Annotated in this window: 57 protein-coding genes, 1 tRNA gene and 1 riboswitch (1 of these 59 running past the window's edge); of the genes, 32 read left to right on the forward strand and 26 right to left on the reverse strand. The window is 46.3% G+C overall.

Going from position 1 to position 57074, the window contains the following annotated elements; translation table 11 throughout:
• Positions 1-80 precede the first annotated feature (80 nt).
• Positions 81-152, forward strand: a tRNA-Glu gene (locus tag RBB45_RS22995).
• A gap of 74 nt (positions 153-226) precedes the next feature.
• Here the strand turns inward: RBB45_RS22995 and RBB45_RS23000 are convergent.
• The gene (locus RBB45_RS23000) at positions 227-424 is read right to left on the reverse strand and encodes a hypothetical protein (RefSeq protein ID WP_022544318.1); all 198 of its coding nucleotides are present in this window, start codon (positions 422-424) and stop codon (positions 227-229) included.
• A gap of 191 nt (positions 425-615) precedes the next feature.
• On the opposite strand from RBB45_RS23000, the gene glgB reads away from it, so the two are divergent.
• Genes glgB through RBB45_RS23025 form a run of 5 tightly spaced genes read left to right on the forward strand, consistent with a single transcriptional unit; the run spans position 616 to position 8546 of the window.
• Positions 616-2562, forward strand: coding sequence for a 1,4-alpha-glucan branching protein GlgB (gene glgB / locus RBB45_RS23005; protein ID WP_101552943.1), 1947 nt, complete (start codon positions 616-618; stop codon positions 2560-2562).
• Positions 2504-3649, forward strand: a complete 1146-nt coding sequence (locus RBB45_RS23010) for a glucose-1-phosphate adenylyltransferase (protein ID WP_022544316.1) — start codon at positions 2504-2506, stop codon at positions 3647-3649. Before glgB ends, RBB45_RS23010 begins: the two co-directional genes overlap by 59 nt.
• A 25-nt stretch (positions 3650-3674) precedes the next feature.
• Positions 3675-4703 carry a GlgC family sugar phosphate nucleotidyltransferase gene (locus RBB45_RS23015; RefSeq protein WP_022544315.1) on the forward strand — a complete coding sequence of 343 codons (1029 nt, stop codon included), beginning with the start codon at positions 3675-3677 and terminating at the stop codon, positions 4701-4703.
• On the forward strand, positions 4700-6136 hold the full coding sequence (gene glgA / locus RBB45_RS23020) for a glycogen synthase GlgA (protein WP_101552945.1): 1437 nt from the start codon (positions 4700-4702) through the stop codon (positions 6134-6136). Before RBB45_RS23015 ends, glgA begins: the two co-directional genes overlap by 4 nt.
• 4 nt (positions 6137-6140) lie before the next feature.
• Entirely contained in the window at positions 6141-8546 is a 2406-nt protein-coding gene (locus RBB45_RS23025; protein ID WP_009795320.1) for a glycogen/starch/alpha-glucan phosphorylase, read from the forward strand.
• 63 nt (positions 8547-8609) lie between these two features.
• Here the strand turns inward: RBB45_RS23025 and RBB45_RS23030 are convergent, their stop codons facing one another.
• Positions 8610-9368, reverse strand: coding sequence for a TraR/DksA C4-type zinc finger protein (locus tag RBB45_RS23030; protein ID WP_009795318.1), 759 nt, complete (start codon positions 9366-9368; stop codon positions 8610-8612).
• Between the two features lie 185 nt (positions 9369-9553).
• Entirely contained in the window at positions 9554-10486 is a 933-nt protein-coding gene (locus tag RBB45_RS23035) for a 1,4-dihydroxy-2-naphthoate polyprenyltransferase (RefSeq protein WP_148951178.1), read from the reverse strand.
• 355 nt (positions 10487-10841) lie between these two features.
• Between RBB45_RS23035 and RBB45_RS23040 the strand changes: the two genes are divergently transcribed.
• The 7 genes from RBB45_RS23040 to RBB45_RS23070 all read left to right on the forward strand — a co-directional run bounded on the left by RBB45_RS23040 (position 10842) and on the right by RBB45_RS23070 (position 19650).
• Entirely contained in the window at positions 10842-12248 is a 1407-nt protein-coding gene (locus RBB45_RS23040; protein ID WP_009795315.1) for an isochorismate synthase, read from the forward strand.
• Complete coding sequence (gene menD, locus RBB45_RS23045) at positions 12245-13993, forward strand: 2-succinyl-5-enolpyruvyl-6-hydroxy-3-cyclohexene-1-carboxylic-acid synthase (RefSeq protein WP_101552952.1); 1749 nt, start codon at positions 12245-12247, stop codon at positions 13991-13993. The genes RBB45_RS23040 and menD overlap by 4 nt, the downstream gene beginning before the upstream one ends.
• Positions 13994-13995: 2 nt before the next feature.
• Positions 13996-14805, forward strand: coding sequence for a 2-succinyl-6-hydroxy-2,4-cyclohexadiene-1-carboxylate synthase (menH, locus tag RBB45_RS23050; protein WP_253618244.1), 810 nt, complete (start codon positions 13996-13998; stop codon positions 14803-14805).
• 16 nt (positions 14806-14821) lie between these two features.
• Positions 14822-15640, forward strand: coding sequence for a 1,4-dihydroxy-2-naphthoyl-CoA synthase (menB, locus tag RBB45_RS23055; RefSeq protein ID WP_009795312.1), 819 nt, complete (start codon positions 14822-14824; stop codon positions 15638-15640).
• Between the two features lie 93 nt (positions 15641-15733).
• Positions 15734-17221 carry an o-succinylbenzoate--CoA ligase gene (locus RBB45_RS23060; protein WP_306010399.1) on the forward strand — a complete coding sequence of 496 codons (1488 nt, stop codon included), beginning with the start codon at positions 15734-15736 and terminating at the stop codon, positions 17219-17221.
• Complete coding sequence (gene menC, locus RBB45_RS23065) at positions 17218-18327, forward strand: o-succinylbenzoate synthase (RefSeq protein ID WP_306010400.1); 1110 nt, start codon at positions 17218-17220, stop codon at positions 18325-18327. The genes RBB45_RS23060 and menC overlap by 4 nt, the downstream gene beginning before the upstream one ends.
• Before the next feature lie 636 nt (positions 18328-18963).
• Positions 18964-19650: a hypothetical protein gene (locus RBB45_RS23070; RefSeq protein ID WP_306010401.1), complete on the forward strand. Its 687-nt coding sequence runs from the start codon at positions 18964-18966 to the stop codon at positions 19648-19650.
• Between the two features lie 44 nt (positions 19651-19694).
• Here the strand turns inward: RBB45_RS23070 and RBB45_RS23075 are convergent, their stop codons facing one another.
• The 4 genes from RBB45_RS23075 to RBB45_RS23090 form a co-directional block, all read right to left on the reverse strand.
• The gene (locus RBB45_RS23075; RefSeq protein WP_009795307.1) at positions 19695-19850 is read right to left on the reverse strand and encodes a DUF1540 domain-containing protein; all 156 of its coding nucleotides are present in this window, start codon (positions 19848-19850) and stop codon (positions 19695-19697) included.
• 84 nt (positions 19851-19934) lie between these two features.
• The gene (locus tag RBB45_RS23080) at positions 19935-20984 is read right to left on the reverse strand and encodes a cytochrome d ubiquinol oxidase subunit II (protein WP_148951181.1); all 1050 of its coding nucleotides are present in this window, start codon (positions 20982-20984) and stop codon (positions 19935-19937) included.
• A 13-nt stretch (positions 20985-20997) separates the two neighbouring features.
• On the reverse strand, positions 20998-22359 hold the full coding sequence (locus RBB45_RS23085; protein ID WP_022544313.1) for a cytochrome ubiquinol oxidase subunit I: 1362 nt from the start codon (positions 22357-22359) through the stop codon (positions 20998-21000).
• A 150-nt stretch (positions 22360-22509) separates the two neighbouring features.
• Positions 22510-23502: a metal ABC transporter solute-binding protein, Zn/Mn family gene (locus tag RBB45_RS23090; RefSeq protein WP_306010402.1), complete on the reverse strand. Its 993-nt coding sequence runs from the start codon at positions 23500-23502 to the stop codon at positions 22510-22512.
• 220 nt (positions 23503-23722) lie between these two features.
• On the opposite strand from RBB45_RS23090, the gene RBB45_RS23095 reads away from it, so the two are divergent.
• A complete protein-coding gene (locus RBB45_RS23095) occupies positions 23723-24286 on the forward strand; it encodes a beta-class carbonic anhydrase (protein ID WP_009795303.1) in 564 nt (187 codons plus the stop codon).
• On the opposite strand, the gene yidD is transcribed toward RBB45_RS23095, so the two are convergent.
• Positions 24287-24514 (reverse strand): membrane protein insertion efficiency factor YidD, encoded by a 228-nt coding sequence (gene yidD / locus RBB45_RS23100; protein WP_022544312.1) that lies wholly within the window; start codon positions 24512-24514, stop codon positions 24287-24289.
• A gap of 178 nt (positions 24515-24692) precedes the next feature.
• Between yidD and RBB45_RS23105 the strand changes: the two genes are divergently transcribed.
• The gene (locus tag RBB45_RS23105; RefSeq protein ID WP_009795301.1) at positions 24693-25166 is read left to right on the forward strand and encodes an S-ribosylhomocysteine lyase; all 474 of its coding nucleotides are present in this window, start codon (positions 24693-24695) and stop codon (positions 25164-25166) included.
• Between the two features lie 53 nt (positions 25167-25219).
• Here RBB45_RS23105 and cls read toward each other — a convergent pair whose 3' ends face one another.
• Together cls and ytzI are read right to left on the reverse strand one after the other, a co-directional pair.
• On the reverse strand, positions 25220-26668 hold the full coding sequence (gene cls, locus RBB45_RS23110; protein ID WP_224952354.1) for a cardiolipin synthase: 1449 nt from the start codon (positions 26666-26668) through the stop codon (positions 25220-25222).
• A gap of 121 nt (positions 26669-26789) precedes the next feature.
• Entirely contained in the window at positions 26790-26975 is a 186-nt protein-coding gene (gene ytzI, locus RBB45_RS23115; RefSeq protein WP_022544311.1) for a YtzI protein, read from the reverse strand.
• Between the two features lie 202 nt (positions 26976-27177).
• Here ytzI and RBB45_RS23120 point away from each other — a divergent pair, with 202 nt between their 5' ends.
• Positions 27178-27615, forward strand: a complete 438-nt coding sequence (locus tag RBB45_RS23120; RefSeq protein ID WP_009795298.1) for a Dps family protein — start codon at positions 27178-27180, stop codon at positions 27613-27615.
• Between the two features lie 113 nt (positions 27616-27728).
• Here the strand turns inward: RBB45_RS23120 and RBB45_RS23125 are convergent, their stop codons facing one another.
• Positions 27729-27986 (reverse strand): DUF6154 family protein, encoded by a 258-nt coding sequence (locus RBB45_RS23125; protein ID WP_009795296.1) that lies wholly within the window; start codon positions 27984-27986, stop codon positions 27729-27731.
• Between the two features lie 176 nt (positions 27987-28162).
• On the opposite strand from RBB45_RS23125, the gene RBB45_RS23130 reads away from it, so the two are divergent.
• Positions 28163-28492, forward strand: coding sequence for a hypothetical protein (locus RBB45_RS23130; protein ID WP_009795295.1), 330 nt, complete (start codon positions 28163-28165; stop codon positions 28490-28492).
• 424 nt (positions 28493-28916) lie between these two features.
• Here the strand turns inward: RBB45_RS23130 and RBB45_RS23135 are convergent, their stop codons facing one another.
• On the reverse strand, positions 28917-29801 hold the full coding sequence (locus tag RBB45_RS23135; protein WP_353762478.1) for a DUF6612 family protein: 885 nt from the start codon (positions 29799-29801) through the stop codon (positions 28917-28919).
• 326 nt (positions 29802-30127) lie between these two features.
• Here RBB45_RS23135 and ytkD point away from each other — a divergent pair, with 326 nt between their 5' ends.
• Complete coding sequence (ytkD, locus tag RBB45_RS23140) at positions 30128-30595, forward strand: RNA deprotection pyrophosphohydrolase (RefSeq protein ID WP_224952352.1); 468 nt, start codon at positions 30128-30130, stop codon at positions 30593-30595.
• Positions 30596-30956: 361 nt separating this feature from the next.
• Here ytkD and RBB45_RS23145 read toward each other — a convergent pair whose 3' ends face one another.
• The 3 genes from RBB45_RS23145 to RBB45_RS23155 are packed head-to-tail and all read right to left on the reverse strand — an operon-like array spanning position 30957 to position 33553.
• Positions 30957-31742: an ABC transporter permease gene (locus tag RBB45_RS23145; RefSeq protein WP_371931659.1), complete on the reverse strand. Its 786-nt coding sequence runs from the start codon at positions 31740-31742 to the stop codon at positions 30957-30959.
• Positions 31743-31749: 7 nt separating this feature from the next.
• Complete coding sequence (locus tag RBB45_RS23150) at positions 31750-32520, reverse strand: ABC transporter ATP-binding protein (RefSeq protein ID WP_009795290.1); 771 nt, start codon at positions 32518-32520, stop codon at positions 31750-31752.
• A 37-nt stretch (positions 32521-32557) separates the two neighbouring features.
• Entirely contained in the window at positions 32558-33553 is a 996-nt protein-coding gene (locus tag RBB45_RS23155; protein WP_009795289.1) for an ABC transporter substrate-binding protein, read from the reverse strand.
• 144 nt (positions 33554-33697) lie between these two features.
• On the opposite strand from RBB45_RS23155, the gene RBB45_RS23160 reads away from it, so the two are divergent.
• Both RBB45_RS23160 and RBB45_RS23165 read left to right on the forward strand, forming a co-directional pair.
• A complete protein-coding gene (locus RBB45_RS23160; protein WP_148951187.1) occupies positions 33698-34498 on the forward strand; it encodes an alpha/beta hydrolase family protein in 801 nt (266 codons plus the stop codon).
• Positions 34499-34519: 21 nt separating this feature from the next.
• Positions 34520-34762, forward strand: a complete 243-nt coding sequence (locus RBB45_RS23165) for a DUF2584 domain-containing protein (RefSeq protein WP_094769585.1) — start codon at positions 34520-34522, stop codon at positions 34760-34762.
• Between the two features lie 60 nt (positions 34763-34822).
• Here the strand turns inward: RBB45_RS23165 and RBB45_RS23170 are convergent, their stop codons facing one another.
• Entirely contained in the window at positions 34823-35902 is a 1080-nt protein-coding gene (locus RBB45_RS23170; RefSeq protein ID WP_094769584.1) for a citrate synthase/methylcitrate synthase, read from the reverse strand.
• Positions 35903-36012: 110 nt separating this feature from the next.
• Between RBB45_RS23170 and RBB45_RS23175 the strand changes: the two genes are divergently transcribed.
• Entirely contained in the window at positions 36013-36891 is an 879-nt protein-coding gene (locus RBB45_RS23175; RefSeq protein ID WP_094769583.1) for a LysR family transcriptional regulator, read from the forward strand.
• 72 nt (positions 36892-36963) lie between these two features.
• Positions 36964-37410 carry a DUF4385 domain-containing protein gene (locus tag RBB45_RS23180; protein ID WP_094769582.1) on the forward strand — a complete coding sequence of 149 codons (447 nt, stop codon included), beginning with the start codon at positions 36964-36966 and terminating at the stop codon, positions 37408-37410.
• 84 nt (positions 37411-37494) lie between these two features.
• Here the strand turns inward: RBB45_RS23180 and pckA are convergent, their stop codons facing one another.
• The gene (gene pckA / locus RBB45_RS23185) at positions 37495-39084 is read right to left on the reverse strand and encodes a phosphoenolpyruvate carboxykinase (ATP) (protein ID WP_009795283.1); all 1590 of its coding nucleotides are present in this window, start codon (positions 39082-39084) and stop codon (positions 37495-37497) included.
• Positions 39085-39354: 270 nt separating this feature from the next.
• Here pckA and RBB45_RS23190 point away from each other — a divergent pair, with 270 nt between their 5' ends.
• Positions 39355-39597, forward strand: coding sequence for a hypothetical protein (locus RBB45_RS23190; RefSeq protein ID WP_009795282.1), 243 nt, complete (start codon positions 39355-39357; stop codon positions 39595-39597).
• Between the two features lie 1096 nt (positions 39598-40693).
• On the opposite strand, the gene qoxD is transcribed toward RBB45_RS23190, so the two are convergent.
• Genes qoxD through qoxA form a run of 4 tightly spaced genes read right to left on the reverse strand, consistent with a single transcriptional unit; the run spans position 40694 to position 44519 of the window.
• Entirely contained in the window at positions 40694-40978 is a 285-nt protein-coding gene (gene qoxD, locus RBB45_RS23195) for a cytochrome aa3 quinol oxidase subunit IV (protein ID WP_035403236.1), read from the reverse strand.
• 3 nt (positions 40979-40981) lie between these two features.
• On the reverse strand, positions 40982-41578 hold the full coding sequence (qoxC, locus tag RBB45_RS23200) for a cytochrome aa3 quinol oxidase subunit III (RefSeq protein WP_009795279.1): 597 nt from the start codon (positions 41576-41578) through the stop codon (positions 40982-40984).
• On the reverse strand, positions 41578-43530 hold the full coding sequence (qoxB, locus tag RBB45_RS23205) for a cytochrome aa3 quinol oxidase subunit I (RefSeq protein WP_009795278.1): 1953 nt from the start codon (positions 43528-43530) through the stop codon (positions 41578-41580). Before qoxB ends, qoxC begins: the two co-directional genes overlap by 1 nt.
• Before the next feature lie 41 nt (positions 43531-43571).
• On the reverse strand, positions 43572-44519 hold the full coding sequence (gene qoxA, locus RBB45_RS23210) for a cytochrome aa3 quinol oxidase subunit II (RefSeq protein ID WP_009795277.1): 948 nt from the start codon (positions 44517-44519) through the stop codon (positions 43572-43574).
• Between the two features lie 132 nt (positions 44520-44651).
• Here qoxA and RBB45_RS23215 point away from each other — a divergent pair, with 132 nt between their 5' ends.
• The 4 genes from RBB45_RS23215 (at position 44652) to asnB (ending at position 49405) form a co-directional block, all read left to right on the forward strand.
• A complete protein-coding gene (locus RBB45_RS23215) occupies positions 44652-44774 on the forward strand; it encodes a hypothetical protein (RefSeq protein WP_263625860.1) in 123 nt (40 codons plus the stop codon).
• A 114-nt stretch (positions 44775-44888) separates the two neighbouring features.
• Complete coding sequence (locus tag RBB45_RS23220) at positions 44889-45254, forward strand: thiol-disulfide oxidoreductase DCC family protein (RefSeq protein ID WP_170939591.1); 366 nt, start codon at positions 44889-44891, stop codon at positions 45252-45254.
• 114 nt (positions 45255-45368) lie between these two features.
• A riboswitch (SAM riboswitch) is annotated at positions 45369-45546 on the forward strand.
• Between the two features lie 431 nt (positions 45547-45977).
• Complete coding sequence (metK, locus tag RBB45_RS23225) at positions 45978-47177, forward strand: methionine adenosyltransferase (protein ID WP_094769578.1); 1200 nt, start codon at positions 45978-45980, stop codon at positions 47175-47177.
• Between the two features lie 323 nt (positions 47178-47500).
• The gene (gene asnB / locus RBB45_RS23230) at positions 47501-49405 is read left to right on the forward strand and encodes an asparagine synthase (glutamine-hydrolyzing) (RefSeq protein ID WP_224952348.1); all 1905 of its coding nucleotides are present in this window, start codon (positions 47501-47503) and stop codon (positions 49403-49405) included.
• On the opposite strand, the gene RBB45_RS23235 is transcribed toward asnB, so the two are convergent.
• Both RBB45_RS23235 and RBB45_RS23240 read right to left on the reverse strand, forming a co-directional pair.
• Positions 49402-50277, reverse strand: coding sequence for a C39 family peptidase (locus RBB45_RS23235; protein ID WP_009795270.1), 876 nt, complete (start codon positions 50275-50277; stop codon positions 49402-49404). The two genes, asnB and RBB45_RS23235, sit on opposite strands and share 4 nt — an antisense overlap.
• Before the next feature lie 118 nt (positions 50278-50395).
• The gene (locus RBB45_RS23240; RefSeq protein WP_009795269.1) at positions 50396-50908 is read right to left on the reverse strand and encodes a gamma carbonic anhydrase; all 513 of its coding nucleotides are present in this window, start codon (positions 50906-50908) and stop codon (positions 50396-50398) included.
• A 167-nt stretch (positions 50909-51075) separates the two neighbouring features.
• Between RBB45_RS23240 and RBB45_RS23245 the strand changes: the two genes are divergently transcribed.
• Both RBB45_RS23245 and RBB45_RS23250 read left to right on the forward strand, forming a co-directional pair.
• Positions 51076-51879 carry an alpha/beta hydrolase gene (locus RBB45_RS23245; RefSeq protein ID WP_009795268.1) on the forward strand — a complete coding sequence of 268 codons (804 nt, stop codon included), beginning with the start codon at positions 51076-51078 and terminating at the stop codon, positions 51877-51879.
• Positions 51880-51890: 11 nt separating this feature from the next.
• Positions 51891-52982 carry a tetraprenyl-beta-curcumene synthase family protein gene (locus RBB45_RS23250; RefSeq protein ID WP_022544304.1) on the forward strand — a complete coding sequence of 364 codons (1092 nt, stop codon included), beginning with the start codon at positions 51891-51893 and terminating at the stop codon, positions 52980-52982.
• A 144-nt stretch (positions 52983-53126) separates the two neighbouring features.
• On the opposite strand, the gene mnmM is transcribed toward RBB45_RS23250, so the two are convergent.
• Both mnmM and mnmL read right to left on the reverse strand, forming a co-directional pair.
• The gene (gene mnmM / locus RBB45_RS23255; protein WP_009795266.1) at positions 53127-53699 is read right to left on the reverse strand and encodes a tRNA 5-(aminomethyl)-2-thiouridylate-methyltransferase MnmM; all 573 of its coding nucleotides are present in this window, start codon (positions 53697-53699) and stop codon (positions 53127-53129) included.
• A 101-nt stretch (positions 53700-53800) separates the two neighbouring features.
• Positions 53801-54772, reverse strand: coding sequence for a tRNA modification radical SAM protein MnmL/YtqA (gene mnmL, locus RBB45_RS23260; protein WP_009795265.1), 972 nt, complete (start codon positions 54770-54772; stop codon positions 53801-53803).
• 347 nt (positions 54773-55119) lie between these two features.
• Here mnmL and RBB45_RS23265 point away from each other — a divergent pair, with 347 nt between their 5' ends.
• Positions 55120-55383, forward strand: coding sequence for a YtzC family protein (locus RBB45_RS23265; protein ID WP_009795263.1), 264 nt, complete (start codon positions 55120-55122; stop codon positions 55381-55383).
• A gap of 12 nt (positions 55384-55395) precedes the next feature.
• Positions 55396-55578 (forward strand): hypothetical protein, encoded by a 183-nt coding sequence (locus RBB45_RS23270; RefSeq protein ID WP_022544302.1) that lies wholly within the window; start codon positions 55396-55398, stop codon positions 55576-55578.
• 39 nt (positions 55579-55617) lie between these two features.
• Here the strand turns inward: RBB45_RS23270 and RBB45_RS23275 are convergent, their stop codons facing one another.
• Positions 55618-56421 carry an alpha/beta fold hydrolase gene (locus tag RBB45_RS23275; RefSeq protein ID WP_306010405.1) on the reverse strand — a complete coding sequence of 268 codons (804 nt, stop codon included), beginning with the start codon at positions 56419-56421 and terminating at the stop codon, positions 55618-55620.
• Between the two features lie 245 nt (positions 56422-56666).
• On the opposite strand from RBB45_RS23275, the gene RBB45_RS23280 reads away from it, so the two are divergent.
• Positions 56667-57074: the 5' end (the start) of an MDR family MFS transporter gene (locus RBB45_RS23280; protein WP_022544300.1), read on the forward strand. 780 nt of this gene lie beyond the right edge of the window; the window shows 408 of its 1188 coding nt (coding positions 1-408); it begins with the start codon at positions 56667-56669; its stop codon lies beyond the right edge, outside the window.

The raw sequence follows: 57074 nt of genomic DNA on the forward strand, positions 1-57074 counted from the left end.
GTGGCTGAAGAGGCGCCCCTGCTAAGGGTGTAGGTCGGGCAACCGGCGCGAGGGTTCAAATCCCTCCTTCTCCGCCATAAGGCCCCTTGGTCAAGCGGTTAAGACACCGCCCTTTCACGGCGGTAACACGGGTTCGAATCCCGTAGGGGTCATACAAAAAAGCTGTCAGCATCATGCTGGCAGCTTTTTTGTATGCATTATTTTCTTTTAAGCATTTGCTTGATGCTTAATCTGGAAGCTCTTCATTGTTTTGCAGCCGGTTTCCCGGATTATTTAGATCTATATCCGAAACAACTCCTGTATAAGGCCCCCGGAACATATCTCCTGTCGCCAGGATTTTTCCATCTGCAGGACCGAACAGCGGCAGTTTTTCTTCAGCAGCCTCTCTCTCCCGCAGGAGAAATTCTTCTTCCTGATTTGCCATCTTCATTCCACCCTTCATAAAAACATATGCTTATTATAGGCAATTCCCGCTAGAACCATTTCTATTTTACAAAAATAATCGAATTATAAGAGAAAATATCGAAAAATTTAATTTATTTTTACAAGGTATTTTTACATTGAACACGAATATAAAAAAGAATGTCAATGAACTAAAATCTGTTGGAAAGAAGGATGGCTGTGAAAACGATGTTACCCACCGACTATCAGATGCATTTATTTCATGAAGGCACCCTTTTTGACAGCCACCGTCTTTTTGGTGCCCACGTAATATTTGAAGATGGCAAGACCCTAACCAGGTTCGCTGTATGGGCTCCTAACGCCAAGGAAGTCAGGGTTGTAGGGGACTTTAACAGCTGGAATGGGGATGATTTCAAATTACATAGAATGAATAATGAAGGGGTATGGCACATAGTAATTGAGAAGGATTTGGCAGGCTGCCTCTATAAGTATGAAATATTGACACAAGAAGGCACCAGGCTGCACAAAGCTGATCCATATGCCTTCTATTCAGAGAAAAGGCCAGGCACAGCTTCAGTTGTATGGCCGCTTGAAGGCTATAAATGGAATGACCAGTCATGGCTGAAAGGAAGGATGAAGAAAAATACCTTTGCAGAACCGGCAGTCATCTATGAAATGCATGCCGGAACGTGGAAACGGAATAATGGCAACAGTCTGCTGAATTACAGGGAGCTGGCGGATGAAATTGTGCCTTATGTCCTTGAACATGGTTTCACACATGTAGAATTGCTCCCTCTTGTCGAGCATCCGCTCGATGCCTCCTGGGGCTATCAGGGGACAGGGTATTTTTCTCCGACCAGCCGGTATGGGAAGCCGCAGGATTTCATGTATTTTGTCGATCAATGCCACCAGCATAACATCGGTGTCATCCTGGACTGGGTTCCCGGCCACTTTTGCAAAGATGCCCATGGACTCTATAAATTCGACGGAACCCATCTCTTTGAATATAAGAACGAGAAGGATAGGGAGAATTATGTATGGGGCACTTCAAACTTTGACCTGGGCCGAAATGAAGTGCAGAGCTTTTTAATCTCCAATGCATTATTCTGGCTGGAAACCTATCATATAGACGGGTTCAGAATGGATGCAGTTTCTAATATTATTTATTGGCCCAATTCCCATGAACAGCATCAGAATCCGTATGGAATTGAATTCCTCCGCAAGCTCAACAGCACTATCAGGCAATATGATCCCTCCATTTTTTTAGCAGCTGAAGATTCATCCAATCTCCCTCAGGTGACCTCTCCTGCCCATTATGGCGGCCTGGGCTTTCATTACAAATGGAATATGGGCTGGATGAATGACGTACTGGCATATATGGAAACCAGTCCAGAGGCGAGGTCTGGAAAGCATGGCAATATTACATTTTCACTCTTATACGCTTTCAAGGAAAACTTTATATTGCCTCTCTCCCATGATGAAGTTGTACATGGAAAGAAGTCTCTCCTCAATAAAATGCCTGGAGATTATTGGAGAAAGTTTGCCCAGTTCCGGCTGCTCCTGGGCTATATGATGGCACATCCAGGTAAGAAACTGCTGTTTATGGGCTTTGAAATCGCCCAATTTTCAGAATGGAAAGATTCAGAAGAGCTTGACTGGAATCTGATGGATTATGAAATGCACCAGAAAGCAAACAGGTATACAAAGGATTTGATACGGCTTTACAGGAGGTCCAGGCCCCTATTTGAACTGGACCATGTCCAGGAAGGCTTTGAGTGGATTGATGCAGATAACCGGGAACAATCGATTTTCTCTTTCGTCCGCTTCAGTGCTGCCGAGGGTGAACACCTCATTGCAGTATGCAACTTTACAGCCGACCCGTATCGGAATTTCAGGATCGGAGTCCCGCATGCCGGAAGCTACAGGGAAATATTCAACAGCGATAAGGAAGAATATGGGGGATCCGGCTGGATCAACAAAAAAGTAGTCAAAACAGAAGAACTGGAATACCACGGCCGGCCTTATTCAATTCAAATGGCTATCCCGCCGTTTGGTATTACTATTCTGCGTCCTGTTAAACATAGAAAGGAGAGGAAAGGGAATGGCAAAGACAAAATGTGTGGCCATGCTGCTGGCAGGGGGAAAAGGATCAAGGCTTAACTCTCTGACTGAGAATCTTGCAAAGCCAGCTGTACCATTTGGAGGCAAATACAGGATCATTGATTTCACCTTGAGCAATTGCACAAATTCAGGGATTGATACAGTCGGGGTCCTGACCCAATATCAGCCTCTTGTACTTAATTCTTATATCGGCATAGGAAGCGCCTGGGATTTGGACAGAATGAACGGAGGGGTAACCGTTTTGCCGCCATATGCCGAATCTTCAGAGGTCAAGTGGTATACAGGCACGGCGAGCGCAATATTCCAAAATATAAACTATCTTAAACAGCATGAACCTGAGTATGTGCTCATCCTGTCAGGTGATCATATCTACAAAATGAATTATGACCTGATGCTTGATTATCACATTGAAAAGAACGCTGATGCTACCATTTCCGTCAAAGAAGTTCCCTGGGAGGAAGCCAGCCGCTTCGGAATCATGAATACGAACGATGATCTGAGCATTGCAGAGTTTGATGAGAAGCCGGAGAATCCGAGAAATAATATGGCTTCGATGGGAATTTATATATTTAAATGGGACGTACTTAAGGAGTATCTGGAACTGGACGATCTGGATAAGGACTCTTCACATGACTTCGGAAAGGATATTATTCCAAGGCTTCTGAATGACCGCAAAAGTCTCTATGCCTATCCTTTCAGCGGTTACTGGAAGGATGTGGGGACTGTGCAAAGTCTTTGGGAAGCCAATATGGACTTGCTGGATGACGATTGCCAGCTGGATCTGAATGACTATTCCTGGAGGATCTATTCTGTTAACCCCAACCATCCGCCGCAATATATCGCACCGATGGCGGAAGTGGATGAATCCATGATCAATGAAGGCTGTGTTATTGAGGGGGAAATTTATAAAACGGTCCTCTTTCAGGGAGTAGAGGTCAAAGCGGGTTCAATTATAAAAGAGTCGGTCATTATGCCGAATGCTGTCATCGGAAAAAATGTCTTTATTGAAAGAGCAATTGTTCCTTCTGATATGCACATACCGGACGGAACGGTTATCAGAGATGATGAAAATGAGGGTGAAATAATCCTTGTGACAGAGGAAATGATTAAGGAAATCCATTCATAGGAATATAAATCAGGAGGGGATATAGTTGAATAAGAGATTGCTGGGCGTTATAGATGCAACAACCTACCATGAAGGATTGGAAGAACTGATAGTCCACCGCTCTCTTGCGGCAGTGCCCTTTGCAGGCCGCTACCGGTTGATAGATTTTGTTCTCTCCAGCATGGTGAATTCAGGGATTGCCAGTGTGGCCATTTTCCCGAAATTTCAATACAGGTCACTGATGGACCATCTTGGATCAGGAAAGAACTGGGATTTGAACAGAAAGAGAGACGGCCTCTTTTTCTTTCCATCTCCGCTCCTTGATGGGCCTAGGCAGGGGGTAGGTTCCTTCAATCATTTTGCAGCCAACCTTGATTATTTCTACCGCAGCAATCAGGAATATTCTTTAATAGCAAATTGCTACACTGTTCTTAATATGGACTTTCGGCCGGCCCTTGAGAGGCATATCCAATCCGGATGTGACATTACGGAACTCAGGCATAACGGAAAATCCCTTGAAATGTATCTTGTGAAAACTTCCCAGCTGATCGAATTCATCGAAAACAGAAATGAAACAGGCTATTCCTGTATGAGCGATATAGCAGCCGACCTGAACCATGTTTATAAGGTCTGTGCGTACGAATATACAGGGCATGTTGCGAGGATCGACTCGATTGAAAGCTACTATCTGGCAAGCATGAGCATGCTTGAGCCCGAAACCTTCAACAAGCTGTTCCGTAAAGATCAGCCAGTTTATACAAAGGTAAAGGATGAGCCGCCTGCGAGGTACCTGAAAGGCGCAGGGGTGAAGAACAGCATGGTGGCAAACGGATGCCTTATAGAGGGAACGGTTGAAAACAGCATCATCTCCAGGGCTGTCAGGATTGGAAAAGGATCAGTTGTGAAAAATTGCATCATTATGCAAAAATGCCAGATCGGAGAAAACTGTATATTGGATTCAGTCATCATCGACAAAGATGTCAGAATTGAATCAGGGACTGTCATGGAAGGTTCTCCTGTGCAGCCAATCGTAATCCGGAAAGGAACTATACAAGGGGCGCTGATGAATTCATGAAAGTCTTATTCGCTGTATCTGAATGTGTGCCATTCGTTAAATCAGGGGGGCTTGCCGATGTGGCAGGCTCCTTGCCGAAAGAATTGAAAAAGCTGGGAACGGACGTAAGAATCATTCTGCCAAAGTATGGGAGCATACCGGAAACTTATAAGAAGAAAATGAAAAAGGTCAGGGAGTTCAGCGTTTCCGTGGGCTGGCGAAACCAGTACTGCGGAATCGAAGAGCTTGTCCATGACGGTGTCATTTTTTATTTTGTCGATAACGAGTATTATTTTTTACGTGACCAGCTTTACGGATATTTTGATGATGGAGAAAGATTTGCTTACTTCAGCAGGGCTGTCCTGGAAAGCATGAGAGAGCTTGATTTCTATCCTGATATTATTCATTGCCATGACTGGCATACAGGCATGGTCCCCTTCTTGCTGAGTGTCCAATACAGACACATAAAGGAATATGCTTCTATAAAAAGCGTATTTACCATTCATAATCTTCAGTTCCAGGGCATCATGCCAAAAGAGGCGCTAGGTGACTTATTTGGCCTTGAAGAGTTTTGTTTTAATGCAGAGCAGCTCGAATTTTATGGCTGCATCAATTTTATGAAGGCGGCCCTTACATCTGCCGATAAAATAACAACCGTCAGTCCTACCTATAAAGCTGAAATTCAGAATGAATATTATGGAGAGAAGCTTGATGGGCTGCTTAGGATGCGGGACGGTGACCTGGCCGGCATACTTAATGGGATTGATGCTGATTTTTATGATCCGGAAAATGATCCGATGATTGCTGCGCCGTATAATGTGAATCTATTAACAAATAAAGGCAAAAATAAACGCAGCCTTCAAAAGATGGCCGGCCTCCCGGAACACCCGGAAGTACCCATTATTGCAATGATTACAAGACTGACAAGCCAAAAAGGCCTTGATCTTGTAAAGTGTGTCTTTCAAGAGCTGATGTCAGCGGAGGTACAATTCATTGTCCTTGGCACCGGAGAAGAGGAATTTGAACAATTCTTCGCCGGAATGGAGCAGGAATATCCGGAAAAGGTGAGAGCGTATCTACGCTTTAATGAGGATTTGGCCCATAAAATATACGCAGGCGCAGATTTATTCCTGATGCCTTCAAAGTTTGAACCATGCGGCCTCGGACAGCTGATCGCCATGAGGTACGGGACGTTACCGATTGTCAGGGAGACGGGGGGATTAAACGATACAGTCCATTCATATAATGGGGAGGCAGGAGAAGGAAACGGCTTCTCCTTTACTAATTTTAATGCCCACGATATGCTCTATACCATTAACCGGGCCATTTACTATTATAGCCGGAAAGAAGAGTGGAAAGAGCTGGTCAAGAGGACGATGAGCCTGGATTACAGCTGGGCCCAGTCTGCGTTCAAGTACAGCAAGCTTTACGAAGGGCTTGTTTCAGGGGAGTGAGAGGATGTTTTCGGATAAGGAAGAGTTCAAGGAGGTCTTTTTGACAAGGCTTGAAATGACCAGCGGGAAAAGCTTTCCTGACAGCACGAAGCGCGATCAGTACCAGACCCTCGGACATATGGTGAGGGAATATGTCAGTATGAACTGGATCAACACAAATGAGCGCAGCAGGATGATCAAGCAAAAACAGGTCTATTATTTATCCATTGAATTCCTTCTTGGACGGCTGCTGCGCAATAATCTGCTTAATCTCGGCATTCATAAAGTCGTTGAGGAGGGGCTGCAGGACCTTGGCATTGAACTGGGCGATCTTGAAGAGTCAGAGCCCGATGCGGGCCTGGGGAACGGGGGGCTTGGCAGGCTTGCGGCCTGTTTCCTTGATTCCCTTGCATCGCTCGATCTGCCAGGGCATGGGTGCGGTATACGCTATAAGCATGGGCTTTTTGAGCAGAAGATTGTCGACGGATATCAGGTCGAGCTGCCGGAACAGTGGCTGAGGCACGGAAACGTCTGGGAAATAAGAAAGGCTGATTCTGCAGTGGAAATCCCTTTTTGGGGAAGAGTGGAATGCAGCGAGGAGGAAGGCAGGCTGGTTTTCAGGCATCTGCCTGGTGAAACGGTTACTGCAGTTCCGTATGATATGCCGGTTGCAGGGTACCAAACTGAGACAGTCAATACATTGAGGCTCTGGAGTGCAGAGCCTTCTCCTTTTCCTCAGCATAAAAATATTATGCAATACAAAAGGGAAACTGAGCTGATTTCGGAATTCCTGTATCCGGATGACACACATGATGAAGGGAAAATCCTCCGTCTTAAGCAGCAGTATTTTCTTGTATCAGCGAGTATCCGGTCGATTATAGAGTCCTTTAAAAAGCAGCATGGAAATATGAAGGATTTTAATCAGTTTATCAGCATCCATATAAATGATACCCATCCGGTGCTTGCGATTCCGGAATTGATGAGAATTCTTGTAGATGAAGAAAAGATGGCCTGGGAGGAAGCGTGGGATATTACGGTTTCAACCATTTCCTATACAAATCATACGACGCTTTCCGAAGCATTGGAAAAATGGCCGATCCGTCTATTTCAGCCTCTTCTTCCGAGAATCTTTATGATTGCGGAAGAAATCAACAAGCGGTTCTGCCTGAAGCTGGAGGAAAAGTACCCCGGTGATTGGGAGCGGATCCGGTCAATGGCCATCATCTCCGATGGAGAAGTGAAAATGGCGCATCTGGCCCTTGCCGGAAGCCACAGTGTCAATGGAGTGGCGGCTCTTCATACAGAAATTCTTAAACACAGAGAAATGAAACAGTTTTACGAATTGTATCCCGAAAAATTCAACAATAAAACCAATGGCATTACACACAGACGGTGGCTGCTGAATTCCAACCCCCGCCTTGCGGGCCTGATCTCAGAAGCCATCGGTCCCGGCTGGATAAAGGAGCCCCAGCGCTTGGGAGAGATGGCCAAATTTGCTGAAGACAGCAGTATGCTCCTGGAGCTTGAGCTGATCAAAGAGGAAAACAAACAAAGGCTTGCCCGCCGGGTCAAGCAGCAGACAGGCCTTTCCATTGATACGTCATCTATTTTTGATATCCAGGTAAAGAGGCTTCATGCCTATAAAAGGCAGCTGTTGAATGTGCTTCATATTATGCATATGTATAATAGGATAAAAGAGGGGGATTCCCACATTCAGCCCCGGACTTTCATATTCGGTGCTAAGGCGTCTCCAGGCTATTATTATGCGAAAAAGATCATCAAACTCATCAATACAGTTGCTGAAAAAGTGAATAATGACCCGGCAGCGAATAAGCTGATTAAAGTCGTATTTCTTGAAAATTACCGGGTATCCCTTGCCGAAGAAATTTTCCCTGCTGCAGATATCAGTGAACAGATTTCCACCGCCAGCAAGGAGGCATCAGGAACGGGCAATATGAAATTTATGATGAATGGGGCACTGACCGTCGGTACTTTGGACGGCGCCAATGTAGAGATACTGGAGAGGGTTGGGGAAGAGAATATTTTCATTTTCGGGCTGGCTGCCGAAGAAGTTCTCCGTTATCAGCAGAATGGTGAATACCGGTCAATGGACTATTATCATCTTGATAAAAGGATCAGCACCATCATCAATCAGCTGACCAATGGATTTTTCCCTTATGCCGGAGATGAATTTGAAAGCATCGCGGATTCGCTGCTGATGCATAACGATCAATATTTTGTCCTCCGCGACTTCGATTCCTATGCAGCCATACAGAAACAGGCAGCTAATGCGTATGGAGACAGGCTTGGCTGGCAGCGGAAAAGCCTGATGAATATAGCCGCATCAGGTCATTTCTCCAGCGACCGGACCATTCGTGAATATGCCGAAGAAATTTGGCATATCCAGCCTGCAGCAAGCCATTCTAAATAAATTTTGCAGACGAAGCAAAAGGCCTGGTTACCCCCAGGCCTTTTGTTTGCCGTTTTTCAGCTGTCATTTGTTTTCCTTATCCTCCAGATAGCTGTCCCCTTTTTTATAAGGGACCTTGCCGAACGGCGCATCCAGATTTTCATCTTCCAATTCCTGCTGGTATTGCTCTTCAGTATCCGAGCGGACAACCCTTCGATTTTTCCCTTCTATATCAGTCGCACTGAAGGTTTCATATTCTTCTGTGAATCCTTCATCATTATGATCCGTATCATACAGACTGTTATAATCCTTATGCTGACCGTTGAAATCGGACGGTGTTTCGGAGGTGCCATAGCTGGCAGCCTGTTCAAAGCTGTCCTGTTCATCATTAATGTCTTTGTAATCATCAAAATTAAAATGGTTGTCATGATTGGGACTCAGCACGTCTTCCTCTGCAGGCCGGTCTGATGCAGGATGCTGAGAAGGAGCATGGTCAACACAATATAAAGCCGTTGGGACTGCCTCAAGTCTTTCAAATGGAAGGTCCTTTCCACACTCCCTGCACTTTCCGTAAGTCCCATCCTCAATTGCCTGGAGGGCTTTGTTCACTTTATCCAATTCCTCGTTCTGATGCTCTTCGATTGCCTGATCTTTCTCTCTTTCAAAAAGCTCAGTGCCCGCATCACCGGGGTGGTTATCGTACATCGAAAGTTCACCGACTGTATCCCTTGCGCTTTCATTGTCAAAGCGGCTGTTCGTATCACTGTCCAGCTGTTCTTCAATGGTCTTCTTATCTTCTTCCAGCATAGACTTCAAATCGTTGATCTGATCCTTTGTAATCATTGTTCCACATCCTGTTCCATTAGTAGTATTTATTAGAATAAAAGGCCGTTTCCGGCTAAAGAGACAGTTGCATGCAGGCCTATTTGCCTTGCTTAGAAATTACCCTTTATTCAGCCAATGAAACATGGCGGGAAGACCTCAAAAAAAGCCCTCTGCACAGTGCAGAAGGCTATAATATCAATTTTTTACAGCAGATATCCCAGAAACAGGCCGACAGACAGCAGAAAACCGAAAATGGTGTTCGTCTGAGCGGTAGCCACCATGGCAGGCATCATTTGGGCCGGCTTTGTTTTGCCGATGAAGCCCTTTGTTGCCTTCACAGCCTTTGGGATACTGAGAGCGACAATGGCCAGCCACGGAGAGATATAGCCTGCAGCTATCATTACGAATATCCATATATAAGAAATGGTGAACATGATCCCAAGGAAGTATATTGCCTTGTCCCTGCCGAGCAGAATTGCCAGGGTCTTCCTGCCAAATTCCTTGTCTCCATCCAGATCCCTGATATTGTTGGCCATCAGGATCAGTCCGACGAGGATGAAAATAGGAACTGAAATCATCACACTAAGCGTGGTAACTGTGCCGGTCTGGATAAAGAAGGATATGAGGATGATCATCATACCCATGAAGAAGCCTGCTACAATTTCCCCAAATGGCGTATAGGCAATCGGGAAAGGGCCTCCAGTATACAAATAGCCGGCTGCCATACAGACAAGTCCTACCGCGGCAAGCCACCAGCTGCTGTTCATGCAGATATAAACGCCAAGGAGCAGCGCGATGAAGTAAAGGGCAAAGGCAAGCTGAATCACTGTCTTAGGTTTAATCCCTTCACGCACGATGGCGCCGCCAATCCCAATGGATTCAGCTGTATCAAGGCCGCGCTTAAAGTCAAAATATTCATTGAACATATTCGTAGCCGCCTGGATCAGAAGGCTGGCCACGAGCATGGCCAAGAAAAGGCTGAAGCTGATATCTGTTGTATCTATTGCCAAAGCAGTGCCCAGCAGGACGGGCACAAAAGCTGCCGTCAAGGTGTGCGGCCTGGTTAATTGCCACCAGACTCTCCATCCGCCCGATTTCATGGCAGGCGAAGGATCGGGATGCGTTTGTGGTTGCATTTTTGACTCTCCCCTTAATATATTCTTTGTATAACAAACCTTTATATTTTAGCTTAAAATCAGCTGCAGGTCAAAAATGTCCTGACATACTCAAGTTTAGCAAAGATCAATGGGGTGTCAATGGATTTTTGCATACTGCCGAGGCGGGAATTACCTGATTTTCCGCCTTTTTTCAGGCATCGTGCTGCCAAACATAAGATATGGAAGGAAAACGTGAAGAGCGGCTTTTATAATATTGATGATACATGCATCCTCAGGCCGATGTTGTTGACATCATATAATCATGAGGTGTATCTTAAAATAAGCTGAAAAACGAAAGAATAACAGCGGTTAAGCTGTTATTGGAGGGATTTTCTTGGTTACGATACAGGATACGGAACTTAAGGAAGGAATCCTGGAAGCAATTAAAAGGGCCGGGGCTTTTTCGGAGCCTATCCTTGTCAGTGAAGTCCATAAACTGGACCATATTGACCCATTATCATTTTTTGCTTCAGGAAGACAGGCGTTTTTTGGTGAACGCTTTTACTGGAAAGATCCTTCGAATGAAACCATCCTAGCCGGTTTGGGAATATGCAAACTTATTCAGTCGGATATGGCTTCCGGCCGTTTTTCTCATGTAGAAAAAGAGTGGAAGCGCTTTATCCGCAATGCAGTCATATATAATGAATACTCTGCCGCCGCTGCAGGCCCTGCCCTGTTCGGGGGATTCTCTTTTGATCCGGAAAAGGAAAAGACCGCATTATGGTCCAAATATCCGGATTCTCTTTTTCATGTTCCGAGGTATTTGCTGACGCAGACTGGAGGACAAACATTCCTGACGACAAATGTTGTCTGCACGAAACATGATGATGTGTCGCTTGCTGAGAAAATCAGGGAAGAAAGGCGCCTCCTGCTCGAAGGGATTGGGGCATCTGTTCAGGAGGAGGAAAGCAGGCTTATCTCTGAAGAGGAAATTCACCCGCAGGAGTGGATGGATTCAGTCACTTCAGCGGTCGAAAATCTAAAGGCTGGAAAGCTTAAGAAAGTGGTGCTTGCAAGGGAACTCCGGCTTTCTTTTTCCGGGAAAATAAAAGCGGAGCAGGTACTGGGCAAGCTTCACAATGAACAGAATGAAAGCTTTATCTTTGCTTTTGAATCCCAAGGGGACTGTTTTATCGGGGCTTCCCCTGAACGGCTTGTTAAAAAGAAAGGAAAAAGCCTTTATTCGACCTGCCTTGCCGGGAGCATTCCGAGAGGAAAGACTCCTGCGGATGACCAGGCACTTGGGGAGGCATTATTATCGGATGAAAAAAATCTCATAGAACATCAGTATGTGGTTGAAATGATAAAAACGGCCATGGATGAAGCCTGCGAGGAGATTATAATTCCTTCAAAGCCCCGGCTAATGAAAATGAAGCATATCCAGCATTTGTACACACCAGTGGAGGGGATGACGAAAGAGGAAGCTTCATTGCTCCTGCTGGTTGACAAACTTCATCCGACCCCTGCACTCGGCGGACTGCCCAAGCAGGAAGCTGTGGATATGATCAGAGAGATTGAGGAACTTGACCGGGGCTATTATGCGGGGCCGCTGGGCTGGCTTGATTACAGCGGCAATGGAGAATTTGCTGTATCGATTCGTTCCGGCCTTCTTCAGGGAAATGAGGCTTCTTTATTTGCCGGATGCGGAATCGTGGAGAGTTCAAACGCTGAGAGCGAATTCATGGAAACCAAGATCAAATTCCGTCCTATGCGGTCAGCTCTGGGAGGACTAACAGAATGAATCATCAAGAAGCATTAACAACTTATATTGCTGCATTTGTCTCGGAGCTGGCCAAAACCGGTGTCCGGGACGTTGTTGTCAGCCCGGGATCCCGTTCTACGCCGATGGCCATGATTATGGCGGAACATCCGGAACTCAATGTGCATATTCACGTCGATGAGCGTTCGGCCGGCTTCTTTGCCCTCGGAATCGCCAAAGCATCAGGCAGACCGGCTGCACTGCTTTGTACTTCAGGGACAGCCGCGGCGAATTACTTTCCGGCTGTTGTTGAGGCAAAGATCTCGAGAGTCCCGCTCGTCGTCCTGACGGCAGACCGTCCTCATGAATTGAGGGATGTAGGAGCACCTCAGGCAATCGATCAGATCCACCTTTACGGCGGGCATGTTAAATGGTTTGCAGAAATGGCTCCGCCCGAGAGCTCAGATGAAATGATCAGATATGCCAGGACAGTATGTGCCAGGGCATATGCAGAGTCAGTGAAGGCCCCTGCCGGTCCTGTCCACCTCAACTTTCCTTTTCGCGAGCCCCTTATACCTAAGCTCGATGAAAATCTGTTCGAAAGCCGGGAAAGACCTGAGGGTTTTGTTTCCATCCAGCAGGGGGAGCTTGCTCTTCCGGATTCTGTTTTCAGAGAGATGGCAGACGACCTCTCATCCTTCCAAAAAGGCATCATCATTTGCGGACCCCATGAAGACAGCCGCTTTGCAGCTGAAGTGGTCAAGCTGGCAGAGACGCTGGATTTTCCGATTTTAGCGGATCCGCTCTCACAGCTGAGAAGCGGCAAGCATGATAAAGCGCTTGTTATTGACGGATATGACAGCTTCCTGAGGACAGATGCAGCGAAAGAAGCCCTGAATCCGGATGTGGTAATCCGCTTCGGATCGATGCCTGTCTCAAAGGCACTCACCATATTCTTAAAGGAAAACAAAGATAGCAGGCAAATTGTTGTCGATGGCGGTGCAGGCTGGCGTGACCCGTCCCTGCTTTCTTCAGAGATGGTCTATTGCAGTGAGGCCCTCTTTTGTGAGAAGGTACAAAGCTTTGCTGGTCGCAGGGAGCCTGGGGGCGAATATAGTGCGCTATGGAAAGAGGTTAATGAAAAAACGAAGCTGGTGCTTGCAGAGGCCGGCTCGGCCATAGAGATGAGCGAGGGGAAGCTGTTCCTCCAGCTTGCAGAACTACTGCCTGATGAGAGTACACTGTTTGTCGGAAACAGCATGCCGATCCGTGATCTCGACACCTTCTTCCATAATAATGACAAAAGCATTCGCGCGATGGGCAACAGGGGTGCTAACGGAATCGATGGAATCATTTCCACTGCACTGGGTGCCGGCTTATATTCTCAGCCGCTTTATCTGGTGCTGGGAGATTTGACATTTTTCCATGACCTTAATGGCCTGATTGCTTCAAAGCTCCACAATATCAATGTCCATATCCTGCTCATCAATAACAATGGCGGCGGTATATTCTCATTCCTGCCCCAGGCAGGCGAGAAAAAGAATTTTGAGCTCCTTTTTGGCACGCCTTTGGATTTAGATTTTGAGCATGCGGCAAAGCTTTACGGCGCGAAATACGACCGCGCTGAAACTTGGGAAGAATTTGAGCGTGCCATTAAAGAGGGCTATGGTGATCACAGCCTAAAGGTAACCGAAATAATGACAAACCGGGACAAAAACCTTGCTGAGCATCGAGAATTGTGGAATCGTGTTTCCCGGGAAATAAACCTGTTCCTAAAAGGAGAATAAGAATGAAATTTGTAAGCGGCGGAGGCTCCTACCATGTCGAAATAGAAGGCAGCGGTTTTCCTCTAATCCTGCTTCACGGGTTCACAGGCGACCGTTCCACCTGGGATCCATTTATTCCCTGCTGGAAATCAGAATACATGGTCATATCCATAGATATCGCCGGACACGGAGACACTGTTATGCCTGCTTCGGAAGAAAGCTATACTGTCACTGCAGCTGCCCGGATGATCCATGAGCTGATGGAATCGCTGCAGATACCAAAGGCCGATCTATTGGGCTACTCAATGGGCGGGCGTCTGGCTTTGTCATTTGCCGCCCTATATCCCGGCAAAGTCAGAAAGCTGATCCTTGAGAGTGCTTCGCCTGGATTAGAGACTGCTGAAGAAAGAAAGAATAGGCGTAATCAGGATGAGCGGCTTGGGGAATACATAAAAGAGAACGGAATTGAAGCATTCGTTGACTACTGGGAAAACATCCCTTTGTTCAAAACGCAGAAAATGCTGCCGGCTGATGTCCAAATGCAGATCAGGGTGCAGCGGCTTCAGAACAGCCCCGAAGGACTTGAATTCAGCCTGAGGGGGATGGGGACAGGGGCCCAGCCATCCTGGTGGGGCAAGCTCCCGCATATAAAGGCAGACACCCTTCTGGTCACAGGCTCTGAGGATATAAAATTCTGCACCCTGGCTGAAAGGATGTCCAAGCTGATTCCAGTATGCCAATGGGAGACTGTATTTGGAGCCGGACATGCAATACATGTGGAAGAACCAGAAAAGTTTGGTACAATAGTAAGTGAGTTTTTGCAGAAATTATAAAAAGGAGGATTCCGTTATGACTGTAGAATGGATTGCTGGACGCAATTATGAAGATATTTTATACGAAACTTACAACGGAATTGCTAAAATCACAATTAACAGGCCAGAAGTACATAATGCCTTCCGTCCGAAAACCGTAATGGAGCTGATTGATGCTTTTGCTTATGCGCGCGATGATGCAAGCGTAGGTGTTATCATCCTGACTGGTGCAGGGGAGAAAGCATTCTGTTCCGGCGGCGACCAAAAGGTCCGCGGGCACGGCGGATATGTGGGCGAAGATGAAATCCCGCGCTTGAATGTCCTGGATCTGCAGCGACTTATCCGTGTCATTCCAAAGCCTGTCATTGCGATGGTAAAAGGCTATGCAATCGGTGGAGGCCATGTCCTTCATATCGTATGTGACCTGACTATTGCTGCTGATAATGCGGTCTTCGGACAGACAGGCCCTAAAGTCGGAAGCTTTGATGCAGGGTACGGATCAGGCTATCTGGCAAGAATCGTCGGCCATAAGAAAGCACGCGAAATCTGGTTCTTATGCCGTCAATACGGCGCACAGGAAGCTCTTGATATGGGGCTTGTCAATACAGTTGTGCCGCTTGAAAAAGTGGAAGAAGAAACAATTCAGTGGTGCGAGGAAATCCTTGAGAAGAGCCCGACAGCCATCCGCTTCCTGAAAGCAGCGTTCAATGCAGACACAGACGGACTGGCTGGAATTCAGCAGTTCGCCGGGGATGCTACGCTTCTTTACTATACAACAGATGAAGCGAAGGAAGGCCGCGATGCGTTCAAAGAAAAGCGCAAGCCGGACTTTGGGCAATTCCCGCGTTTCCCTTGATTAATAGGATAATAAAAACAGCTTGATGGCAAACCATCAGGCTGTTTTTCTATGGCATTTTAAAACGCTGGATATGCAAGGAAGGTGAAGCCAATGGGTGAATTTCTCCCGCAATTTTTAAAGAAAAGAGCCGATTTAACACCGGACAGGCACGCCCTCTATTTTGAAGGAAATGCCTATACTTTCAAACAATTATACGATGCAGCCTCCCAGGTGGCCGGAAAGCTGGCTGGTGCAGGGGCAGTCAGGGGCTCATATACCGGGGTGCTCCTGAAAAATCATTCTGATTCTGTCTTCATCCTGCTTGCCCTTCAGCTATTGGGAGCCACAGCGGTTATCCTGAATAACCGGCTGACTGCTGAGGAGATCGGCTGGCAGCTGGCAGATTCCAATGCTACGCTTCTGATTACAGAGGCAGCATTTACAGATAAAGCCCGGGAGCTGTCACTGGATGGCTGCAGCTTGGTGATGAAGGAGGTGCTCGCTGAACAGCCTTCAGCTGCCATTATGGCGGTGGAGGAAGTTTCGCTGGATCAGGTGTGCACCATCATGTACACCTCCGGGACGACCGGACATCCGAAAGGAGTTCTTCAGACATATGGAAACCACTGGTGGAGTGCCTCGGGATCAGCCTTCAATCTTGGCGTCAGGGAAGATGACTGCTGGCTGTGCGCCGTCCCTTTATTCCATATCAGCGGCTACTCCATCCTGATGAGAAGCCTGATCTACGGAATCCCCGTCGTTCTGCACGGATCTTTCAGCGAGGAGCAGATCATCACGGACATTCGGGAGAAAAAGGTGACGATCATGTCTGTCGTCAGCACAATGCTTTCAAGGTTTGCTGCTTCAATTGGAGATAACGGGCTGCCATCTCATTTTCGCTGCATGCTTCTTGGCGGCGGACCCGCTGCGCGCGATCTGCTCGAAAAATGCACGGCAAAGGGTCTGCCAGTCTATCAAAGCTATGGCATGACTGAAACTTCATCCCAAATCGTGACACTTGCTCCTGAATACAGCTTCTCAAAGCTCGGTTCGGCCGGGAAGCCGTTATTTCCTTCCCAACTGAGAATCATGGAGGGAGACAGGGAAGCAGAAAGAGGCCAGGCTGGTGAAATTGCCGTTAAAGGACCTAATGTCACACCTGGATATTTGAACAGGGAAGCGGAGACGGCCAAGGCGATGAAGGACGGCTGGTTTTACACAGGAGATATCGGCATGCTTGATGAGGAAGGTTTTCTTTATGTACTTGACAGGAGATCCGACTTGATCATTTCCGGCGGGGAAAATATATACCCGGCAGAAATCGAGGGAGTGCTCACTTCACATCCTGCAGTTGCTGATGCAGGTGTCATCGGTGTGAAGGACCCGGATTGGGGAGAAGTGCCGGCTGCTTTCATCCAGACCATGAATGGTGCAGAACTGTCATCTCAAGAAATCGAGGAATTCTGCCTCGGAAGGCTGGCAAAGTATAAAGTACCGAAAGCCTGCTATTTCGTTGAAGAAATTCCGAGGAATGCATCGCGAAAAATTTTGCGAAGAGAGCTGCGCACCATGCTGGGGAAGGGCGGAGAAGAATCATGAATATAAAAAAGGCTGTATTGCATGTGATCAGCATGCAGCTGAAAAAGCCTTTTTCCACCCATCTTGGCACCGTCAGCAGCAGGGAAGCCATTATTATCGAGCTGATAGACAGGGACGGATTGAGCGGATTTGGAGAAGCGGTTGCTTTTTCTTCTCCTTGGTACACGGAAGAGACTGTCAGGACATGCTATCATGTCATCAAGGATTTTCTCATTCCTTTGCTGAAGGAGAATCCCGGCCTGAAGGCGGAAGATGCTCACATCCTGTTCAGCTCTGTGAGGCGAAACCAGATGGCAAAGGCGGGACTGGAGTCAGCATTATGGGACCTCCAGGCCAAACAGGAAGGAACGCCGCTCCATTCTCTGCTGGGAGGAACGAGAAGCATGATTGGCTCTGGTGTCGCTGTGGGTGCAAAAACCGTAAAGGAAAGTCTCCTGCAGATCGAAGGATTTCTTCAGCAAGGCTACAGGCGCATCAAGGTGAAAATCAGTCTGGAAAATGATCTGCAGCTGTTATCAGCTATCCGGAAAGAATATCCGGATATCGACCTGATGGCCGATGCCAATTCCGCTTATACGCTCAAGGATAAAGACAGGCTGAAGGCACTTGATGAATTCAGGCTGCTGATGATTGAACAGCCGCTTGCCCATGATGATATTATCGACCATAGTGTCCTGCAAAAAAGCATCAGCACCCCGATCTGCCTGGATGAAAGCATTGTCTCTTTCAGTGATGCGAGGAAGGCAGCTGAGCTTGGCAGCTGTAAAGTGATCAATATTAAACCCGGCCGGGTCGGCGGATTATCAGAGTCTAAGCAGATCCATGATTATTGCCTGCAGAATGGAATTCAGGTATGGTGCGGCGGCATGATTGAATTCGGCGTTTCAAGGGCCCATAATATCGCTCTCGCTTCACTGCCGGGTTTTGAGATACCAGGGGACATATCAGGCTCTGAGCGCTACTGGGAACAAGATATCATCACGCCCGGAGTCACTGTGGAGGATGGTTTTATAAATGTTCCTGAGGGGCCGGGAATAGGCTTTGAAATAAACAGGCGCAGGCTGGCGGAAGTGACATTGAAGAAAGAAGCTGTGTCATTCGTTTAAACCTCAAAAAACAGGCACTTGCTTAATAGCAGTGTCTGTTTTAAATATAAGGCTCTGTTAAGGTCTGTTGTTGATTTTTTGATTGGATGGAAAGATAAAAAAGGAAGTCTTATCCTTATTTGAGTGACCATAGAGCCTTAAAATAAGCGGAGATTTTCCGGTTAGGATGCTTAATATGGCACTGGTGGGTGTAAATAAGCGGAGAATTTCCGGTTATGGTGAGCGAAGTTGCCCACTTTCCTGTTTTTTGATCCGATAGCCGTAATTTCTCCGTCTATTTAAGCTATTTTTAGAGATTTTTTGAATTTAGGGGGAATTCTTCCGCTTATTTTTCAACCTATCACCGGTTCCCTTATTCAGGTCCGGGAAGTCGCCCTTTTTTGGCTGGGCGGGGATTGCCCTTTTATAGATTTTGATTATAGGGCGGGTCAGTTTAACGCAAATATTAAAAAATAGAACTCCCGCAAATCAGGAATTGAACTTTGAATATAAAGGAATATTCACCGCAAGGTTATATATTAATACACTCCCCAATTCCTTTAGTCTGCTCCCCATTTTATCCTCAAACAACTCATGTTTACCATAACCCGGCATAGTGAATGAGAATAATATAGATAACAGAAAGGAGGTTAATCTATGGTGCATAAACTAACTGCTGCTGTTCTTCTTGCTGCCCTTTTAGCCGGATGTTCAGAAGGCGGGCCAGGGGATGGTACAAAGGAAGAAGCAGGTGCCGTGGAAGAAACAGCCAGTCCTGGGAATGTAAATGGACAGCAGCCAGAAGGCGGAAAGGAAGGTCAGGTAGAAGAGCATGAAAAAAATGATGAGCCAATTGAACAATCGGCAGAAGAAATGGCAAAGAGCATTGTGAAGGCGCTGGAAAATGAAAACTACGGCGCAATCTCAGAATACGTCTCTAAAGAGAAGGGTCTGTTGATTTCACCATACGAATTTATTGAAAGCGATGCAGTCGTCTTGTCTAATGAAGAGATGGAGAATCTAAGCAGCATTGAAAAAGAATATTTGTGGGGATACCATGATGGAAGCGGCAAGCCCATCCGGTCGGTGCCGCAGGCTTATTTTGACCGGTATAAAGGATTTACAGAGCCGGATCAGATCATATTGGATGATGTGCAGCAGAGAGGCAACACGAAGAATAATATTAAAGAAGTCTTTCCTGATTCAAAAACGGTAGAGTTTTATCAGAATGGAACAGATAAATATGGAGGGATGGATTGGAGGAGTCTGTACTTGGTATTTCAGCAAGATGCAGAAGGCAAGCTGAAATTGTCTGCGCTGGTTACAGGAGAATGGACTATTTAAAAGCCAGGCCAGGACAAATTTCCCGGCTTGGCGTTTTACATTTCCTATTCATGCGGCTTGAAGGTTTTGCAGTCCGTTTCATGGCTGTTCTCGGCCTGTTCGCCATGATGGCTGACAACATAAATCTGGTCGGCGCCGCAGTTATTCCCTTTTTTCCAGTAGGTGCAGTTGTTTACTTCACATAGTACATCCTGTGCCATCTGTATCCACTCCTTAAAGTATTTGATACAGCATTAGCTTTTGCTGCCCGGCTGGTGGGAATACGTGACAGAAAAAGGGAAGCTTTAGTTCGGCTGTTTGCTGCCCTTTTGCCTCAGGTAGCGTTTGTCTTTCATAAAAAGGCTCCAGAAGTAGACAAAACCCGGGAAAAGAATGGCAAAGCCTGCAATATAGGTGGCAAACACGGCCCTGAATGAATTGGGGTCTGTAAACCCTGATTCAATGGTGACCTCAGGATAGACCATGTATGGGAGATGTGCCTTTCCGTAAACAAAACTGGCTGCCAAATATTGCAGTGTGACAGCGATGACAGCAAGCCTTGGGATTCCTTTCGCCCCTTTTTTTGTAAATGAAGGCAGGAGCAGCGCCAGGATTCCCAGTAGAAATAAACCTACTGACAGCATCAGAATGGGCATATCCTCGATCATTTTATTATACAGCCAGGCAGCTTCAAGGCTGAGGGTATGCATAATGACAACACCCATTAAGAGCGATACGGGCCCGATCATCAGGGCATCCCGGCGGTAAACATAGTAAGCATCCATTTCATCCGCTGCCTTGGAATAATCGGCCAGAAGAAGAGAAGAAAGAAACAGAGTGCTGCTGACGGCAAAGCCGAAAAAGGCATACTCGTTTTGGCTTGTGAAAAGCTTGGCCAGATTAAGCGACTGGCCGCCATCTGAAAAGTCAATATAATCGCCGTGTGTAATCGGCAGCACACTGATCAATAGGCCGGGAATCAGAATCCCCGAAATCCCGGATATGATGGTGAGCGGCTTTTTATAGTCACTCGCAATGTTCGAGAACACAAGAAATGCGCTTCGGATGGCCAGCAATAAAAGGATCATGCTCCCAGGTACAAGCAGCACGGTGCCCAATGTGTAAGCTGCGCCCGGAAACAGGCTGTATATTGCAACGACGAGTGCCACAATGAAAGTGTTCGTCACTTCCCATGTCGGGGAAAGATAGCGGTTGGCGATGTTAGTGGCCTTTGTTTTGGTCCTTTTCATATAGACCATCGACCAAAAGCCGGCGCCGAAATCCATCGTTGCCATGACAGCATAGATGAATACAAATCCCCACAGGATTGTGATGGCTAATAGAGCATCTGACATGCTTTCTCACCCCTTATGTATTGGAGCCATACAGCGGGACTCCCTTTTCCTTGGTCCGGTTGATATCGTCGAGTACCGTATTTCTTTTGAAATAATACAGAAGCACCAGTACAACCGTCAGTCCGAGAATGACATAAACGGCAGCAAAAAGGACAAATAAGATGCCAAGGTTCCCGGCCGTCGTTACCGAATCCTCAGTTGACAGTACCCGGTAAATTGTCCAGGGCTGTCTGCCTGTGCAGGCGAAAATCCACCCGAATTCAATCCCGAGGACAGCGGCAGGGCCGGACAGCACAAACGCCCACATAAATATTTTTGGGAACCTGTCTTTTTTTAAGAATTTATTCCAGAAAAACGCTACAAAGGAAAGGAGGATCAGCAGACTGCCTATGGCCACCATCCCATTGAAGAGCGTATGGACAAAAAGCGGCGGCCACAATTCTTCCGGAAAATCGTTCAGGCCGATGACCACTGTGTCAAAGCTGTTTCCTGCCAGAAAGCTGAGCGCCCATGGAATTTCAATGCCCCATTTTACCTCCTGTGTCTCCCGGTCGGTAAAGCCTCCGACTGCAAGCGGGGCATGTGACTGCGTCTCAAAAAGCCCCTCCGCGGCAGCGAGTTTTTCCGGCTGGTACTCATGGAGATACTGGGCGGAAGCATGGCCGTTCAAGGCAGTCAGCAATGAGAAAATGCCGCCGACAATCAAGCTCAGCATGAGTGCTTTTTTATGAAAATCATATACCCTTGTCCCGAACTTATTGCGCAGCATCTTAAAAGCAGCCACAGACGCGACTACAAAGGCGCCTGTTGTATAGGCAGAAACAGCCACATGGCCTGCTGTCACGAGAAAGCTTGGATTGAAGAAGGCTGCCCAGGGATCAATGTCTACAATTTCTCCGTTTTCAATCCTGAAGCCCTGCGGTGTCCCTTCAAAGGCATGGACATTTGTTATCAGGACAGCAGAAGCAAATGCACCGAGTGCAACGAGGACAAGGCTCGAAATCCTCATCCACGGAGGGATCCGTTCAGCAGCATAGACATAAATGGACATAAACAATGCTTCAATGAAAAAGGCATAAATCTCAATCTGGAACGGAAGGGCCATAACCCGCCCAATCACTTCCATAAAGCCCGGCCAAAGCAGGGAGAGCTGAACGCCCGCAATGGTTCCTGTCGGAATGCCGACTCCGAGGAGGACAGCAAAGGCTTTTGTCCAGCGCTTCGCCATGATGACATAGTCATGGTCCTTTGTTTTCTGATAAATAAGCTCTGCTGTCAGCATCATCAGCGGAAGCCCAACGCCGATTGTCGCGAAAATAATATGGAAACCCATTGTTGTCCCAAACAGAGAGCGCGCAATTACCAAGTCATTCATATTTATCTTCCTTTCGCCAATTCTTCCATTTACATAGTGTCTGCGATTCATTCTGGAATATGTAAACATTTCCTTGAAAACAGAAAGAAAATGACAGGTGAATTTCGCTCATATAAAAAAGCAGCAGGAATATTACCTGCTGCTGTATCCTTAATTATTCAAGGCTTTCTCTATCCCTTTCAGGTTGTTTTCCATCAGGGTAAAGTAGGTTTCTTTATTATCGATATTTTCATCTGTCAGCACAGACAAATTATGAAGCTGCAGCGATTTGGCACCAACTTCATTCTGGACGATTTCCGTCAGTTTTGAGCTTACATTCTGTTCAAAAAAGATATAGTTCAAGCCGTGCTCCCTGGCTGTTTTGATAATGTTTTCCAATTCCTTCTGTGTTGGTTCATTGGATGTGGAGAGACCTGAAACACTGATTTGCTCTAAACCATATCTTTTCTCCCAGTATCCGTATGCTGCATGGGAGACAATGATTTCTTTATGTTTTGCAGAATCAATAGTTTCCTTAAATTCATGGTGGAGGGAATCCAGTTCAGCGGCAAGATTTTGGAAATTTTCTTCAAATTCCTTTTGGCGCTCCGGCATCTTCTCTGCCAGCTCATCTTTAATAGCTTCAGCCAGATCGGCAGCATAAAGAGGATCAAGCCATACGTGAGGATCAACATCGCCATGATTGTGTCCATCATCTTCATGGCTGTGTCCGTCTTCTTCATGGCCTTCCGCTTCTGTTCCTTCTTCATGGGCGTGCCCATCTTCTGTACCGGCCATATCAATATTTTCTCCTGCCGCCAGCAATGTTACATTCTCATTCTCGAGGGTGCCTTCGGCTTTTCTCACAAATCCTTCAAGGCCAAGGCCGATGTAAATGAACAGATCTGAATCGGCAAGAGCCATCATATCCTTTTGCGAGGGTTCGAATGTGTGCTCGTCAGCTCCCGGAGGATAGATGGTTTGGGCATCTACATAGCTGCCGCCAATTCTTTCCGCAAAATATTGGAGCGGATATACCGTTGTATACACATTCAGCTGATTTTTTGTATTTTCCTCCGCCTGGTCTGCATTTCCGTCCCCGCAGCCCGCCAGAAAAAGGCTGACCGGCAGCAATAGGGTGAGGAGCATGATTAACTTTCTCATAATAACCGCCTTTCATAAGTAAACCGTATTTATTTCGATTTGATTGTGATACATGATCATATGTTCTTAATGTTGATTATATAATACGTAATCGTTACGATTTTACTAAGTAATCTTACAAAATTTTTCTGTGAAAAGCAAGGGAAAAATTTTGTCTAAGAGAACGGGATTATGTATGCTAGAAGGTAGTGAATCATTATAAAGCCTACAGGAGGATATTATGAAACTGTTACAGCAAATATTAGACCATAACAAGGATTTCGTTGAAAATAAGCGTTACGAGGAGTTTGCAACAACAAAGTTTCCCGATAAACGGATGGTGATCCTGACATGTATGGACACAAGGCTGCTTGAGTTATTGCCAAAAGCCATCAATGTTGCGAATGGGGATGTCAAAATCATCAAGAATGCAGGTGCGCTTGTGGCCCATCCGTTTGGCAGCATCATGCGAAGCATCCTGGTGGCTGTTTATCAGCTGCAGGCGGACGAAGTTTTCGTCATCGGCCATCATGACTGCGGAATGAGCGCCATCAAGCCGGAGCTTGTGATTGAAGAAATGAAGAAGAGAGGCGTGGACGAGTCTGCCTTTGAAACGCTGGCATATTCAGGGATCAATGTAGAAGAGTTCCTTAAGGGATTCAGCTCCGTAAGCGAAAGTGTCGCCCACAGCGCCGATATGATCAAAAAGCACCCGCTCATGCCGAAGGATGTACCGGTCCATGGCCTTGTCATCAATCCGGAAACAGGAAAACTGGACCTGGTGGTTGACGGGTACGGGCAATAGTCATTTCTCGTTTTTCTCAGGAACAGGATCAAAGCCTCCAGGATGGAATGGGTGGCATTTGGTTATTCTGCGCACAGCAAGCCAGCCTCCTTTAAAGGGGCCAAATCTTTTGACGGCCTCCAGACCATAATGGGAGCAGGTCGGGTAAAAACGGCAGGACGGCGGCTTAAGGGGCGAAATGGCAATCTGATAAAAACGGATCAGTCCGATCATCATCTTTTGAAGCATGTACTGCCTCATCCTTTCTACATCATAATTATTGATTATACTGTTTTGGAATCATAAGAGTCCATCTGCATGCATAGTTATGCTGGTAACGGACTGGGAATTTTATTCTATATTAATTTGATGAAAATAGTCGGCTTTTGCGTTATAATTGAAATTAAGACTTATAAGGAGTGATTACATGCCTTCAGTAGAAAGCTTTGAATTAGATCATAATGCCGTTAAAGCTCCATATGTAAGACATTGCGGTGTCCACAAAGTGGGAAGTGACGGAGTTGTTAATAAATTCGATATCCGCTTCTGCCAGCCAAACAAGCAGGCGATGAAGCCGGACACCATCCATACGCTTGAACATCTGCTTGCTTTTAATATCCGTACCCATGCAGAGAAATACGATCATTTCGATATTATTGATATTTCTCCAATGGGCTGCCAGACTGGCTACTATCTTGTTGTCAGCGGGGAGCCGACAGTGGAAGAAATCATTGATTTGCTTGAAGATACATTAAAGGATGCTCTTGAGATCACTGAAATTCCGGCTGCAAACGAAAAACAGTGCGGCCAGGCCAAGCTACATGACCTTGAAGGGGCAAAGCGTCTTATGCGCTTCTGGCTGGATCAAAGCAAGGAAGATCTGAAGCAAGTATTTGCTTAATAGAACGCAGTGCGCAAAAACCGGCATAATGCCGGTTTTTTTGCTGTCAGCTATTATAAAATGGGCGACAGCAGCCTCGATATGGATTCTTTAAGGCGGATGTAAAAACTTCTTTTGCTGTAGCGCTCTGCATCCATCAGGCTGGAAAGTTCAATATCATCACGGAATTTGCCGGCAAGCTGGCCGGATACCTCTTTATCATATATAAAGGCATTGACCTCAAAATTCAGCCGGAAGCTTCTTACATCTATGTTGGCTGTACCGACGGAAGAAATCTTTTCATCAACCACAATGGTTTTGGCGTGAATGAAACCATTATCATAAATATAAATTTCTGCTCCGGTTTTCAGCATTTCCCCGATGTATGAGTAAGTTGCCCAATAGACAAACATATGGTCCGGCTTATTCGGAATCATGATTTTTACTTTTACTCCAGAAAGTGAAGCAATCCGAAGTGCATCAAGCAGGCTCGCATCAGGGATGAAGTACGGCGTCTGGATCATAATGCTCTCCTTAGCCGAGCTGATCATCTTGATATAGCCATTTTTAATCTGTTCCCATTCTGAGTCAGGACCGCTGTTGACGATTTGGATCCCGATATTTCCGCTGCCGGCGCTTTCCGGAAAATACCGGGTATGATAATGGATATCATGGCGGTGTGACGCCTGGTTCCAGTCAAGGATGAATCTTGTCTGGATGGCGTGGACAGCCTCTCCGGTAATCCTCAGGTGGGTATCCCTCCAATAGCCGAAGGAAGGATCCAGTCCCAGATATTCATCTCCGACATTAAAGCCTCCCACATAGCCTACCTTGCCGTCTATGATGGCAAGCTTCCGGTGGTTGCGGTAATTGACCCTGATATTGATAAAAGGGAGCTTTGACGGGAAGAAAGCTTCCACTTCCCCTCCGGCTGCACGCAGCTCCCTGAAGAAACGTTTAGTCACGCCTCTGGAGCCCAATTCATCATACAGGACCCTGACCTTTACTCCTTCTTTTGCTTTTTCGGTTAAAAGGGAAACAAGCCCTCTGCCGAGGTTGTCCTTTTTAAAAATATAATACTGCAGATGGATATGATCCTGTGCCGATTTTATATCGCCGATTAAAGAATCGAATTTCTTCCTTCCGTCGGTAAATATCTCAACTTCGTTATCCTGGGTAAGGACGGCTTCATTATTGATCAAATGCATATAGATCAAATCATAGCTGTCCCTGATGGTTTCATTGCGAAAGGAAAACAATTGATTTTTAATTGATTGAACCTGCTGTCTGATCATTTCATCTATGCCGACCTTTTCCCGGTCCTCCCATTGAAACATCTTCCTTCGCGCAAGGTTCTGGCCAAACAGGAAATACATGATGAAACCAAGAATCGGTATGAAAAATAAGACCATCAGCCACGCCCAGGTGCCTCCTGCGTCCCTCCGCTCCAGGAAAATAACAATGATGGCAAAAATCACATTCAGCACAAAAATCAGACTGATAAATATCGAATAAACATCCATGAAAAAACACTCTCCCTGCTAAGGCAAAACCGCTTGCATCCAGCAGTCTGACGGCCGGCATCAATAATAGGATAGTGCCGGCCGCTTATGCACCGTTTCAAATGGCAATTAGAATAGGTGTTTAAGCCTTGTTTTCTGTCTCTGTTTGCTCTGCTTCTGTATTTTCCCCCTCTTCATTTTTCAGGTGGGGGTTGTTCTCAATTGGATCGACGGTATGTTTATACGTATAAGCCTTGGAGGTTGTGACAACACTCAGGAGCAGTACGACTAAAACAATAATGATGCTTATAATTAAAATGATATACATGATTTCCCTCCTTTTGAATAGACGGGAAGAACAGCTGCCCACATGCTTCTGTATTTTTCCCTTTAAATTGCCTGATAATCGCGGGTTTTCCAATATTCGTATTTTATCATGAAACATTGGCCTGGTGGGTTTTCATAAAAAAAGCAGCAGCATGTTTTTAAAAAACGGAGGGTGGGTACTATAAAGAAGGGAGGTTGATAGTATGTCAAATCAATTAGTACAAGCAGTTAATAAACAGGTGGCCAATTGGACGGTATTATATGTAAAGCTCCATAATTACCACTGGTACATAAAGGGCCGCCACTTCTTTACCCTTCATGAAAAATTTGAGGAGCTGTACAACGAGGCAAATGAACATATCGATGTTCTTGCTGAAAGGGTGCTTGCCCTGGAAGGCAGCCCTGTTGCTACGATGAGGGAATGCCTTGAAATGGCTTCTGTTGAAGAAGCGTCAGGCTCTGAAAAAGAAGAGGATATGGTCAGGAGCATCTGCAATGATTTCATCAAGATGGAGGATGAACTGCAAAGTGCCATCGAAATTGCTGAAGAGGCAAATGATGAGGGCACAGCGGATATGCTGCTGTCTGTGAAGCAGAGCTTGAAAAAGCATATTTGGATGTTCAAAGCATTCTTAGGATAAGGATAAAAAGCATCCGGCAGCTGCCGGATGCTTTTTTGGTATGCAAAAAAAGAAGAGAAAGGAGCAGCCTGGAATATGATACTGGCTTTTCCTTTCTCTATTTATGTATCAATTTAATGAATATTCCGCTGAGGAAATATCGGATGCCTTTCCTGGCCGTAGTCCTCATTGGCAAATTTGCCCTTCAGGCTTTCGATTAAATAAAGGCCCATCAGGCTGTAAAGCTCCTGCTTATCCATTTCCTTCAGGAGGGAAAGAAGGTCATCATAGCTCATTTCCTCAAGAAAAGCGAATGCAAGCATATCAATGTCTTCCTCATCCCCTGTCAGCTTTCCGCGGTACAATTCGTAGAGCTCGTCAACAATTTTCATATGGTACACCTCCTCAAGATGGATTGCTAATGTATATTCGCGGCGGCCAGGAAAAATCCTGCCCGCCAGTCTTTCTATATTATATTTAGTAAATACCCTTCATTATGAAAAGTATTCCCCGAGAATAAAATTGCCTTCCTTGAGGGAAACAAAGATAAGAAGGAAATAAAAAGGGGATGACCAGGATGGAAAATAGGAAAGTGTATTATATAAGCGTTGCCAGCGGAGAAATATCCCAGAGTTCAGACAGTTCGCCCTGGAATTTTAAAATAGAGGCCAATGACGAAGAAATCACCAGGCTTAGGGAGTATTTTGACCAGAATCACTCAACTGACTGGCAGAATTTCTTCCGTGCCCATGTTCCGTATGTCCAGTATCATTATGACCGGGAGAATGATGCCTATGATGAAGGCCTGGCCGGGGCATACAAAATGATTTATGAGCTTGGGGATGAAGAAGCCAGGAAGCATATTGATGAGATGGGTATTCTTGGGGGGAGAAATTAAAAAAGTTTCCTATACTTCGTTTCAGGCGAATGAGGAAGGTATAAGAAGTATCTTGTTACTACTGTGCTTTACGAATATATTTCTAACAGTCAAGTCTTTTCATTGGATCTGTTTTCCTGTCTGGCCTGCGGGGTACAGTTGCCCAATTTATTTCAAAGCCCTGTTGATTGGAGTGCAAGGCACGTAGACTCCTGCGGGATTGCAGCGGCAAAGCTGAGACCCCGCAGGAGGTACGACGAGGAGGCTCAGCGCCGCCCCGCGGAAAGCGAAGTGCCTGGAACGCAAATCAACAGCCCCATTAAAGGAAGGATTTTTTTAGTTGAACTTCAGCGCACGATGCCCTATGCAGGTAAAAAGACTTTTCACAATAAAATACATAATCGGGGCAAGGAAATCTTTCCCCGCCCCGATTATGTTTGCTATTTTACATCTCCATTTCAACTGCTGTGTCCAAAACCTCTTGAGGGATTGTGATTTCTTTTACCTCGTTGTAGTCTGAGTATTTGCCCTCGATTTTTTGATTGAGTGAGACTGTCTGCCCTTCAACTGCCATTTCCATAGTCATATCCATATTCAGTGATGAAGGATAGAAAGTTTCCTTATCAACCAGAATGGTGTACTCGACGTTTTCAATCTTCATATTGTTAAATACTTCTTCATCGGCAGCCATTTCCGGCGGCAGTGTATCAGCCATTGTTTCTTTCATAAGTTCAGTGAATTTTTCTCCTGATGCTTTCAGTTTGAGAATGAAATGATTGTCGTCCTGTTCAAATGTGAAGTCATCTGTAAATTCCTGCAGCTTTTTTAATTCTTCAGCCGGATTTGTCTGCTGACCGGACATTTGGATCAGCTGGTCTGACATTTCTTTGGGAAACTTCATCCATGTTTCTCCAGCGGGGTCATACATGAACATGCCTTCTTCAGTAAAATAGCTTTCAGTCTCATAAGTTTCACCGGACTGGTCCTGGGACATGGCCGTTTTTTGGTAAAAGGCCATTGGCTCTGTAACGACATCCATCTGGATATCAGAGCTGATATTCATGTTTTCTTCCTCCTGGCCGGCGCTGATCATCTGATCCATTGTCATATCGACCGAAAAGCTATTTAGGTTTTCTGAAGCCTCTGTCGTTTTATCCAAAACTTCCTCAAGCGTAAGGTCAGATTCATTCTCTGCTGTTTCGCCATTTTCTGCAGCCGTGCCATTTTCATCTGAGTTATTGCTCTCACTGACAGGGGCAGCCGTCTGGTTGCATGCTGCCAGCATGAATAAAAGGATGAGGCTAGCTGCTAATGATAGAATTTTTTTCAAAATATACACTCCTCTGTTAGTATTTGTTATCTTTTTTACGGACGGTTTGCCGAAAAGTTTCGAGAATTGCCTAATATGGTCCATTAAGCCTAAATATAAATATCCTGATTACGCTCCCTCCCTTTATAACACGCCCTATACAGGGATATTTATGTATCCACTGCGAGTTTCATAGGAAAATTGTATGGATTCACAGGTCCTTTCCCTATTTAGGAAGAGCTTAATCTGTTTTTATATGAAAAATTTACCTGTATGCGCTGCGAAAGTGGTTTCCTGCTGAAAGCTTCTTCTATAATAGAGAAAAAGGAAAACAGGAGTGGACTTGAATGGAAGTTTTCAAAGATTACAATGGGGGGACTGTCAGACTGTCTTTCCAGAAGGGATCATTCCTTGAAAAAGCAAAGCATGTCCTTGTCATATGCCGGTATGAAGATAGCTGGCTTTTGACGGATCACCAGGAGAGGGGCTGGGAGTTCCCGGGCGGAAAATGTGAAGCGGGAGAAACGATTGAAGAGGCAGCAAGGAGAGAGGTTCGGGAAGAGACAGGAGCCCTGCTTGATGATCTGCGGTTTATCGGCGAATATGAGGTAAAGCTGGATGGCCTGTCTTTTGTAAAGGCCATTTACTGGGGGCATGCAGCAGAGCTGGAGAAAAAGGATTCTTATCTGGAGACGGATGGACCGGTTCTATTTAAAGGGGATTTGCTGGCGGAGAGGATGGACAGCCGCTTCAGCTTCATCATGAAGGATGACGTGGTAAAAAGGAGCATTGAAATGCTGGAAGGAAAGCTTTGAAGGGCAACAGCCTTCCGATTGGCAAGTGCATCAAAATTGGCGGTCGGAGGGTACTCCCAAGCCGGCAAGTCGGTATCTGCTGCGGTGCTTTCCCGCTTCATTTTTTTAGTTTTTAACATAAACGTTTTACCAATAAATATAAGCAGACTGCAACCTTGACCCAATTTTTTTTAAAAACTTTGTTGATTGGAGTGGAAGGCACGTAGACTCCTGTGGGAGATAGCGGCAAGGCTGAGACCCCACAGGAGCGGCAGCGACGAGGAGGCTCAGCGCCGCCCCGCGGAAAGCGAAGTGCCTGGAACGCAAATCAACAGCCCCATTAAAGGGCAGGGGAAAATTGAAACGCCCAGGCTGGCAACATTCAGCTTTTAATCAGTTTTTTCTCGAGCAGATCCACAAGCTGGTACATAATAGTGGCAAAGACAGCGATGACGAGGAGCGACAGCATGACAAGCGTAAAATTGAACACCTGGAACCCGTAAATGATCATATAGCCAAGTCCTTTTGAAGAAACCAGGAATTCTCCGACAATCACTCCGACCCAGGACAGGCCGACATTGACCTTCAATGTGGAGATGATGACAGGGAAGGAAGCTGGAAGGATGGCTTCCTTAAAGCATTGGGCCCTGGTGGCGCCAAAGGTCTGGAGCACCTTCAGATAGTTGGGATCCACTTCCTTAAAGGATGTATAAACGACTATGGTTGTAATAATGACTGATATGATGGCGCCCATGGCGACGATGGATGTAAAGCTCGGACCGAGGGCAACAATCAGGATTGGCCCGAGAGCAACCTTGGGCATGGCATTCAGTATGACAAGATACGGATCCAGTATTTTCTGGATGATAGGAGACCACCAGAGAATGGCAGCCAGCAATGTGCCAAGGAAGGTTCCCAGGACAAAGCCGAACACAGTTTCCGAAAGGGTGATTCCGAGGTTGGCCAGGAGAGAGCCGTCGCTCAGCTTGGACAGGAACAGCTCCCATACCTTTGATGGCGAGCTGAAAATCAGCGGATTGATCCATTCGTTCCTGCTGAATATCTCCCAGCCGGCAAAAAAGAAAGCAAATATGACCAGCTGAAAAAAGCGGACCCGCCTTTTCTCGCTTCTCAGCCCCTTCTTGTATTCAAGATGCAGGGCTTCAATCCTCCTGTTATTCTGACTCAAGGGACTCCATCTCCTTCCATACAGTCTGGAACAATGTAGAATATAAAGAATGGCTTCTGGCCTGAAAAGGGCTGAGATTCCGCAGTTCATCCGGGATGTGGAAGGTTTTATGGAGCCTTCCGGGGCGAGGGGAAAACATGAATATCCTATCGCTCATGGCAATGGCCTCGCCGATATCATGTGTCACAAGGATGGCCGTTTTTCCGAAAGCTTTCAGCGTGCCTGAGACAAGGTCTTCAAGCTTCAGTTTAGTCTGATAGTCAAGGGCGGAGAAGGGCTCGTCGAGCATCAGCAGCTTTGGTTCAGCAGCAAGGGTGCGCACCAGGGCCACCCGCTGGCGCATGCCTCCCGACAGCTGTTTGGGGAACTGTTTTTCAACACCGGATAATCCCATTTCAGCAAGCAGGCTGAAAGCATAATCCCTTTTGCTTCCGGTGTCTTCTCCTGCAAGCTTTAAGCCGATCAAGATGTTCTCCTCGATTGTTTTCCAGGGGAACAGATAGTCCTGCTGGAGCATATAACCGATCTTCCGTTCAGAAACATTGACTGGGCGCCCCTCAAGAGAGACCTTGCCCTCTGAGGGTTCTATAAGGCCTGCTATAATGGACAGAAGCGTAGTCTTTCCGCAGCCGCTTGGGCCAAGGAAGGAGACAAATTCCCCTTCCTTAATGCTTAAGGTAATATCAGAGAGGGCCGTGTTTGCAGTGTTTTTGGTAAAATAAGTATGATTGATCTGTTCAATCTCGAGAAAGTCCATTTTTTCACCCTCCGTTTCTTTAAATTCAGAGCCTTGCCTACTTCATCACTTTTTCGGCAATTTCTGTATTAACTAATGTTTCATGATCAATCCGTTTTGGAAGTTCGCCGGCCTCATCCATAATATCCTGGAGGTTTTTCCATTCCTCTTCATCCAATATAGGATCAGCTGCAAACGAGCCTTGGCTTCTGTAGCGGTCCACTACCATTTCGATGATGTCAAGGTCAGTGTCCTCGAAATATTTCTGGATTACTTCAGCTGTTTCCTGGGGCTCATGCGAATCAACCCACTGCTGTGCCTTATAGATTGCACGGGCAAATTTCTCAACCGTTTCACTGTTTTCTTTCATATAGCTTTCTTTTGCCATAAAGGTGGTATAAGGTACATGACCGGATTCTGTGCCAAAGGAGGCGACAATATGCCCTTTGCCTTCTTTTTCAAACACGCTGGCAGTCGGTTCGAAAAGCTGAACGAATTCACCTGTGCCTGAAGCGAAGGCTGGAGCGATATTGGCATAATCTACATTTTGGATCAGGTTTAAATCTTCCTGGGGATCAATTCCATGCTTCTTCAATACAAACTCCCCTACCATCTGAGGCATTCCGCCTTTGCGCTGGCCAAGGAAGGTTTTCCCCTTCAGCTGATCCCATGTAAAGTCGTCGATCTTTTCCCGGGATACGAGGAAGGTTCCATCTGTCTGTGTCAGCTGCGCAAAATTGATGACAGGATCATTTGTGCCCTGGCCGTATACATAGATGGAGGTTTCCGATCCGACAAGCGCCACATCTGCTCCATCCGAAAGAAGGGCTGTCATCGTTTTATCTCCGCCAGGGGTGGTTGTCAGTTTGACATCAAGGCCTTCTTCTTTGAAAAATCCCTTTTCAATGGCAACATATTGGGGAGCATAGAAGATGGAACGGGTAACTTCCGCAATCCTGACAGTCTGGACTTCGTCTTTGCCGCAAGCCGCCAGCGGCACCAGCAGTACAAATACAGCCAGCAAAGAAAAACCTATTTTTAAAGCTCTTTTCATGCTATTGCCTCCCGTGTGTAAAGGTGTGTGTTCTTATCTAAGCTATCGTATGATTTGGGCAAAAAATGTGTGAATGCCCAGGAACGGAAATTTAAAGGAAGGCTTTGTGCCTATTATTCTGCAGGGTTAAGGAGATGAGAATTGATGGAAGAAATGATTATAGACAGGCAGCGCTATCCTTCCCCAAACCCTGCCATTGAATTGAGCCTTATCACTTATACAGCCGGGGGATTAAAGATTAAAGGCCTGCTGGCAGAGCCGAAGGATGGGGAGATATATGACGGATTCCTTTATTTGCGGGGCGGAATCAAAAATGTGGGGAAAGTCAGGCCGGGGCGGATTGTCCAATTTGCTTCAGAAGGTTTCATTGTATTTGCGCCATTTTACCGGGGAAACCAGGGCGGGGAAGGGAATGAAGATTTTGCAGGTGAAGACAGGGAAGATGCATTTTCAGGCTTCCGCCTTCTTCAGAATCATCCCCGTATAGATAAAGTCCATATTTTTGGCTTTTCCAGGGGAGGAGTCATGGCGCTCCTTGCAGCCATCCATCATCCTGAAGCGGCATCTGTCGTTACATGGGGCGGAGTCAGCGATATGGCATTGACGTATGTGGAGAGGAAGGATTTGCGGAGAATGATGAAGCGGGTAATTGGGGGAACACCGGTTAAATATCCTGAACGGTACGAAAGCAGGACCCCCCTCTACCATCTTGAGGATATGGGGCCTCCCGTGCTGATCATTCATGGAGCTAAGGACCACAATGTTTCTGTCGAGCACGCCTACAGGCTTGAAAAGCGGCTGAAGGCATTGGGGAAGCCGGTCGAGAGCTGGTATTTCAACGAATATACCCACTACTTCCCGCCGGCTGTCAACCGCAGGGTGGTTTCCGATTTAACTGCATGGATGAAAAAACAGGCTGAATACTGTACTATAAGAGTAGATTAGAGAATGAAGGAGAGATATCCTATGGGAATGCCTTTGGAATTAAATACAATGATTGTGACAAAGGGCAGGGAAACCAGGCTTGAAGACAATTATTTTACTCTTGAAAAAGAAGGCTACAGGATTTATCCGCTGGACATCCCCGTAGAAGTCCGCAAAACAAAAGAAGCTGATCTAAGCGGAACTGCCCTGATCAGGAAGCTTGAAATGCAAGATGGAAAAACACGCATCACCTATCAGCTGGTAGCACTGAATTCGACTAACTAAAAAGGCAGGCCCCTGTGATGGAGGCCTGTTCATTTTTTGTAACCGGCCGAAGAGGAAAGATTAGTGAAGCGGACCGATATACAGCGACTCTGGACGAAAGATCGCATTGTTGTCGGCCTGTTCAATTACGTGTGCTGTCCAGCCTGCTATCCGGGCAGCAGTGAATGTAGGTGTAAAGAGGGAGTAATCCATCTTCAGGGCTTTCATGATGGCTGCTGCGTAATATTCGACATTTGTATATAATGACCGGCCCGGCTTATATTCCCCCAGAAGCCTCAATGCTGTTTGTTCCGTTTCCAGCGCCATATCAAGCCATGTATCATGGCCGGCAAACTGCTGAAGCTTATCCTTTAATGCTGCTGCCCGCGGATCCAGCGTTTTGTATATGCGATGGCCAAACCCCATCAGCTTTTCCCCCCGCTCCAATTTCTCCCTGATGACAGCTTCTGCATCTCCCCGCTCCATTATTTCATCCAGCAGCTCTATCACTCCTGATGGAGCCCCTCCGTGAAGCGGGCCTTTCATTGTGCCGATTGCTGAAGTAATGGCTGAAATAAGGTCTGATTCTGTGGATGCAGTCACTCTTGCTGAAAAAGTCGAAGCATTCATCCCATGTTCCATTGTAAGAAGCAGATACGTTTCCAAAGCCTCTGAATGGGCCTTTTCAGGGATTTGTCCCTTCAGCATATAAAGATAATTGGCAGCATGGCCCAAAGAGGGTTCAGGATCTACCGGCTGCTTCCCTTCCAGCAGCCGGCTCCTGAAAGCGATCATCACTGGTATGAGAGCGGTCAGCTGGACAGCCTGCCTTACTGCTGGCTTTTCCAGGCTTCCTCCTAGTGAGGATACAGCGGTTCTTAACACGTCCATCATGCTGAAAGACACGGGCATGGCTGTTATAATGCTGGCCACATGCGGAGGAATCGCCCTGAATGAGTGGAGTTCAGTCTTCAAATCGTCCAGTTCCCCGCGGGCGGGCAGGCGGCCATGCCAAAGCAGGAAAGCTGCTTCTTCAAAAGAGCACTTCCTGGTCAGTTCTCCGATTTCATAGCCCCGGTAAATCAGCTGTCCCTTCAATCCATCCACATGGCCAACGGAGGTTTCAGCAGCAATGATTCCTTTTAATCCTTTAGCAATCATTCTCATTCTCCTTTCCTTATCTGCTTTCATTGTATAAAATATCAATTATTAAGAAAATTAATTATTTTTAATTGAAATGATTAAGAAAATTAATCAGGAAGGGTGGAGCTATGGATTTAAGCTGGGTGACAACATTTATTGCAGCGGCAGAGACTGGCAGCTTCCGGAGAGCGGCAGACCTGCTTTATATCTCACAGCCTACTGTTACAGTTCATATAAGGCAGCTGGAAAAAGAGACCGGGGCATCTCTTTTTGAACGGGGAGGCAGAAAGGTGGAACTGACCGAAGAAGGCAGAAGATATCTGGAACACTGCCGGAAGCTGATGGCTGTCCATCAGGAAAGTCTCGAAGATTTGCAGTCCATTTCACAGGGGTTCACTTCATCGCTGAATATTGCTATTTCCCCGCTGGTTGCTGATACCATCCTTCCATATGTACTGAAAAGCTATATAAAACAGCATCCAGAGGTCGAGATTTCAGTCGTCATCGCTGATTCTTCCGATATAGAAGGAGCTGTCAGCAAGGGGGTTGTGGATATTGGCCTTTCATGTCTTCCGGCCGCTGACCCGCAAATGATATCAGAGCTTCTATACAATGACAGGGTAATGCTTGTCGCCGGACATGACGGGAGAGATTCGGAAAGTGCCCCGCCCCTTGATGAAGAAGAGGTTCTCTTGTCTGCCTATCTTCTGACACATAACCACCCAGGCTATTGGGACCAGCTTTGCAGGGCGGTAAAGATTCGTTATCCCCGCGTGAAAATGATGCGGGTGTCGCAGACGCATATAACCAAGCGCTTTATAGCCGAAGGCCTTGGTGTATCTTTCCTGCCTGAGTCGACTGTGAGGCGGGAGCTTCTGGAAGGACGGCTTTTGGAGGTAGAGTGCAGGAATATACAGCTGCCGGAAGCAGCTGCCTATGCAATCATGCGGTACAGCCATTCAAAGCAGAGGGAATTTTTAAGCTTTCTATCCAATTACAGAATCTAAAAGAGGGCAAAGTGCTGCATGTTGTTTTGAAGCCTGGCTGAAAAGGAATGGATAAGCAGGGAGATGATAACAGTGGCATTTGATTATAAAATGGACTTTGAACAGATCGATTTCCGCAAAAATCCGGAGAAATACAGGGTTGGGAGAGGGGAGCAGGGGGTGCTGCTGGTCGAACCATATAAAAGTGAAATTCTTCCCCATTGGCGTTTCCGGACGCCGGAGATTGCAAAGGAGTCATCGGAAAAGATTTATCAGCTTTATTTGGAGTATAAGAAAAAAGGAGATTTTCCCGGCATGGACATGAGCCGTAAATTCATTCAGATGGGTTATACGCGTGCAAGGCGGTATGCGAATTATAAAGGCGGACGCAAGTATGATGATGATGGGGAGGTAAAGGAAAGGACCCTTGATGAGGAAAAAGCGGAGTCGGCACGTATTTTTAAGGAAAAATGGAACCTGATCAGAGAGGACCAGGAGTACCTGGAACTAAAAAAAGCCCATCAAAAGAAATATGGATAGAACAGCAAGCCGTGCCAGGATTCCGGGCACGGCTTGCTGCTTTTACCTATTCACTGTTAAAAGAATCTCAGCTTTAATCAATAGTCAGGCCTCTGAAGGACCGCCTTTTTCCTCGATTTCAGCCGGTACGTCTGTGAATTTTTTGAAATTGGCCCTGAATTGGGCGGCAAGCTCTTTTGCTTTTTCGGCATATGCTTCCGGATCTGCCCATGTTTTTACTGGCTGAAGGACATCATCAGGAACACCAGGCACGTGAAGCGGAATCTCAAGGCCAAAGATTTCATCTTTTGCTGTCTCAGCATGATTCAGTTCACCGATCAAAGCAGATTGAACCATTGCGCGTGTGTAGGCAAGCTTCATGCGGCTGCCTGTTCCGTACTCTCCGCCTGTCCAGCCTGTATTGACAAGGAAGACGTTGGCATTATGCTCGCTGATTTTCTCGCCGAGCATTTGAGCATACCTCATTGCCGGCAAAGGCAGGAACGGTGACCCGAAGCAGGTTGAGAATGTGGCCTGCGGGGAAGTGATGCCGCGCTCAGTTCCGGCAAGCTTTGACGTATAGCCGCTTAAGAAATGGTACATGGCCTGCTCTTTAGAAAGCTTGGAGATTGGAGGCAGTACCCCAAACGCATCCGCCGTCAGGAAAATAATCGTATTCGGATGGCCGGCGACGCTAGGATCGACGATATTGTCGACAGCCTGGAGCGGATAGGCCGCACGGGTATTTTCAGTCAATGTATTATCGTCATAATCCGGAAGGCGTGACTCCTGATTGACGATGACATTTTCCAGGACAGATCCGAAGCGGATGGCGTCAAAAATCTGCGGCTCCTTCTCGCGTGTCAGGCCGATGCATTTTGCATAGCATCCACCCTCGACATTGAAAACTCCTGTTGATGACCAGCCGTGCTCATCATCTCCGATCAGGCGGCGGTTTGGATCAGCGGAAAGTGTCGTTTTCCCTGTTCCGGACAGCCCGAAGAAAAGGGCCACATCGCCTTCTGTGCCGACGTTTGCCGAACAGTGCATAGACAGGATGCCGTTTTCCGGAAGGACATAATTCATGATAGAGAATATCGACTTCTTGATTTCCCCGGCATATTCCGTGCCGCCAATCAATATAGTCCTGCGCTCGAAGGATACAATGATGAACGTCTCGGACTGTGTCCCGTCAATAGCCGGATCTGCTTTAAAATCAGGGGCGGAAATGACAGTGAAGGCAGCTTCATGTTCGAGCAGCTCTTCTTCAGAAGGACGTATAAAAAGCTGATGGGCAAAAAGGTTGTGCCATGCATATTCATTGATTACTTGAATAGGAAGCCTGTGCTTTGTGTCGGCTCCTGCAAAACCTTTAAACACGTAAACTTCTTCTTTATCTTTTAAATGATCGATCACTTTAGTATAAAGACTGGAAAAGATCTCTTCGGAAATAGGCTGGTTCACTGGTCCCCAGTCGATCTTATCCTTCACGGATGCTTCTTCAACAATATATTTATCCTTTGGCGACCGGCCGGTATATTTTCCGGTTGTGGCGCAGATTGCACCAGTTGCCGTCAGGACGCCTTCCTGTTTATTCAGTACTTTTTCCACAAGCTGGGGTACAGACAATTGCATTTGAATATTCTGGCCTTGCAATAGGGTGCTGAGTTCGTTTGGGATGCTTACAGAATTCATCTGATGAATACCTTCCTTTGCCAATTTGTTTTTGAAAGTGATTACATCTCAAAAATAGTATAACACATTTAAATTATTAATCTATACTATTTAACTTTTTTCCTTGTGTTAACAAGAAATTGTAACAATTCACCTATTCTGAGAGGAAAGCTGCATAATTTTTTGTTGTTAAGGGTAAAAAAATAACAAAGTCAAGGGATATTTCGTGAATATATATTGACAATATGGTGAACGAAGAGGGATAATAAGGAAAAAAGGGGAGCGATAAGCATGAACAGCAATCAAAAGGTTATAATCTTCACCAAAAATATCGGCGGAGCCATCCTGGCAGCTGGAATTCTCACTTTTCTGGCTGGATTTTTTGCAAACGGTTCCAGCTTACTGACTCCTATCGGAATCGGAATGGTCATCGGAGCAGTTTTCATTTTCCTCATGGGCATCTTCTTTAAAGCAACAGAAGAAATGCTCGAAAAAACAGAAGGCTGCAGACTGACAGTACAGCACAAAAAATAGGAGCGTCGGATGACGCTCCTTTTATTTTGCAGGAAAAAGGGGACTGAGAAAGCTTTTCAGTCCCCTTTTTGATTTCTAGGTGCCACATAAGATCTGATGTTCTGATTTCCTTATCTCTCTTAGGTATAGTAATGGCAATAAATCGCCGGAACCCGAAAGCACAAAAAGTTAAGTAAGCCTGTTGATTGGAGTGGAAGGCACGAAGACCCCTGCGGGATTGCAGCGAAAATGTTGAGACCCCACAGCGCGGAGCGCGATGGGGGTCAACTTCGCCCCGCGGAAAGCGAAGTGCCTGGAACGCAAATCAGCAGTCCTCATTTATACGGGGGGCGTTCAAAAGAGCAGACCTTCCCGGACCTGAATGTGGGAATCAGTGACAGGTTGTAAAATAAGTGGATGAATTCCCCCTACTTTCTAAAAAGCTTTAAAAATAGCTCAAATAGACGGAGAAATTCCGGCTATCAACTCAAAAAACAGGAAAAAGGGCAACTTCGCTTCCCTTAACCGGAAAATCTCCGCTTATTTATGCCCGCCATCCCATATTCAGCAGCCTAGCCGGAAAATCTCCGCTTATTTTATGGCTTGCTGGCCACTCAAGTAAGGGGAAGACTTCCAGATTTTTATAAACAATCCTTCACTAAACTGCTCAATCATTCGAATAAGCCTCTCATAAAGTGATACCACAAAATGTAAACTGTTCTTGGTTATAAGAATAAGCAACGACCCTTTACGAAATGAGCCAATCTTTATTCTGAGGTACAGTAATGGATTAATGAAATGCCGGAATCAAACCTGCAAAAAAGTTAATTAGTCCTGTTGATTGGAGTGCAAGGCACGTAGACTCCTCATAAAATGCATGCGCATTTTTCTCGTGCGAAGAAACATCGAGGAAGAGGATTCAACGTCCTGCGGGATTGCAGCGGCAAAGCTGAGACCCCGCAAGAGCTTGCTCTGAGGAGGCTCAGCGCCGCCCCGCGGAAAGCGAAGTGCCTGGAACGCAAATCAACAGCCTTCATTTATAAGGCAAAAAAAAATAGGAGCGCCATTTGACGCTCCTATTTTTTATGGTTAAAGCAAGGCGCTTCCGCTTTTAGTTTTACATATAACCCCAAATCATAGTGAGCAATGTACCAAACACAGTCACCAGGGCAATAAAGATCGAATAATAAATATTGGTAAAAATCGTTCCTTTGTCATCTGATTCACCTGCGTGCATGAATACGACCAGCTGCAGTGCAGCCTGTATGAATGCCGTAATAACAAGGATCGTCAGCCCGACTGCATAGGACATGTCAAAGAAGTAAACCATGAGGGCCACTGCTGTCAGGATTAGTGAGAATACAAAGCCCATCACTTGTTTGCGAGGAAATAATTCGCTCATTGTTTACATCAGTCCTTTCAGGTAAATGAAGCTGAAGATGAAGATCCACACAACATCAAGGAAGTGCCAATACAGTGAAAAGATGAATGACTTATTGGCAGTGTGGGGATTCAATCCGCGTTTTTTCACCTGCAGCATGATTGCCAGTCCCCAGAAAATCCCGAACGTAACGTGGAGTCCGTGAGTCCCCAGTGTAGTGAGCAGGATCGCTGTAAAGGCGCTTGTCTGAAGTCCTGCACCGATATGGACATAGTGTATGAACTCGTATATTTCTACACTCAGGAATCCAAGTCCAAGAAGGATGGTAATCCCAAAGAATGCAAGCATCGCTTTTTTATTGCCGAGCCTCATGGCATGAATAGCCAGCCCGATCGTAAAGCTGCTCGTCAAAAGAACAAATGTCTCTATCAAAACAGGTGAGATCTCAAAGATTTCACCGGCAGACGGACCGCTTCCGGTCCTGTCCACCAAGGTAAAATATCCGGCAAAGAGTGTTGCGAAAAGCATGATTTCCGCACCAAGGAAAATCCAGAATCCCAATATCTTTGTCTTATTTTCTTCAGTACTAAATTCAAGCGGCAGCGAGTGATCTATTTTCATTAGTTAGCACCCCGCATATTAGTTTCATTTTCAGTTTTTTCGATTTCCTTAACCGGGATATGGTAGCCATAATCCTTTTGGAACGACCATACTGCCATGCAGGCAAAGATGCCGATCGTTGTGATGATGACTGGAATCCACATAGCAAAGATGAAGGAGAAGCCCCATGCAAAGAAGATGCAGCTTAAGATAAATGGCAAGCCGCTGTTATTCGGCATATGGATTTCTTCATATTTGCCAGGGAATAGGTTGTGTCCGTGTTTCTTCGCATCCCAGAGGCCTTCAGAAGTCTTCACTTCAGGCAGTACGGCAAAGTTATATACCGGCACCGGTGTGTTTGTCGCCCACTCAAGTGAACGTGCATCCCAAGGATCTGAACCGATGTCTCTTGAAGCATAGCGTGTGCTGTAATACACATTGTATACAATCAGGGCGAAGCCAACAGCAAGCCCTGCAGCTCCAATAAAGGAAAGCATATTCCAGATGCCGTATCCAGTAGCTTCAGAATAAGTGTACGCGCGGCGCGCCTGTCCGTCCAATCCTGAGAAGAACATCGGCATGAAAGCAAGGAGTGTACTCATGGAGATAATCCATGCAGTCAGCTTTCCGATCTTTTCGTTCAGGATGTAGCCGAACATTTTCGGCCAGTAGAAATGGAAACCGGCAAGCATCGCGAAAACTACACCCGGAATAATAACCATATGGAAGTGGGCAACCAGGAACATTGTATTATGATACTGGTAATCCGCAGCCGACATTCCGAGCATGACACCTGTTACCCCGCCGATTGTGAAAATCGGGATGAAGAGAAGGGAATAAAGCATTGGCGTCGTAATCGTAATTTTCCCTTTCCAGAGCGTCAGGAGCCAGTTGAAGATCTTAACTCCGGTCGGCACGGCAATCGCCATGGTTGTAATAGAGAAAATACTGTTTGTCAAAGCTCCCTGGCCCATTGTAAAGAAGTGGTGGGTCCAGACAAGGAAGGACAAGAGTGAAATGATCACCATGGATCCTACCATTGATTTATAGCCATAAAGGTTCCTGCGTGCGAACGTTGAGATGATCTCGCTGTATATACCGAAAGCAGGAAGTATCAGAATGTATACCTCAGGGTGTCCCCATACCCAGAAGAAGTTTGCCCACAGCATATCCATACCGCCATTGCTGGTCGTAAAGAAGTTGGTGGCAAATAATCTGTCAAGAGATCCCATTGCAAGAGCAACAGTCAGTACAGGGAAAGCAAATACGATAATGATGCTGGCAACAAGTGATGACCATGTGAACATTGGCATTTTCATCAATGTCATGCCAGGAGCACGCATCCTGAGGATGGTGGTTACCATATTGATACCGGTCATCAATGTACCCAAACCAGCGATTTGCAGTGAGAACATATAATAGTTGGTTCCGACTGATTCGCTGAACTCAGTCCCTGCAAGAGGGAAGTAGGAAGTCCAGCCGGCATCAGGCGAACCGCCGATAACGAATGAGATGTTCAGCAGCATGGCACCCATGAAGAAGAGCCAGAAGCTGAGTGCATTAAGTTTAGGGAAAGCAACGTCGCGTGCCCCGATTTGAAGCGGCACAACAAAGTTCATAAAAGCCATGATGAATGGCATTGCCATGAACAGAATCATAACTGTTCCGTGCGTTGTGAAAATTTCATTATAGTGCTGTGCGTCAAGGAGGGTATTGTCCGGCACAGCCAGCTGGGCACGCATCATGATGGCATCTGCGCCGCCTCGGAAAAGCATGAGCAGGGCAGAAATCAGATACATGATCCCAATCCGTTTATGATCGACTGTTGTCAGCCATTCTCTCCACAGATAGCCCCATTTTTTAAAATAAGTCAAGCCTGCAATGATGGCAATAACCGTTAAACCTATAGCAACCATTGACGCATAGATAACAGGGCTGGGATGCGGAATGGCAAAACGTTCAAAGAATTCCATAGGATTTTAAACTCCTTTCTAGGGTAGCGGGTCTGTTCTTATTAATGGCCTTCATGTTCTGAGTGGCCATTGTCGCCAGATCCGTCCTCTTCCATATCCATATGTTCATGATCTGAGTCAGCATCATGGCTGTCAGAGCTGGAACCATGGTTATGGCCGCCATGCTCGCCTTCAGGTGCGGGCATGAAATCAAGATGTGTTCCGGTATAAGTCGACTGTCCAAGATGCCCCGGTTCAAGCAGTTCATTGAATTTTTCTTCCGTAAGAGGCTCAGCCGTATCTTTCACGTCATCAACCCATTGGTCAAACTCTTCCTGCGGCATGGCTGTTACATTGAATGTATTTTCAGCAAAGCCTTTTCCGTTAAAGTTGGCATTGCGCCCCATATATTCACCGGGTTCATCTGCTCCCAGGTGCAATGTGTTGACCATATCAGCCATGGCATATTTTTGTCCGCCAAGCTGAGGGATCCAGAAGCTTGTGATCGGTCCGTATGAATAGAGCTTAAATTCAAGCGGGCGGTCAGTCGGTACATATAGATAGTTGACTGTTTCGATATCTTCTTCTGGATAGCTGAAATGCCATTTCCAGTTAGAAGATGATGCATATACGACTAAAGGCTCTTTGTCGCCGTATCCTGTAGGTGCTGATTCCACTTTATAGTTGCTTTGTGTGGATACAACCGAAAGGAAGATGACGATCAGGACGGGGATACCGACACAGACCGCTTCGACCAGAAGATTTCCTTTAATATGCGGCGGTTCATAATCCTTGCTTTGCTTTGAAGAGCGGTATTTATAGAGCATATAAGCAAGCATGGCAAAAACCACAAGGACGATGACAGACATGATTGCCGTTGACAGGATGATGTCTTTTGCCTGGACGGCGGCCTGAGGCCCCTTGGGATCCAGCACCATCAGCGGCTCACAGCCTGATAGAATAGTAATGATTGTAAATATTCCTAAAAGCAAAGAATATTTCTTTTTCATGGATAAGCCCCTTTCTCAATGGCTGAAAGTTTAATAACATAATAATAGTGTATATGTTACATAGTTCACAATCTGTTATCATCATAAGCAATTTTAAAGGGTAATTCAATAGAATGTGAAAGGTGTCACAAATTGTTCAAGAAGATAGAAATTCTTTCCGAACTTTGCGGCATATTATTTGCACAACAGAAATTAAGGGGGCTTGCCAAGGCGGGGGAAACTCCTGCAGCTAAGCAGAAGAGGCATTATATATAATGAAACATATATTATATAGATATAAGTTTACACTGCTTCTATATTGATTGAAAGGTATGGTAAAATTTAATAAAATGCACGATTTTACAGGCGGGAGATGGTAATGTGAAAACGATGGCCCTTTACGACAATACTTGCCAGCTTTGCCAGATGACAAAAAAATCTTTCCAAAAGCTTGACCTTCTCCACAGGGTAGACTGGGTTTCACTCCAGAAATATGAACAGGAGCATGGAGAAATTCAGTTCAGCAGCAGGGAGCTGAGGAAAGAGCTTCATATTATAACTCCTGAAAAAAAGGTCCTGAAAGGTTTCTATGCAGTAAGAAGGCTGCTGCTGCTGTTCCCCCTGACCTTCGTTTTCGGGCTCTTTATGCACCTTCCTTTCGCATCTGCTGCCGGGGTTCCGGTATACCGGTGGATTGCACGGAACAGACACAAACTGCTTAGGAAGAAATGCAAGGACGGCAGCTGTTCCCTGTGATTAATTTCCATATCGGATTTTCTGCAGGTGCAGGATGAATTCTTCTTGCTATAGCGGAGAAAATGATTGACGCCGCTACATCTGTACGTTATGATTTTACCTTGAACGGATACTCTCTTATCCCGAGCTGGTGGAGGGACAGGCCCGATGAAACCCAGCAACCTGCTAATGATGCTTTTGAAAACGGATATATGCTGAAAAGAGCATAACGGTTCAAATTACCAGCCAGCAATGGTCTGTTTTTAGCAAAGGTGCTAACCTGACGCAAGGAAGATTCCTTGAACGATAAGAGTGAAAGGCGCGAATCATTTTGCTTTCAACCTTTTCACTTTGGGAAGGTTTTTTATTTTGCATTTTGAGGGATGTCTTTTAATTGCATATTATGGAAGTTTTTGCATAAAGCTGATTTACAAGGGCTATGCATTTAACAGGATAAAATCATACAATTTCTATTGTGCCTGGCTTATATATAATGCCTTTGACCGGTTTTCTGCATCGGCGGTGACCTGCCTTTTCAGCACTTGCCTGAGAATGCACGTACCGGGGGATGGAACCAGCCGGTTATGCAGATTGTGAAGCAATGCATACGCGAGAGCGGGATAAAAACTCCATGTTTATTCAATACTACTTAGGGAATGAGTACCGTATCAATCCGAGGGGAAGAATAAGGTGTAGCGCCGGATAAGAACCTCACTCTATTCTTATAAATAAGGAGGAAATCAGATGTCAAATAAACGCCGTTTGTTTACTTCTGAATCAGTTACTGAAGGTCATCCGGATAAAATCTGTGACCAGATTTCTGATGCAATTTTAGACGCTATCTTAGCAAAAGACGCAAATGCCCGCGTTGCTGCTGAAACATCTGTTACAACAGGGTTAGTCCTTGTTGCAGGTGAAATTACAACATCTACATATGTTGATATTCCTAAGCTTGTCCGCGAAACAATCAAGGAAATCGGCTATACCCGTGCTAAATACGGCTTTGATTCCGAAACATGTGCTGTCTTGACTTCCATTGATGAGCAGTCAGCTGACATTGCAATGGGTGTAGACCAGGCGCTTGAAGCGCGTGAAGGCCAAATGTCAGATGAAGAAATCGAAGCGATCGGCGCAGGGGACCAGGGCCTTATGTTCGGCTTTGCCTGCAATGAAACGAAAGAGCTTATGCCTCTTCCGATTTCCCTGGCGCACAAATTATCACGCCGCCTGACAGAAGTGCGCAAAGAAGAAATTCTTCCGTATCTGCGTCCGGATGGCAAGACACAGGTGACTGTTGAGTATGATGAGAACGACAAGCCGGTACGCATCGATACCATTGTCATCTCCACACAGCACCATCCTGAAATCAGCCTGGAGCAAATCCAGCGCAACCTGAAAGAACATGTCATCAATCCGGTCGTTCCAAAAGAACTGATCGATGAAAATACAAAATACTTCATCAACCCTACTGGCCGTTTTGTTATCGGCGGACCTCAAGGGGATGCAGGTTTGACTGGCCGCAAAATCATTGTTGATACTTACGGCGGATATGCACGCCACGGCGGTGGCGCATTCTCCGGCAAGGATCCTACAAAGGTTGACCGCTCAGCAGCTTATGCAGCCCGCTATGTAGCGAAGAATATCGTCGCTGCCGGCCTTGCTGATAAGGTTGAAGTGCAGCTTGCCTACGCCATCGGGGTAGCGCAGCCGGTTTCCATTTCTGTTGATACATTCGGAACAGGAACTGTGAGCGAAGATACGCTTGTCGACCTTGTCCGCGATAACTTTGATCTTCGCCCGGCAGGCATCATCAATATGCTGAACCTGCGCCGCCCTATCTACAAGCAGACTGCAGCTTACGGACATTTCGGCCGTACAGATGTTGATCTTCCTTGGGAGCGCACTGACAAAGCAGATACACTGCGCCAGCAGGCTGGAAAATAATCCTTATAAGAACAAAAAAGCGGGAGTGCTGAAATATGCAGCTCCCGCTTTTATATTTCGTCTAAGGGGATAGAGCGTTTAACGGTCTGCTGATCTGTGAATAATTCTTGTAAATGCCTAATTTTTCCCCTGCCTGTTTTTCATGTTGATAGTGCCATTTTTTCAGGTTTAGTGGTAGTATTAGAGAGTATGTTTTTTGGGATTAATGTGTGATATGGCAGATTATGGCTGGCCGGGCAAGCACTGCACCGGCATGAATGCCTTCCGCTGTTTTTTTCAGACGGAATGGGATTTTGACTAAATTGAAGAAGGTGAACTACATAATGTGCGGTTTTATCGGCTGTGTCCATGAAAATGCGCAAGTTCTGAACGATGCGCAAAAGCAGCAGTTTGAAAATATGAATAATATCATTACCCACAGGGGGCCTGATGATGCAGGCTATTACAATGATGAACATATCCAGTTCGGCTTCCGCCGCCTGAGCATCATTGACATCGAATGCGGCCATCAGCCGCTGACCTATGAAAATGAGAGATACTGGATCATTTTCAATGGCGAAGTCTATAACTATGTGGAGCTTCGCGAAGAGCTCGTAAAAGAAGGCCTTACATTTGAGACCAATTCAGATACAGAAGTAATCATCGCGCTATACAGCCACCTGAAGGAAAAAGCGGTTGAAAAACTCCGCGGCATGTTCTCATTTGTCATCTGGGATAAACAGGAGCAGTCCTTATACGGGGCTAGAGACCATTTCGGAATCAAGCCTTTCTTCTACCTCGAAAATGATGGGAAAACATTTTTTGCTTCTGAAAAGAAAAGTATCCTGATGGCGCTGGAAAATGACGTCCTTAACTATGAGTCCCTTCAGCATTATTTGACTTACCAGTTTGTTCCGGAGCCGGAAACAATGTCCGCTGGCATCCATAAACTTGAACCGGGCCATTATTTCACAAAGAAAATCGGTTCTCCGATGGACATCAAACGCTATTGGAAAGCTTCGTTCCAGCCTGTCCAAAAGTCTGAGCCGGAATTTGTGAAAGAAATAAAAGACGTCCTGTTCGATTCTGTTAAAATGCATATGCGAAGCGATGTACCGGTTGGTTCATTCCTGTCCGGCGGCATCGATTCTTCCATCATTGCATCCATTGCAAAACAATACCATCCGAATATCAAGACATTTTCTGTCGGCTTTGAGCGGAACGGATTCAGCGAAATTGATGTAGCCAAAGAAACAGCGGATAAGCTGGGTGTTGAAAACATCAGCTATGTGATCACACCGCAGGAGTATATGGATGAACTGCCGAGGATCATGTGGCATATGGATGATCCGCTCGCAGATCCGGCATGTGTGCCTTTATATTTCGTTGCCCGTGAAGCACGCAAGCATGTAACGGTTGTCCTTTCAGGTGAAGGTGCGGATGAGCTGTTCGGCGGCTACAATATTTACCGTGAGCCCCAGTCGCTTGAAATGTTCAATAAAATACCGCAGGTCGGGAAAGCTTTCCTGAGGCTGATTGCCAGGATGATGCCTGAGGGCATGAAAGGCAAAAGCTTTATTGAACGCGGCGTGACTCCGATGGAAGAAAGATATATCGGAAATGCAAAAATGTTCACTGAAGAAGAAAAGCGCAGGCTGCTTGGCGTCTACCAGAACGGCATCGATTATAAAGATATCACAAGGCCTTTATATGCGGAGAGCCAGGGCTATGATCCTGTGGACCGTATGCAGTATATCGACATCCACACCTGGATGCGCGGCGACATTCTATTGAAGGCTGATAAAATGACCATGGCCCATTCCCTTGAGCTTCGCGTGCCATTCCTTGATAAAGAGGTATTCAATGTAGCTTCAAGGATTCCGACAAACCTGAAAACGGCCAATGGAACGACCAAATATATTTTGAGAAAAGCGGCAGAGGGCGTTGTGCCTGACCATGTGCTAACCCGCAAAAAGCTTGGCTTCCCTGTCCCGATCCGCCACTGGCTGAAGGACGAGATGAACGGATGGGCAAAAAAAATAATCCGCGAAAGCAGCACGGATCATTTGCTTAATAAAGACTATATTCTGAAGCTTCTTGAAGACCACTGCCAGGATAAAGCAGACAACAGCAGGAAAATCTGGACTGTGCTCATGTTTATGCTCTGGCATGATGTGTATGTCGAAAAGAAATATTCATTTGAAAAGGAACTGATCAGCGAACCATCCTTTCAGCCTATGAAAGGCTAGCGGGAAAGATAGGTAATTGCCTGTCTTCCCATCTGCACCCAGGCTTCTTCAAAGCCATCAATGGGTGCTTTTTTATTTTTCTCTCCTGTGAGCGGATCGTTAAAATATACGTATCCAGAATCATATCCTGTAATCAGGACAGAATGCTCTTTATAAGTGATCTTAACCGGCCCGCTAGGCGTCTCCCATGTCTGAAAATAATCCGGAGCCAATTTCTGATAGGCCGTGTTCGTAATCACCCAGACAGGCTGTCCATCTGATAGATGCGTTTTCAGCTCTGTAAAATCAGAACCGGTCAAATCAATTATTTCGCCAGGCAGGTACTTTTCGGCCAGATCCTTGACCGGCTTGTGGTATACACCAAGACCTGGCCCATCAAGGGAATACATGTCACCGATGAAGCCGTCGTTCGGATGGCCGTAATATACTTTGCCATTCTCCTTTTTGTAGGGAGTCGGTTCTTTTTCTATTTCCTTTGCGAGCGTCATTTTATCTGCCTGAACCCCGGCATGCTGCAGCAGCATGCTGAGACTAGTAACCTCGCAGCCCCGCGGAAGCTCAGGGAGCTGATGCAGAACAGGGGCGTCAAGCAGCACCTCATCCTTGATTTTTATGATAGGCCGGTCAAGTGTCTTGTCCAAAAAGGAACTCGCCGATGTCAAAGGAGATTTGATCCAGGACTTGATCCGGTCTGCAATACCGCCTGGCGAACCTGGCTGATTATGGTCAATGGCTATGGCCCCTGCAAGGAGTACAGCAATGAAGATAAATAGAATAAAAGGGCTGAAGAGACGCTTTCCTTTCTTTGCTTTTAAAAGAAGAGAAAGAAAAAAGATCAGCAGCAATAGAATAACAATAAAGAGATAATTCATTTGCACCACCTTGTGTTATCGTGTTCCAGCCCATTCAGCCGCTTTTGGCTGATAAGCATAAGTTTTTTCCAATAGGGTAACTATAAAGTAACTAGCCTGTCCGTTATGCAGCCGCCTTCTAGTCTTTGAGCGACTTATAATACTGGCCCTTTTCGGCATATTCGCGGCTGATCCGTTCCATATCCTTAATATCCTCTTCTGTCAGTTCCCTGATTACCTTTGCTGGCCTTCCGAATGCAAGTGTATTGGGCGGGATCTTCTTGCCTTGAGCTACCAGGCTGCCGGCCCCGATAAAGGCGCCTTCCCCGATTTCGGCATTGTCGAGGATGATAGACCCCATGCCGACCAGCGCTTTTTTGCGGATGATGCAGCTGTGAAGGATGACCTGGTGTCCGATGGTCGCTTCATCTTCAATGATTAACGGGTTGCCAGGACTTTGGTGAAGGACGGAATTGTCCTGCACATTTACTTTTTTGCCGATGATTGTCGGTGCTACGTCGCCGCGGATAACCGTATTGAACCAGATGCTGGATTCGTCGCCAATTTCAACATCCCCGGTGATGGTCGCATAATCAGCGATATACGCTGTCGGCGAAATGCGGGGGAATTTCCCTTTATATGGGTAGATCATTTTATACACTCCCTAGTTGTAATAGTTAGATTTTATCATTTTTTGTCGGAGCAAGCCGCCATTTTTTTCAGGAGATTGTATTTTCTGGCGAAGCTGCCATTTGGCAAACAGCTTCAGATTATAGGATAATGCTAGTAGAAAATTTGTGTACTAACAGGAGGAAGACTATGTGGAAATGGGAAGCTGAAGGTGAAGCTAAAGCGGTGATCGTTATGGTCCATGGTGCTATGGAGCATCATCGCCGATACGGCTGGCTTATCGAAATGTGGCGTTTATCCGGTTTTCATGTAATTATGGGCGATCTTCCCGGCCAGGGCATGACAACCAGATCAAGAAGAGGCCATATCGACTCCTTTGATGAATACATATTTGAGATTAAGGACTGGATCCAGGCTGCCTATCAGTTTGAACTGCCGGTATTTCTGCTGGGGCACAGCATGGGAGGCCTGGCGTCAATCAGGCTGCTTCAGGAAGAACGGATGAATCTGGCAGGCATCATCTTGTCCTCGCCATGTCTAGGGCTCATTCAAAAGCCATCCGGTATGCTGAATCTTTTATCTTACGGACTTAATAGAGTGGCGCCGAGCCTCAGGATGAGTTCCGGACTGACGATTGAAATGGCCACAAGAAACAAGGATGTCCAGGAGGCAGATCTGAATGACAGCCTTTATGTGACAAAGGTGTCTGTCAGATGGTACAGGGAGCTGGTCCATGCCATTAAGCTCGCTTTTGAAAATCAGGAAAAGACACAGGATATCCCCATGCTTGTTATGCAGGGAGGGGAGGACAAGATTGTCAATAAAGCGACGGTTAAAAACTGGTTCAATCAGGCGCCCTTGTCTGAAAAAAGGTTCAAGGAATGGCCTAAATGCTATCATGAAATCTTCAATGAACCGGAACGGGAAGAAATTTTCGAATATGCCAAGGACTTTGTCGACAGCCAGCTGAAAACGCTCGGCTACCTTGTATAAGAGGTGTTGAAATGACTGTACCTTCCATGCCAATCCCTTTAATGACAAAGGTATATAAAAAAATCATCCCTGAAGTCCACCGCGAGCTGGCGTACTGGAGGGAAAGGGCCGGGAACATCCCTGATCCTGAGCTTAGAAAGCAGGCGCTGGCAAGCATCGGCCATAAAGCCTTCCACTGCGAGGGAGGCGCCATCATGGCCCTTTTGGCCAAGGACCGGTATAAGGAGGCTGTCCGGTTCATTGTCGCCTATCAGACGGTAAGCGATTATCTGGACAATCTTTGTGACAGAAGCACCTCCCAGGATCCTGCTGATTTCTCCGCCCTTCATGAGGCTATGGAAGATGCCCTTTCCCTGGAGCCGGGATCAGGTGATTACTACCGGGAGCGGCAGGAGAAAGAGGACGGCGGTTATCTCGCAGAATTGGCCGGAGCCTGCCGGGGGATGCTGAGGGGCTGCAGGCATTATGAAAGCATCCGCTCTTATTTAAAGGAGCTTTGCCGCTATTACTCCGATCTGCAGATCCATAAACATGTCTGTCCCGAAGAACGGGTCAATAGGCTGCAAAATTGGCATGCAGAATACAGAGGACTTGTTCCTGAAATGGAGTGGTATGAATTTTCAGCCTGTTCAGGCTCTACACTCGGGATTTTCAGTCTTGTGTCCTGCGCCCTGTCTGATGAATTTGCCGAGGAGGATGCAGCAAAAATCCGCCGCGGCTATTTTCCTTATATCCAGGGACTTCATATCCTCCTCGATTACCTGATCGACCAGGAGGAAGACCTGGAGGGAGGAGATTTGAATTTCTGCTTCTATTATCAGGATGAACAGCAGCTTTTTGCACGATTGCAGCACTTTATTGCCGAGGCGGATAAGCATATTGAAGGCCTGCCGCACAAAAGCTTCCACCGGCTCATCAACAGGGGGCTGCTCGGCATTTATCTCTCCGATGAAAAAGTGCGCAGGCAAAAGCATGTGCGCCGCCTGGCCCGCCATATCATAAAAACAGGCGGTCCGGTCAGCTATTTCTTTTATGTGAATGGAAGGGCCTATCGGACTGTGCAAAAATGGGTGCCCGCTGGATTAGCCAGGCTGCTTTTTTAAAAATTGCATTGTAAAGCGCTGTCCCAGGTCAGCGCTTTTTTTATTGGATAAAAGAGGCATTAAAACCTGCCCGGCCTGCACCCCGAAGTCTTTCCTCCCGTCATTGCAGCGCTAAAACAAAGAAGCCTGCACAGCGGCAGGCTTTCATCTTTTTTCGATGGCTATAATAAAAGGCGGTTTATTGGCCTGGTTGATAAATTGATATTGCAGGACATGAGCGCGCTCCTGCTCAATGGTTTTAACATATCGCAGGAGATAGTCCCTTTCAACCGCTCCTTCAAAATGTCCATGGTAGATCACCAGGACGATGACAGCTTCTGCTGGCATGACTTCCAGGAGCTGTTCAATTGCAGAAATGGTTGTGCGCGGCCGGGTAACCACAGTTTTGTCGCTTCCCGGCAGATAGCCCAGATTGAAGATGGCCGCAGCAATCTTCTTATGATGGACAGGCGGTATGCATTCCAGGAGCTGTTCGTGGCCGCTGTGGAAAAGGGTTGCGCGCTCTTCCATGCCATGTCCGGATAAGCGGATTCTGCTATTATGTATAGCCTGTTCCTGGATGTCAAACCCATATACCCGCCCATTCGGCCCGACCAGATTGGCCAGGTAAAGGGCATCATGGCCATTGCCAAGAGTGGCGTCTACAACAATATCCCCGGGACTTACCGCTTTCTCAAGGATGGTCCGGGCATAGGGAAGAATTCTCTCAAGTTTCATGACAAACCTCCAATTGCATAACTGTATGTATTATAGGTATAAGCTATTAAGACAAAACAGGCTGCACCGATCGTTTCCGGTGCAGCTGATGCGGACATGACTTACTGTAAAGCACCGGTTTCAGAAGGCTGTGTATAATATTTTCCCTGCCAGCTGCCGCGGCGCTTCATCTCTGCATCAATGGAATTGAGGACATCCCATTTATTGACGCTCCACATAGGGCCAATCATAAGATTGATCGGTCCGTCCCCCGTTATCCGGTGGATAATCATTTCTGGAGGAAGGATTTCAAGCTGATCGCAGACGAGGCGGACATAGTCTTCCTGGGAGAGAAATTCAAGCATCCCTTTCTCATACTGCTTGACCATCGGTGTTCCTTTCAGGAGGTGAAGAAGGTGAATTTTTATTCCCTGAACATCAAGCTTGGACACCTCACGGGCCGTCTCCATCATCATGTCCGGCGTTTCAAGCGGAAGGCCATTGATGATATGCGAACAGACGCGGATGCCATGCCTGCGGAGTTTGCTGACACCGTCAGTATAGCACTGATAATCATGCGCCCTGTTGATCAGCCGGGCAGTACCCTCATGCACTGTCTGCAGGCCAAGCTCTACCCATAGATAAGTTCTTTCGTTCAGTTCAGCCAGGTATTCGATAACATCATCTGGAAGGCAGTCCGGGCGTGTCGCTATCGACAGGCCGACAACATCTTCCTGGGCAAGCACCTTTTCGTAGCGCTCCCTCAATACTTCGACAGGTGCATGTGTGTTGGTGAAGGCCTGGAAGTAAGCCATATACTTGCCATCTTTCCATTTATGATGCATCTTTTGTTTAATTTCATTAAATTGGTTTTCCAGATCATCAGCCCGGTTGCCGGCAAAGTCGCCTGAGCCGGCAGCACTGCAGAAAGTACAGCCGCCAAAGGCACGTGTACCGTCCCGGTTCGGGCAGTCAAAACCTCCATCAAGAGCCACTTTGAAGACTTTATGGCCAAAAACCTGGCGGAGATGGTAATTCCACGTATGGTATCTTTTATTGTCTGAGGCAAATGAAAAAGGATTGGCCTGATTCATGTCAGACACCTCCTTTAATGGACGCGGGGCATCCGCTTTTCTATTATGGATTTTACCATAAATTAAATTGAAGGGGCATGCGGTATTTACTTTATTGATTTTGGGCTATTCGTCTGAGGCAAAAGTTTACATGCCTTTGAGCTGTGCTGAAAAACTGGCAGATAATTATCTAGCTGAATGAGCCCAAATTCAACAGCACTTTTTAACAGAGCAAAATTGCCAATCAGCTCGATATGGGAGTGGTCTGCCATGATTTCCCGCCTTATGTCTGTGATAGAAATGTCCCCGTGAAACACACTAATAGGGAAGCTTAAAGCTTCTCCACTGATTTATAAGGAGGGTATAAGATGGCTACCCGTCAATCTGTAGAACAATTTCTTCAGCAGTGTGAAGATGCGATAAGAAATGCAAACGAGCAGTACCAGCAGGCAAGCATGCAGGAACACTTCAATAATCATGAATACACAGATGCAATGCAGGGGCTTGAGGCTGCCTTCAATGATATGGCTGATCTTGCCCACAGCGCCAATGCACAGCAGCGGGAGCAGCTCCACAGGATGAGGCTTCAGCTGCAGCAGCTTCAGAACAGCATGACACTGCTCAGGCATTAAGGGGGAAGCATGATGAAAAAACGTTCAAAGCAGAATAATCCGGAACAAAAGACAAGAAACGGCATCAATAACCAGGATATTGAGCTTGGCAGGGATTATGATCCTGTAAAAGAATCAAAAAAGAAATATGAAAAAAATCTCGGGAGCCAGCCCATCAAGTCGAAGCAGCATCCTGAGCCTGAACAGCTTTCATAAAAAGAAGCCGGCTCATCCAGAATGAGCCGGCTTCACCTATTATCCCAGCCTGGCAAGGAAGCCTTCAACCGTTTGATTGAATAAATCAGCTTCTTCAAGGAAAGGGCAATGGCAGCTGTCTTCAAAGATGACCAGCTCAGAATCAGTGCTGTGCTCCTGTATATATTGGCCAGCCGCGACAGGTATCAGTTTTTCCTCCCGTCCATAACAGAGCAGGGACGGCTTTTTCAGGGTGGGATAGAGCGCACGGTAATCAACGATTGATTGATCAAACAAGATGCTTGAAGCGATCGATTCAGGCATTGCGGTAACAGCATCCATCATCCATTCAAAATCTCTTTCCGCAATGGTTTTTTTGAACATCAGCGGCAGGAATCCGCTCACAAACCCGTGCCTGTTATTTTGAATCTCCTGCATAAAATGGATAAGGGCAGGCATATCAAACGCACCCATCGGAAAATCAGGCCACTTGAAATCAGAAGGCAGTTCATCAACGACGATCGTTCCTTTAAGATGTTCCTCCCCGAACTGCTTAATATACTCCCAGACGACAAAAGCTCCCATTGACCAGCCGGCAAGGACCACATCTTTTAACTCAAGCTTTTCCATAAAGTCATGAAGATCCCTGGCATATGAAGAAATGGTATGGCCGGAGTGCGGCTTGCCTGATTTCCCATGCCCCCTCATATCGACGGCAATGGTTCTCGCCCCGGAAATCCTTCCGAGCTGCTTTCTGAAAAAAGCGCTGCTCATCCAGACGCCATGTATGAAAATGACCGGTGTCCCGCTTCCTGAATCCTCATAATACAGTTCAAGGTAATCGCTGATGGCTGCCCTTGGCATGAAAACTCCTCCTTTATTTTTAGATGGAAAATGAATATAAACCCACATGCTATACACGCTTTCCGCCTGTTTTCCATTGAGAAAAACAGCTGCTGGGCAGGACGATATTTTCTTCTGTTTATTTTTATTCAATCCCTGGAAAGTTTAGGCGAAAAAACATGAAACTTTTCTATTGCAGGGAAGGGTAAAAACCACTAGAATTGTTTTGGTGTTCGAAATATTATTTAAGCAAAGGAGCGTTTTTCATGCCTCGTGCCCTCTGGCTTTTAATTATAGGGATGGCGGTGAATGTAACAGGCTCTTCTTTTTTGTGGCCTCTTAATGCCATTTACATTCACGACCATCTGGGCAAGTCGCTGTCGGTTGCGGGGATTGTGCTGATGCTCAATTCTGCAGCCAGTGTTGCCGGAAATTTATACGGCGGATATCTTTTTGATAAAATCGGGGGATATAAATCAATCCTCCTTGGAATAGGCATTACAGTATTAGCTCTCACAGGCCTTACCATCTGGCATGGATGGCCGCATTATGTGATCTTCCTGACTGTCATCGGATTCGGATCCGGGATTGTTTTTCCATCCATGTATGCCATGGCCGGTTCGGTCTGGAAGGAAGGCGGGAGGAAATCGTTCAACGCCATTTATGTAGCTCAG

This window comes from Bacillus sp. MMSF_3328, from assembly GCF_030733525.1.
GTDB lineage: Bacteria > Bacillota > Bacilli > Bacillales > Cytobacillaceae > Bacillus_AB > Bacillus_AB infantis.

Coding starts and splice junctions, on each gene's coding strand:
- RBB45_RS23000 (WP_022544318.1), bottom strand. CDS start 424: ATGGCAAATCAGGAAGAAGAATTTCTCCTGCGGGAGAGAGAGGCTGCT.
- glgB (WP_101552943.1), top strand. CDS start 616: ATGGCTGTGAAAACGATGTTACCCACCGACTATCAGATGCATTTATTT.
- RBB45_RS23010 (WP_022544316.1), top strand. CDS start 2,504: ATGGCAAAGACAAAATGTGTGGCCATGCTGCTGGCAGGGGGAAAAGGA.
- glgA (WP_101552945.1), top strand. CDS start 4,700: ATGAAAGTCTTATTCGCTGTATCTGAATGTGTGCCATTCGTTAAATCA.
- RBB45_RS23025 (WP_009795320.1), top strand. CDS start 6,141: ATGTTTTCGGATAAGGAAGAGTTCAAGGAGGTCTTTTTGACAAGGCTT.
- RBB45_RS23030 (WP_009795318.1), bottom strand. CDS start 9,368: ATGATTACAAAGGATCAGATCAACGATTTGAAGTCTATGCTGGAAGAA.
- RBB45_RS23035 (WP_148951178.1), bottom strand. CDS start 10,486: ATGCAACCACAAACGCATCCCGATCCTTCGCCTGCCATGAAATCGGGC.
- menD (WP_101552952.1), top strand. CDS start 12,245: ATGAATCATCAAGAAGCATTAACAACTTATATTGCTGCATTTGTCTCG.
- menH (WP_253618244.1), top strand. CDS start 13,996: ATGAAATTTGTAAGCGGCGGAGGCTCCTACCATGTCGAAATAGAAGGC.
- menB (WP_009795312.1), top strand. CDS start 14,822: ATGACTGTAGAATGGATTGCTGGACGCAATTATGAAGATATTTTATAC.
- RBB45_RS23060 (WP_306010399.1), top strand. CDS start 15,734: ATGGGTGAATTTCTCCCGCAATTTTTAAAGAAAAGAGCCGATTTAACA.
- menC (WP_306010400.1), top strand. CDS start 17,218: ATGAATATAAAAAAGGCTGTATTGCATGTGATCAGCATGCAGCTGAAA.
- RBB45_RS23070 (WP_306010401.1), top strand. CDS start 18,964: ATGGTGCATAAACTAACTGCTGCTGTTCTTCTTGCTGCCCTTTTAGCC.
- RBB45_RS23075 (WP_009795307.1), bottom strand. CDS start 19,850: ATGGCACAGGATGTACTATGTGAAGTAAACAACTGCACCTACTGGAAA.
- RBB45_RS23080 (WP_148951181.1), bottom strand. CDS start 20,984: ATGTCAGATGCTCTATTAGCCATCACAATCCTGTGGGGATTTGTATTC.
- RBB45_RS23085 (WP_022544313.1), bottom strand. CDS start 22,359: ATGAATGACTTGGTAATTGCGCGCTCTCTGTTTGGGACAACAATGGGT.
- RBB45_RS23090 (WP_306010402.1), bottom strand. CDS start 23,502: ATGAGAAAGTTAATCATGCTCCTCACCCTATTGCTGCCGGTCAGCCTT.
- RBB45_RS23095 (WP_009795303.1), top strand. CDS start 23,723: ATGAAACTGTTACAGCAAATATTAGACCATAACAAGGATTTCGTTGAA.
- yidD (WP_022544312.1), bottom strand. CDS start 24,514: ATGCTTCAAAAGATGATGATCGGACTGATCCGTTTTTATCAGATTGCC.
- RBB45_RS23105 (WP_009795301.1), top strand. CDS start 24,693: ATGCCTTCAGTAGAAAGCTTTGAATTAGATCATAATGCCGTTAAAGCT.
- cls (WP_224952354.1), bottom strand. CDS start 26,668: ATGGATGTTTATTCGATATTTATCAGTCTGATTTTTGTGCTGAATGTG.
- ytzI (WP_022544311.1), bottom strand. CDS start 26,975: ATGTATATCATTTTAATTATAAGCATCATTATTGTTTTAGTCGTACTG.
- RBB45_RS23120 (WP_009795298.1), top strand. CDS start 27,178: ATGTCAAATCAATTAGTACAAGCAGTTAATAAACAGGTGGCCAATTGG.
- RBB45_RS23125 (WP_009795296.1), bottom strand. CDS start 27,986: ATGAAAATTGTTGACGAGCTCTACGAATTGTACCGCGGAAAGCTGACA.
- RBB45_RS23130 (WP_009795295.1), top strand. CDS start 28,163: ATGACCAGGATGGAAAATAGGAAAGTGTATTATATAAGCGTTGCCAGC.
- ytkD (WP_224952352.1), top strand. CDS start 30,128: ATGGAAGTTTTCAAAGATTACAATGGGGGGACTGTCAGACTGTCTTTC.
- RBB45_RS23150 (WP_009795290.1), bottom strand. CDS start 32,520: ATGGACTTTCTCGAGATTGAACAGATCAATCATACTTATTTTACCAAA.
- RBB45_RS23155 (WP_009795289.1), bottom strand. CDS start 33,553: ATGAAAAGAGCTTTAAAAATAGGTTTTTCTTTGCTGGCTGTATTTGTA.
- RBB45_RS23160 (WP_148951187.1), top strand. CDS start 33,698: ATGGAAGAAATGATTATAGACAGGCAGCGCTATCCTTCCCCAAACCCT.
- RBB45_RS23165 (WP_094769585.1), top strand. CDS start 34,520: ATGGGAATGCCTTTGGAATTAAATACAATGATTGTGACAAAGGGCAGG.
- RBB45_RS23170 (WP_094769584.1), bottom strand. CDS start 35,902: ATGATTGCTAAAGGATTAAAAGGAATCATTGCTGCTGAAACCTCCGTT.
- RBB45_RS23175 (WP_094769583.1), top strand. CDS start 36,013: ATGGATTTAAGCTGGGTGACAACATTTATTGCAGCGGCAGAGACTGGC.
- pckA (WP_009795283.1), bottom strand. CDS start 39,084: ATGAATTCTGTAAGCATCCCAAACGAACTCAGCACCCTATTGCAAGGC.
- RBB45_RS23190 (WP_009795282.1), top strand. CDS start 39,355: ATGAACAGCAATCAAAAGGTTATAATCTTCACCAAAAATATCGGCGGA.
- qoxD (WP_035403236.1), bottom strand. CDS start 40,978: ATGAGCGAATTATTTCCTCGCAAACAAGTGATGGGCTTTGTATTCTCA.
- qoxC (WP_009795279.1), bottom strand. CDS start 41,578: ATGAAAATAGATCACTCGCTGCCGCTTGAATTTAGTACTGAAGAAAAT.
- qoxB (WP_009795278.1), bottom strand. CDS start 43,530: ATGGAATTCTTTGAACGTTTTGCCATTCCGCATCCCAGCCCTGTTATC.
- qoxA (WP_009795277.1), bottom strand. CDS start 44,519: ATGAAAAAGAAATATTCTTTGCTTTTAGGAATATTTACAATCATTACT.
- RBB45_RS23220 (WP_170939591.1), top strand. CDS start 44,889: ATGGCCCTTTACGACAATACTTGCCAGCTTTGCCAGATGACAAAAAAA.
- metK (WP_094769578.1), top strand. CDS start 45,978: ATGTCAAATAAACGCCGTTTGTTTACTTCTGAATCAGTTACTGAAGGT.
- asnB (WP_224952348.1), top strand. CDS start 47,501: ATGTGCGGTTTTATCGGCTGTGTCCATGAAAATGCGCAAGTTCTGAAC.
- RBB45_RS23235 (WP_009795270.1), bottom strand. CDS start 50,277: ATGAATTATCTCTTTATTGTTATTCTATTGCTGCTGATCTTTTTTCTT.
- RBB45_RS23240 (WP_009795269.1), bottom strand. CDS start 50,908: ATGATCTACCCATATAAAGGGAAATTCCCCCGCATTTCGCCGACAGCG.
- RBB45_RS23245 (WP_009795268.1), top strand. CDS start 51,076: ATGTGGAAATGGGAAGCTGAAGGTGAAGCTAAAGCGGTGATCGTTATG.
- RBB45_RS23250 (WP_022544304.1), top strand. CDS start 51,891: ATGACTGTACCTTCCATGCCAATCCCTTTAATGACAAAGGTATATAAA.
- mnmM (WP_009795266.1), bottom strand. CDS start 53,699: ATGAAACTTGAGAGAATTCTTCCCTATGCCCGGACCATCCTTGAGAAA.
- mnmL (WP_009795265.1), bottom strand. CDS start 54,772: ATGAATCAGGCCAATCCTTTTTCATTTGCCTCAGACAATAAAAGATAC.
- RBB45_RS23265 (WP_009795263.1), top strand. CDS start 55,120: ATGGCTACCCGTCAATCTGTAGAACAATTTCTTCAGCAGTGTGAAGAT.
- RBB45_RS23270 (WP_022544302.1), top strand. CDS start 55,396: ATGAAAAAACGTTCAAAGCAGAATAATCCGGAACAAAAGACAAGAAAC.
- RBB45_RS23275 (WP_306010405.1), bottom strand. CDS start 56,421: ATGCCAAGGGCAGCCATCAGCGATTACCTTGAACTGTATTATGAGGAT.